Origin of the sequence: Janthinobacterium sp. SUN120 (genome assembly GCF_030397735.1) — a bacterium.
GTDB lineage: Bacteria > Pseudomonadota > Gammaproteobacteria > Burkholderiales > Burkholderiaceae_D > Janthinobacterium > Janthinobacterium kumbetense.
The window spans coordinates 1-57,178 of record NZ_JAPUBW010000005.1; the positions used below are offsets into that span (position 1 = coordinate 1).

The following is a 57,178-nucleotide window of genomic DNA, read 5'->3' on the forward strand; positions in this document are numbered from 1 at the left end:
ATGCCTGATGACCATAGCAAGTTGGTCCCACCCCTTCCCATCCCGAACAGGACCGTGAAACAACTTTGCGCCGATGATAGTGCTGCAACCAGTGTGAAAGTAGGTTATCGTCAGGCTTGTTATGCGAAAAAACCCCTTCCGGTGATCCGGTTGGGGTTTTTTTACGTCCAATGATTTTATGCATGGCATCGATCGCGTGCTAGCTTGAAAGGAATATCTTGTCTGCTGTGCATACACTGGAGCAATTACGCGCTGGCCAACTGGCCGGCCTGCGCCGTCTGACGCTGTCCTGCGGCTTGACGGCATTCCCTCGCGAAATCTTCGACCTCGCCGACAGCCTGGAAATCCTCGACCTGTCCGGCAATGCGCTTGCCACGCTTCCCGACGATTTGCCACGCCTGCACAAGCTGCGCATCATTTTTTGCTCGAACAACCTGTTCACCAGCTTGCCGGCCGTGCTCGGTTCCTGTCCTGCGCTGGAAATGATTGGTTTCAAGGCGAACCGGATACGCCACGTGCCGGCCGCAGCCTTGCCATCCAGGCTGCGCTGGCTGACCCTGACCGACAATGCCATCGAAGCCTTGCCGGAGGAACTGGGCAAGTGCGGACAATTGCAGAAACTCATGTTGGCGGGAAATTGCCTGGACAGCTTGCCCGCTTCCTTGGCGAACTGCCGCCGGCTGGAACTGGTGCGCATCGCCGCCAATCGTTTCACGGCGCTGCCCGACTGTCTGCTGTCCCTGCCACGCCTGAGCTGGCTCGCGTACGCGGGCAATCCCTACACGGAAGCGCGGGAACTGGCGGCCCTGGCCGGTTCAGCCGCAGTGGGCGTGGCGTGGCAGCGCCTGGTATTGGCGCAGCAGCTGGGCGAGGGGGCATCGGGCGTGATTTACCGTGCCCGCCTGGATGGCGCCGATGAGGTCGCCGTCAAAGTGTTCAAGGGGGCCATGACCAGCGATGGCTTGCCGCGCAGTGAAATGGCCGCTTGCGTCGGCGCCGGTGCCCATCCGGGCCTGATTCCCATCCTCGGGACGCTCGATGCACATCCGCAAGGAGCGCTGGGACTTGTCATGCCGCTCGTTGACGCGGCCTTCCGCAACCTGGCCGGACCGCCGAGCCTGGAATCGTGTACGCGCGATGTGTATGCCGATGGCGCGCGCTTTGATATTCCGCAAACGCTGGCCATTGCCCATGGCATCGCCTCGGCCGTGCGCCAGTTGCATGCGCACGGTATCGTGCACGGCGACCTGTATGCCCACAATATCCTGCATGCGGATGCCGGCGCCTGCCTGCTGGGCGACTTTGGCGCGGCGTCCATGTTTGCGCCGGGCTCGTCGCACGGGGACGTGTTGCAGGGCATAGAGGCGCGCGCCTTTGGCGTGCTGCTGGGCGAACTGATCGCGCATTGTGCGACGCCTTTGCCGGCCCTGCACGTCATGATGGAAGATTGCCTGCAGGAAGAAGCATTGCAGCGGCCCAGCTTTGACGTGATCGAACGGGCCTTGCGGGACATGTTCCCCGCATAAAAAAATGGCGCAGCCTTCGCAGGCTGCGCCATTTTTATTTCAGGTTGGCAAGATTCAGCTTGCTACCAGGATTTCTTTTTCCGGCAGGGCGATCTGGTTGTCGACGCTGAACTGGTAATCCTTGAAGACGTGTTCGGCCGTCAGGATCTGGTACTCGCCGTTGTCGAGCTTATGCGTGGTGTCCTTCAGGCGATACGTGTAATGGCCGCAGGTCCAGCAGTTGAAGTTGCGCATGTGCGTGCACAGGCAAGTCTTGTCCATCACGACGACGGTTTTTTGCTCCGGATGGGCCGCGACTTCGCGGTTGTACGAGTTGATGTACGCGCAGTTGCCCGTCGCGTCGAGCAGGTAGCCATACGATTCGCAGCCTGGACGGATGCCGGCGCCGATGGCGGGCGTGTTCTTCAGCATGCGCATCGGGTAACCGGTCGGCGAAACGCCATTGACGATGATGTCTTCTTCCGAGGCCTTGTAGTATTCCTGCTTGACCTTGTTTGGCAAGCCGCATTCCTTGGTGACGGTAAAGCGCGTCGCCACTTGCACGCCAGCCGCGCCCGCTTCCAGGAAGGAAACGGCATCGCTGCCCGTGAAGATGCCGCCAGCGGCGATCAGCGGGATGTCCAGCTGTTCGGCCTTCAGGTAGGCCAGCAGTTCCGCCGTGATCGTGTGCAGGTCGTAATTGGCCCAGTCCATGCCGAAGCCCAGGTGGCCGCCGGCCAATGGTCCCTCGACGATGATGAAGTCGGGCAAACGGTCCAGCTTGGCGTTCTTGCGCAGGAAAATCTGCAAGGCGCGTACGGACGAGACGATGATGCCCAGCTTGGCATCACGGAAACGCGGATGGTCGGCCATCAAGGCGAACGAACCGAAGTGCAAGCCGGCAGACAGGGTGATGCCGTCGATACCCGCGTCCAGCGCCGCATTGAGTCGCACGCGCAAGGTTTCGCGGGGGCCGTTCATCGTCAGCTTTTCCATGCAATTGACGAAGATCAAGCCATCGCCTTTTTTCGCTTCCATGGTGCGGCCGATATGCAGGCGCTGCGCTTCCGCCAGGCGGCCCAGGTCGAACTGCACCACGGCCTTGTCGCTGTTATTGATGTTGAACTTGTACAGTTTCGTCTTGTCTTTGACGAAGGTGGTGTCGAAACGGCGATCCGACACGTCTTCCACCATGGCATCGGAGATATGCCCGATACCGTTCAGCCGGGCCGCTTCCAGGGCCAGCTCCGACGTGGAAATATCCACACCCATTCCGCCTATCATGATGGGCACATATTCTTTTTTGCCAAATCGCAGGCGGAAATCATCAACACGTTTCATTGCTATCCTTAGACTACCGTGGTTATCACTGAGCCAGATGTACGGTCAAGCCCGCTGCCGGTCAGGCGCGCGGGCGCATGTAGCTGTGCGCAGCTTCAATTCTACCCCAAGCGCGCGGGCGCTCCGAGGCAGCTTGCCGCCATGCCGGTGCAAGCGCAGGCCGCAGCGTGCGCATCATCGAAATTAATCGCGGAAATTGTTAAATTCCAGCGGCATGTCGGGTACATCCTTGCGCAGCATGGCCATGGCCGCCTGCAGGTCGTCGCGCTTGGCGCCCGTGACGCGCACGGCTTCGCCCTGGATGCTCGCTTGCACTTTCATCTTGCTGTCCTTGATGACGCGCACGATTTTCTTGGCATCATCCGATTCGATGCCATTCTTGATCTTGATGATCTGCTTGACCTTGTCGCCGCCGATCTTCTTGATGTCGCCTTCGTCGAGGAAGCGCACATCGACCTTGCGTTTGGTCAATTTGTTGGTCAGCACGTCGCGCACCTGGCTGAGCTGGAATTCCGAGTCCGCGAACGCGGTCAACTCGTTTTCCTTGTGTTCGACGCGGGCGTCGCTGCCCTTGAAGTCGAAGCGGGTCGTGATTTCCTTGTTGGATTGCTCGACTGCATTCTTGACTTCGATCATATCGGCTTCGGAGACTACATCAAATGACGGCATGGTCTGTTCCTTTTCTTGTTAAAGCGAGCGCACGCTCGGCGCGCTGGGCCTTGGCGGCTGATTCTGCGCCATGGGACGGCCCTGTTAAAGATGCGACATTTTAACGGACAACGGGCAAGTCGCCCTTGTCCTGAGGTGGTTTTTTGTCGCTTTCGCTCTATAATCGAGCAAAATTTCCCGATCCCATGTCTGCAGAGCTCACCATCGAACACAATTACTCCCTCCAACGCCTGAATACCTTCGGCATCGCGGCCAATGCGGCCGCCTACGTACGCATCACCTCGCAGGCCGAATTGCACGCCGCGCTGCAAGATCCCGCCCTGTCCGCCATGCCGCGCCTGATACTGGGCGGCGGCAGCAACATCGTGCTGACGGGCGACTTTCCCGGCGCCGTGCTGCACATGGCCACGCGCGGCATGCGCCTGGCGCAGGCGGATTTCGAGACGATACTCGTCACTGCCGCAGCCGGCGAAAACTGGCACGATTTCGTGCAGTGGACCCTGGCGCAAGGCGTGGGCGGGCTGGAAAACCTGTCCCTGATTCCCGGCACGGTGGGCGCGGCGCCTATCCAGAATATTGGCGCGTATGGCGTTGAAATCAAGGATTATCTGTACAGCGTGAGCGTCATGCACAGTGGCAGCGGCATCGTCTTCGACATGGACCGCGATGCCTGCCGTTTCGCTTACCGCGACAGTATCTTCAAGCAGGCGGACGGCCGCGAACTGATCGTGCTGGAAGTCACGTTTGCCTTGCCGGCCGAGTGGCAACCGAACTTGCGCTATGCGGAACTGGCGCAGGCCGTGGCCGAGCGCAATATTGCCGAGCCGACCCCCCAACAGGTGGCCGACACGGTGATGGCGATCCGCCGGAGAAAATTGCCGGATCCGGCTGTCATAGGCAATGCGGGCAGCTTCTTCAAGAATCCCGTGGTGTCACGAGAGCAATGTCTTGCCTTGTTGGAACGTTTCCCCACCTTGGTACACCATGCGCAGCCCGATGGCACGGAAAAGCTGGCGGCCGGCTGGCTGATCGATCAGTGCGGCTGGAAGGGGAAAAACCTGGGGCCCGCGGGAGTGTATCCCAAGCAGGCGCTGGTTCTGGTGAATAATGGCGGCGCTCGTGGCGCGGACATTACCCGGCTGGCGGCAGCGATACAGGATGATGTAGAGGCGAAATATGGCGTGCGCCTGTCGCCCGAGCCTGTGTTTGTCTAAATAGTCAATCCGCGCTTGAAAAAATGTTCAGGGCAACGCAGCCATGGACGTTTTTTCTGCGTGGATCAGCCGAAGTGGCAGACGTAATCTACGGTTTCGACAGTTTCAATATCAAAATAACTATTGCCCGGCACCTTGAATTGCGTGCCCGCGCCATAGCTGTTCCACTCCGTCGCATCGGCCAGGCGTACCTTGCACAGGCCGCTGACGATTTCCATGATTTCCGGCGCGCCCGTATTGAAGCGCAACGATGACGCGAAAATCACGCCCACGCTTTTCTTCGTGCCATCGGCCAGGATGACGTTGTGCGAGACGCATTTGCCGTCAAAGTAGATATTCGACTTCTTGACGACGCTGACATTGTCCAGTTGTGTGCTCATGCTTCACTTTCCTTGCTGTTAAAAATCAGTCCTGGACGTCAGCGGCGCTCAGCACGCTGTTGCGTCCGCCGCGCTTGGCCGCGTACAGGGCCTGGTCGGCGCGGTTGATCAATTGCTCGACCGTCGAGTCCGGCGAGGGCACGATGGTGGCCACGCCGATCGAGATGGTGACGATGCCCGTGCTTGCCGCTGGATTTTCGATCTGCAAGCCTTCCAGGTGGCGCCGGCACGCTTCGGCGATCAGCAGGGCCCCTGCAGCCTCCGTTTCCGGCAGGATCAGGGCGAACTCTTCGCCGCCGTAGCGGGCGGCCAGGTCGGCCGGGCGCTTCAAATGTTCCGTCAGCACGGCGGCGACTTTTTTCAGGCACAGGTCGCCCGCCAGGTGGCCGAAGTGGTCGTTATAGCTTTTAAAATGGTCGATATCGCAAAACAGCAAGCTCAACGGCGTCTTGTCGCGCTGGCCACGCTGCCATTCGAATTGCAAGGTTTCATCGAAGCGGCGGCGGTTGGCGATGCCCGTCAAGCCATCGAGGGCGGCGAGTTTCTGTAATTCAATATTCGCGTCGGCCAGGTTCTTTTGACTTTCTCGCAGGAAACGAAAAGCCTGGTCGCGCTGCAGGCGGCTGATGTGCGCGTTGGAATGGTAGCGTATGCGCGCCAGCAGCTCCAGGCGGTCCGGCAATTTCACCACATAATCGTTGGCGCCGACGGCAAAGCTGTGCGCCTTCAGTTTCGGGTCATCCTTGGCCGACATCACGATCACCGGCACATGCGCGAGCGCCTCGTTTTCGCGGTACAGCTGGATCAGGGCGAAGCCGTCGATGCCTGGCATTACCAGGTCTTGCAGGATGACGGTCGGTTGCAAACGCAGCGCCGTGTCCAGCGCCTGCGTGGCGTCGGTCACGTAATGAAATTCGATATCCTGCTGGTCGCTGAGCATGCGCCGTACTGCCTCGGCAATGATCAACTGGTCGTCCACCAGCAGCACGCTGACCTTGAATTCGGTCAATGCGGGCTCATGCTGGCTGAAACTGGAGGAGAATTCTGGCATTGCATTCTTTTCAGATGTTAGGGGAGGGCTCCCACCCATTGTTGAGTTTGGCGCCCAGGCGGCTGCGCAGGCTGGCGCCTATTCTATCCAGGGGCAGGATGTGCTGCGCCGCATCGAGTTCGGCCGCCGCGCGCGGCATGCCGTACACGGCACTGCTGGCCTGGTCTTGCGCGATGGTCGTCTTGCCGGCACGGCGCATGGCCAGCAAGCCATCGCCGCCGTCACGTCCCATGCCTGTGAGCAATACACCGATGGCGTCGCCGCGCCAGTGCTGCGCCACGCAGTTGAAGAAGACATCGACGGACGGGCGGTAAACATACTCGCGTGGTGCTGCATCGTAACCCAAACGATAATTTTGATCTAGCAGCAAGTGATCATTGGTTTTGGCGATCAGTACCGTGCCGGACACCAGTTCATCGCCTTCGACGATCACGCGCGCGGGCATGCTGAGCTGGTCATCGAGCCATTTGGCGAAGTGCGAGGCGAAGGTTTCATCGATATGCTGCACCACCACGATGGCGCAGCCGGGCGGCGCCGTCCAGCCGGACAGCACCTTGGCCACGGCCGAAGGGCCGCCCGTCGAGGCGCCGATGGCCACCAGCGTGGTAACTTGCCCGTCAGCCCGTTCGCCGCCATTGCCGTTCGCCTGGCGCGGCGGCGGCGTTTCGGCGCTGTGGCGTATCAGCTTGCCGATGGTCTTGATCTTGGCCAGCAGTTCGCTGTCGCCGCCCACTTGTCCCTGCAGCACGGGGGTGGCCGTGACGTCGAGCGCGCCAGCGCCCAGCGCGCGGAAGACCTGGTTGACATTGTCTTGCGGGCGTCCCGTGACCACCAGGATGGCGCACGGGCTTTGCTCCATGATCAGGCGCGTCGCCTCAACGCCATCCATCTCCGGCATGTTCAGATCCATCAGGATCAGGTCGGGACGGTTGCCCTCGCACATGCGCACGGCTTCGAGCCCCGTGCGGGCGATCCACAGTACCTGGTGTTCCTGCGTGCTGGCCACCACGCGGCGCAGGGCCTCGGCGGCCATGGCGACATCGTTGGCAATGGCAATTTTCATGAAGTACAACTCATAAGCGGGCATCTCCTATCAGGTCGGCCACCGCGTCGAGCAAGGTCTCGTCGTGGAAGCTGCCTTTGGTCAGGTAATAGTCGGCGCCGGCGGACAGGCCGCGCGCGCGGTCTTCCGGGCGGTCCTTGTACGAGACGATCATCACCGGCAGCTTGTGCAGGTGCAAGTCCTTCTTGATCAGCGAAACCAGCTCGATGCCGTCCATGCGCGGCATGTCGACGTCGGTGATCACCAGGTCGTATTCGCCGCTGCGCACGACGTTCCAGCCGTCGATGCCGTCGATGGCCACGTCGACCTCAAAACCGCGCGCCAGCAGCAGCTTGCGCTCCATCTCGCGCACCGTCAGCGAATCGTCGACGACGAGGATGCGCTTGGCGCGGCGCTGCTGCGCGTGGCCCGCCTGCGCCAGCTGGTGCAGGCCGCCTTCGTGCAGCAGCTTGTCGATCGACAGCAGCAGGTCGGGCACGTCGAGGATCAGCACCGGCTCGCCGTCATCGAGCAGGGCGGCGGCGGAAATGTCGCGCATCTTGCCGAAGATCGGATCGATGGCCTGCACCGCCAGGCTTTGCTCGCCGCGGATGGCGTCGACCACCAGGGCATAGCTTTGCTTGCCGCGCCCGATCACCACCACCGGCAAGTCCTCGGCCTGGTTGGCCGCTTCGCCCAGTTCCAGCACCTGCGCCGCCGAGACCAGGCCCAGATGCTCGCCCTTGAGTTCGAAGAACTGCTTGTTTTCCAGGGTATGGATGGCCGCCTGCGGCACGCGCACCACGCTTTCCACCTTGACGATGGGGATGGCGTAGGCTTCGCCCTGGATATCGATCACCAGCGCGCGCACGATCGATTGCGTCAGCGGCAGGGTGATGAGGGCGCGGAACCCCCGGCCCGGCTCCGATTCCAGGCGCACGGTGCCGTTTTGCTGGCGTATCGTCTCGTGCACGATGTCCAGGCCCACGCCGCGTCCGGACAATTGATTGGCCGTCGCCTTCAGGCTGAAGGCGGGCAGGAACAGGAATTCCAACAGCTCGCCCGGCGACAGCGCGGCGGCCATGGCGGGGCTGGCCATCTTGCGCTCGATGACGGACTGGCGGATCTTTTCCAGGTCGACGCCGCGCCCGTCGTCGCTGATTTCGATGCTCAGCATGCCGGCACGGTGGCGCGCTTCCATGCGTATCGTGCCCAGCGCTTCCTTGCCCGCGTCGATGCGCTCGTACGGGCCTTCCATGCCATGGTCGATGGCATTGCGCAGCATGTGGTTCAGCGGGCTTTCGATCTTCGCCAGGATGTCGCGGTCGACCAGGGTGTCTTCGCCTTCGATCTCCAGCTGCACTTCCTTGCCCAGGCTGCGCGCCAGGTCGCGCACCATGCGCGGGAAGGCGTGGATGCCGTCGCGGAAAGGGCGCATGCGCAGCGCCAGCACTTCGTCGACCATGCCTTGCGAGACGGCCAGCAAGCGCCGCTCATAGGTTTCGATGTCGGCGATGTGCTCGAGCATGAACTGCTTCAGGGGCTGCGTCTTTTGCAGCGCCAGCAGGGATTTTTCCATCAGGCCCGCGTCGCCCGAGCGGGCAATGGCTTCGTGCAAATGCTCGATGGCGGAAAACAGGCTGCTCTGGTTGCGCTTGAAGCGCTGCAAGGCACCGATGAACGGGTGCATCTGGTGCGCATTGATGCGCGATTCGCTGGCCAGCGACAGCAGTTTGTCGAAATTCTGCGCCTGGGCCTTGGCCGGTGCGGCACCTGTACGCGGCGCGGGCGCGGCAGCTTCTGCCGCTTCCGCTTCCGCTTCCGCGTCCTCTCCCGCCACGGGAGCCTGTGGCGCCGCCGCTGCCGGCGCTGGCACGGGCGCCGGGGGCAGGGCAGGCAATTCGGGCAGGTCGGCGATGCCGGCGATGGCGTTCAGGGTCTGGTCGATCTGCGCCGCATTGGCGGCCAGCCACGCTTCGGCGCCTGCGTCGTCCAGGCGCGACAGCTGCACGATCAGGTCGACGCCCGACAGCAGCACGTCGACCCGCTCCGGCGTGAGTTTCAGGCGGCCGTGCTGGGCGGCGACAAAGCTGTCTTCCATGCCGTGCGCCAGCTGCACCACCACTTGCAGGCCGACGATGGCGGCGGCGCCCTTGATCGAGTGCGCCGCGCGCATCATCGCTTCGACGGCGGCCGCATCGCCCGCATGACGCTCCATGGCCAGCAAGCCGTCGGTGAGGATCTGGGTCTGGCTGTCCGCCTCCATGCGGAACAGGTCCAGCATGGAAAAGGCACTCAGGTCGCCGTGCTGGTCCTGGCTCATCGTAATAGTCTCGCAAGTTGAAAGCCGATCAGCGCCGTGTCGAGGCAGCCGATGCGCATGTCGCCCTCGGTGATGACGCCGGACAGATAGCGCGACAGGCCCTTGTTGATGGTGGCCGCCGGCGCTTGCACGGTGCTCGATGCATAGCGCACGATGCCGTGCAGGTCGGCCACGGGCAGCGCGTAAGCCTGTTCTTCCCAGCGCATCAGCAGCAGGCGCGCAAAGGTGTGGCGGCCGCGCGCCGCCGGCGCGCCCTGTTCGTCGATGCCCAGCAAGTGTGCCAGCGACATGCACGGATACAGCTTGCCGCCGATATTGACGATGCCCGCCAGGCCGCGCCCGCCGCGGTGCGGCAGCACATGCGGCTTGGCCTGCGGCGCCACGGAGTCGAACACGCGCGTGGGCAGCGCCAGCCATTCGCGGCCGATGCGAAATACCAGCGCCGAGCTGTCGCGCACTTCGCCGCCCGCATCGATCTGGCGGAAGTGGCTGGCCCAGTCGCGCTGGTAGTGTTCATCCACGGGCCGCTGCAGGTTGCGCTGGGCGGCGCCCGCATACACGTCGCAGTTACGGCAATGCACGTTGGCCGGCAGCCTGGGGCAGCTCTGGTCGCCGACCACGCCGATATGGTTCCAGCAGTCGTCGATGGCGTCGGGGGACTCGGTGGCGATGAGGTTGGTCATGCTTGCCCCTTAGTTGGACGCCTGGCGGCGCTGGTAGATGCGCGCCGCGCGCGCCTTCAGGGTGGCGGCGGCCGTGTGGTTGCCATTGCGTTCGGCCAGCAGCGACAGGTGGCACAGCGCCTCGTAATGGTCGGGTTGCAGGTAGATGCAGCGGCGCCAGTAATCGTCGGCCAGGTCCATCTTGCCGGCCAGTTCATTGATGATGCCCAGCATGAAATACGCTTCCGCCGCCTCGGGCACGCGCGCCAGGTGGGCGTGGCATTTTTCGCCCGCTTCGCGCAACTGGCCACGGTCGGCCAGCAGGCGCGCTTCGGCCAGCAAATCGGCTTGCGCGGCCGGCGCCGGCGCCGGCGATGGCGATGGCGATGGCACGGACACGGGGCGCGTGCGCGGCGCTGTCGCGGCGGCAGGGGCGGCAGCGGCAGCGCGCCTTGGCGCGGGCGGTACGCTGCGCAGGGGGCGCGCTGCCGGCAGCGGCGCCACTTGCAGGGGGCTGGCCGGCGCCGCCGTTTCCTTCTTCAGGGCGAAGGCCTGGCGGAACTGCAGCGGCGCAAAGCCGTTCTGGCAGAACGACGGCACTTCCGCATAGCCGGCCAGCAGCATGCCGTCGTCGGCCAGCAGGGCGGACAGGTTGTGGATGGCCGCGCGCGTCGTCGGCTTGTCGAAGTAAATCAAGAGGTTGCGGCAGAAGATGACGTCGTAATGGCGGCTGTAGGTGGCGGTGTCGAATTGCAGCAGATTGCCCTGCCTGAAGGTGACTTGCTCGCGCAAGGAGTCGATGATGCGGTAGGCGTCGTCGGCCACGTGCGTGAAATAGCGCTCGCGGAAGGCCACGTCCTGCGCGCGGAAGGCGTTGCGGCCATACACGCCGGCTTGCGCCCGCTCGATGCAGCCGGGGCTCAGGTCATACGCGTCGATGCTGAACGCCTGTTTTGGCACGCCGCCGTCGCGCAGCGCCATGGCCATCGAATACGGTTCCTCGCCGCCCGCGCACGGGACCGACAGGATGCGCGTGGCGCGCCCCCGCGCCCAGCGTTCCTGCACCAGTTCGACGGTGGCGTAGAAGGCCTGCGGGTCGCGGAACAGCCACGATTCCGGCACCACCACCAGCTCGATCAATTGCGTCATTTCGGCCGGCGTGAGCGCTTGCAGGTAGGCTTCGCTATCGCTGAAGCCCGTTTGCTCCATGCGCTGGCCGACGGCCCGCTCGGCCACGGCTTTGGAAACGGACAGGCCGGTCGCGCGGCGCAGCAGGGCTTGTGCCGTCATGCCGCGCCCGCGTCTTGAAACAGCAGCGCGCGCACGTCCGGCGGCAGCAGGTGTTCGAGTTCCACCAGCTGCACGATGCCGTCGGCGTCGCTGGCCACCTGGCCCAGGAAGGGCGCCGTGGCCACGCCGCTATCCTCGAGCTGGTCCGCCGCGATGTCGGCGATGCCGCGCACCTGCGTGGTCAGCAAGCCCAGCGCATGCGTGGCGCCGCCAGGCGCGCGGTAGTCGACGATGACGATGCGCGTGTCGAATTGCGCGGCGGCGGCCGGCAGCCCGGCCAGGCGCGACAGGTCGATCACGGGCACGGGCGTGCCGTGCAAGTCCATCAGGCCGGCCACGTAGTCTGGCGTGAGCGGCAACTGTTTGAGCTCCAGCAGCGGCAAGACGCGCACGATGCCGGCCAGGGGCAGGCCATAGCGGTCGCGTCCGATGTGAAAGAGCAGCACTTTCATGGGATCAGATGGTGACGGCGAAGGTCGACACGCTCGACTGCAGGTCGCCCGCCGCATATTGCAACTGGTGCACCGCTTCGCTGGTGGCCTTCAGCGACTCCACCGTCTGTTGCGTGGCGTCGTTGAGCTGCATCATGGTGTCGGAAATTTGCGACGCGCCGATCGCCTGCGACTGCATGCCTTGCAGCACGGCATCGAATTGCGGCGTGAGTTTTTGCACCTGGTCCATCACGGACGACAATTGTTCCGCCACTTGGCGTACCTCGCCCACGCTGCGGCGAATTTCTTCCGAGAATTTATCCATGCCCATCACGCTGGCGGACACGGCCGACTGCATTTCCTTGAGCATTTGCTCGATATCCCAGGTGGAGACGGACGTCTGGTCGGCCAGGCGGCGGATTTCCGTCGCCACGACGGAAAAGCCGCGGCCCGCTTCGCCCGCTTTTTCCGCCTCGATGGCGGCGTTCAGCGACAGGATGTTGGTCTGGTCGGCTACTTTCGTGATGGTGATCAGTACGCTATTGATATTGCTGGCTTTTTCCGACAGGGCCGCCAGCTTGGCGTTGATGGAATCGGTGGCCGAGACCATGTGCTGCATGGTCGAATCCATGCGCTTGAGGTTGTTTTGCGCTTCGGCCGTGGCATTCGTCGTGTAGTCGGCCACGGCGGTGGCGTCTTCCATGGTTTTCAGCAACTGGCTCGTGTTGGCCGAGATTTCCTTGGTGGTGCTGAGAATTTCCACGCTGGTTTGCGCTTGCTCAATACCCGTGGCTTCCTGCTGGCGCGCCGAGGCGGCGATTTCCGTGGCGGAGGTCGTCACCTGGATGCCGGCCTTTTGCACATTGTTGAGCAGGCTGCGCAGGTTTTCAAACATCTTCGCCAGGCCGTTGCCCAGCTGGCCGATGGCGTCGTTGCCCGTGATGCCGACCTTGCCCGTCAGGTCGCCCGAGGCCGCCTTCGACACCACTTCCAGCAGGGAATCGACCTTGGCGCGCAGGCTATTCGTGGCGGCCAGTTCATTGGCCTGGTTGTCCTGGATGGTTTGCGCCATGCGGTTGAACTCTTCCGTCACCTTGCCCAGCTCGTCGCGCGAAATGATGGCGGCGCGTGCGCCTTGCTCGCCGCCGGCGATGCGCCCGACGGCGTCCGTCAGGCTGTTCAGCGGGCCGAGGATGGCCTTGGCCAGGATGAAGGAAATGCCCAGCGCCAGCACCACGCACAGCACGCCGCCCAGCGCCAAGGTCAGCAGCATGGTTTCCTGCAGGCGACTTGACGTGGCCGTGCGCTCGGCCAGCAAGCGGTTTTCTTCGGCGGCGGCTTCGTCGAGCAGTTTGTTGGCTTGCACGATGCCGGGCGAGCCGGCCGGCGGAAGCAGGCGCGCCACCGTTTCCGTGGCGCCCGGCGCATTGCCCAGCGCGCGGCGTTTCTCGATCAGGGGGGTGATCCACTCCTTGACCCAGGTGCTGCTCAGCTGGTCGATCTTGCGGAAGCGTTCCGATTGCACCTTGTTGTCCACCGTCATGCTGATGGCTTTTTGCGTGTGCTGGCTCAGCACCCCTGTTTCATCGGTTTCCGGCGTCAGCGAAGCTTCGTTGCCGGTCAGGATGAAACCGCGCGCTTCCACCTGGATTTGCAGGATGGAATTGTGAATCTTGTCGATCTCGACCAGCACTTCCATCGTGTGCCGGTCCCATGCATTGGCTTCCGACAGCCGCGAAAAGCTGTTGTAGGCCACGCCCAGCAGGATCAGGATGATGGCCACGATGGAGCCGAAGCCCAGGTACAGTTTATTCTTGATACTCAGGTCTTTGAACATGGGAGGGCTCCGGAAGCGGGAAGGTCAGCACAATTGCACTGTAGCATTTTGCCATGAGGACAGCAAAATGGGGGCGATCTGGGTACGCGCGGGGCGGTAAATCGCTGCCGAGTGCGTTTCAAACGTAAAAAAGCCGCCCGGAGGCGGCTTTTGGCGGGCGCGGGAGGTAGTGCCTCCCAGTAACTAATTACTTCTGGCCGCGCTTTTCGCGGGCGATGGCGGCGATGCGCATGCGCAAGGCGTTCAGCTTGATGAAGCCGCCGGCGTCGGCCTGGTTGTAGGCGCCGCCGTCTTCGTCGAAGGTGGCGATGTTCATGTCGAACAGCGAATCCGTTTTCGAATCGCGCGACACGACGATGACATTGCCCTTGTACAGCTTGATGCGTACCCAGCCGTTCACGGTTTCCTGCGTGTGGTCGATCAGGGTTTGCAGGGCAACGCGCTCGGGCGCCCACCAGTAGCCGTTGTAGATCATCGACGCGTAGCGCGGCATCAGGTCATCTTTCAGATGGGCAACTTCGCGGTCCAGGGTGATCGATTCGATGGCGCGGTGGGCTTTCAGCATGATAGTGCCGCCCGGGGTTTCATAGCAGCCGCGCGACTTCATGCCGACGTAGCGGTTTTCCACCAGGTCCAGGCGTCCCACGCCATGCTTGCCGCCAACTTTGTTCAGTTCGGCCAGCACGGTGGCAGGCGACATGCGCACGCCGTTGATGGCGACGATATCGCCTTTTTCGTATTCGATGTCCAGGTATTCCGCTTCGTCCGGCGCCTTTTCAGGGCTGACGGTCCAGCGCCACATGGTTTCTTCCGCTTCGGCGCTCGGGTTTTCCAGGTGGCGGCCTTCAAAGCTGATGTGCAGCAAGTTGGCATCCATCGAGTACGGCGCGCCGCCGTTCTTGTGCTTCATGTCGATTTCGATGCCGGCGTCTTCCGCGTACTTCAGCAGTTTTTCGCGCGACAGCAGATCCCATTCGCGCCATGGGGCGATGATTTTCACGCCTGGCTTCAGCGCGTAGGCGCCCAGCTCGAAACGCACCTGGTCGTTGCCCTTGCCGGTCGCGCCGTGCGAGATGGCGTCGGCGCCGGTGGCGTTGGCGATTTCGATCAGGCGCTTGGCGATCAGCGGACGGGCGATCGAGGTGCCCAGCAGGTATTCGCCTTCATACACGGTGTTGGCGCGGAACATCGGGAAGACGAAATCGCGCACGAATTCTTCGCGGACATCTTCGATATGGATGTTTTCCGGCTTGATGCCGAACTTGATGGCCTTGGCACGCGCCGGTTCCAGTTCTTCGCCCTGGCCCAGGTCGGCCGTGAAAGTGACGATTTCGCACTGGTAGTTATCTTGCAGCCATTTCAGGATGACGGAGGTGTCGAGTCCGCCGGAATAGGCCAGGACTACTTTTTTAATGTCGCTCATATTGCTTCCAGTTGTCGTTGTCGATGTATGTATTGCGATGCTGCCAGGAGCTATGCAGTGCCTGGCGAATTAGTTGATTTTACCGAGTAACAGGTATTCGATCAGCGCTTTTTGCACGTGCAAGCGGTTTTCCGCCTCGTCCCACACCACCGATTGCGGGCCGTCGATCACTTCGGCGGCCACTTCCTCGCCGCGGTGGGCGGGCAGGCAGTGCATGAACAGGGCGTCGGGCGCGGCGCGGGCCATCTTCGCGCCATCGACGATCCAGCCGTCGAAGGCGGCGATGCGGGCCGCGTTTTCCGCTTCGTAACCCATGCTGGTCCACACGTCCGTGTTGACCAGGTGCGCGCCTTCGCAGGCGTCCGATGGATTGGCGAAGAAGGTGTAGCGCTCCGTCTTGACTTGCGCCAGGTCAATGTCGTAACCCTTCGGCGTCGACACGTTCACATGGAAGCCGAACACTTCGGCCGCTTGCAGCCACGAGTACAGCATGTTGTTGGCGTCGCCGATCCAGGCGACCACCTTGCCGGCGATCGAGCCGCGGTGTTCGATGTAGGTGAAGATGTCGGCAAAGACCTGGCACGGGTGGTGTTCATTGGTCAGGCCGTTGATCACCGGCACGCGCGAATTGGCGGCGAAGCGCTCGATGATTTCCTGGCCGAACGTGCGCACCATGATGATGTCGCACATGCGCGACATGACCTGGCCTGCGTCTTCCACCGGCTCGCCGCGGCCCAGCTGGGAATCGCGCGTGTTCAGGTAGATGGCGGCGCCGCCCAGCTGGTGCATGCCCGCTTCGAACGACAGGCGCGTGCGGGTCGAGTTCTTTTCAAAGACCATCACCAGGGTGCGGTCGATCAGTGGATGGTAGATTTCGTAGTTCTTGAACTTGCGCTTGATCAGATGGGCGCGTTCGATCACATATTCGTACTCTTCCAACGTGAAATCGGAGAACTGGAGGTAGTGCTTGATCGGTTTTTTTGTCGACATAATGACCACTTGAAGATGCGCAGGCCGCCGGCGGCGTGCCTTTCCCGCCGGGTTGCATCAGCGTACAACATCTCGTCTGATGACTGCCTCGCCCGGCGCGCTGCTGTGTTGATCGGTGCCAGCGCGACGCCTGTCGCGCGGTACGATGCGGTTTGCCAAGTTGAAAATAATGCAATGGCAAGTACTTCAGCCGTTCAATTATAAGGGTTTTGCTTTTAGATTGGAAAGACTGCCCGGGCGCGTACTTGTATAGGCAAGCCTGCGCCCGGGCAACGGGGTGGTGGATTAATAGATGCTGGCGGGCGCGGCGCCGTCCAGCTGGGGCGCCACCAGCGGCAAGTCCAGCGTGAAGCGCGTGCCGGCGGGGCTGCTGGCCACCTGGATGGTGCCGCCCAGCAGGGCCGTGACGATGTTGTAGCTGATCGACAAACCCAGGCCGCTGCCCCCCTGGCCCAGCTTGGTAGTAAAGAAGGGGTCGAAGATGCGCGACAAATGCTGCTCCGCGATGCCGCCGCCATTGTCTTCGAAGACGATCCGCACGCGCGCCGCGTCCGCCGTGGCGGACAGGCGCATGCAGCCCGTGCCGACGCCGCCATCGTTGGGTGCGGGGGCGAAGGCGTGCAGCAGGGCATTGTTGATCAGATTGGTGATCACCTGGCCGAACGGGCCGGGATAGCTGTCCATGGCGATGCCGAAGGCTATCTCCATTTCGATGCGGTGGCCCGAACTGCGGATGCGGTTCATGACGGTGGCGATGATTTCATTGCTTACTTGTTGCAAGTCAAAGCGGCGCCGCTGCTCGGTGGTGCGGTCGACGGCCACCTGCTTGAAGCTGTTGACCAGGTCGGCCGCGCTGCGCAGGCCGCGCATCACCAGCGCCGACGCCTTGCCCGCATCGTCGATGAAGGCGGCCAGGTCAGAGCGGCGCAGGCCGGGACCGTTCATCAGGCGTTCCACGTCTTCCGTCTTTTGCTGCATGGTGCTGGCGATCAACAGACTGTTGCCGATCGGGGTATTCAGTTCATGCGCCACGCCGGCCATCAGCGAACCGAGGGCGGCCAGTTTTTCCTGCGATACCAGTTGCGCCTGGGCATCTTGCAATTGCCGGTAGGCGCTGGCGTTGTCGAGCGCGATGGCGCCATACGCGCACAGGGTGCGGAAGATCAGCCGCTCGCGTTCGCCATATGCGTTGGCGTGGCAGGCCTGCACCGTCATCACGCCGAGCACGCGCTCGCCCACCATCAGCGGCACGTACAGCACGCTCTGGTTATGCAGGGTGCCGGGTACGGTGTAGGCGTGGCGGCGCGGCGGTACCTGGTCGATATACACTTCGCGCCGGCCCAGCAGACAGCGCACGGAGTAGGCGCGGGGATTGCTCAGTGGAATGGCGTTGTCGGACAGGGGCCGGCCCGCCTCCATGCCATGTGCGCGGCGCAGCGCCGTGCCTGCGGCGTCGAGCATGTAGACGGCAAAGGTGTTGACTGGCAGCAAGGCATGCACGTGGCGGTCGAGCACCTGGAACACGGCGCTGGCGTCGAGGTGGGTGGTGATTTCCTGGCCGATGGCCGACAGCCGTTCCAGGGTGTCGCTGGTCTGTTGCAGCACTTCGGCGCGGCGCGCTTCGGAGGCGGCCAGTTCGCGGTGGTGATAGCCTTCCGAGCGCGCATGTTCCGTCTGGTGGTAGACCTGCATGGCGGTGGCGCGGTTGCTCGCTTGCTGGGTGTGGCTTTTTTCGCGCGCCATGCCCGCATCGAGGGCGATATCGTAGGCGCGCGCATAATCGCCCGCATGCGCGTATTCGCGCGCCAGTGCATCGAGCAGTTCGCCGGGCGGCGAATAGCCGTCGATGGAAGCTGCCACCTGCAGCGCCTGGTGCAGGAAATGCAGGGCGGGATTGCGTTCCAGCATGTCCGCGGGCGGCGGCAACTCATGGCGCGCATGCAACATCGACAAGACGCGCAGCGCCGCCACCTGGTGCATGGCGTCGCCCTGCGCGGTGGCCAGCTGGCAAGCCCGCTCGGCCGCCTGCAGCGCCTCGTCCGGGCGGTCCAGGTAGGACAGCGCGTGGGCGCTGCCGCGCTGCGCCATGCTACGGAAATCGGCCTGGCCCAGCGCTTCGGCGCGTTGCGCCAGCCGGCTGAAGGCGTCGAGCGCCGTGTCGTAGTCGCCCTTGTCCAGGCTCAGTTCGCCCAGGTGGAACAGGGCGTTGGCATAGGTGCGTGCGCCAGCCACGGGCGCCAGGATGAGCAGCGCCTGGCGCAGCAAGTCTTCGGCCGCGGCCAGGCGGCCCAGCTTGCGCATGGTTTCGGCCGTATGCGTCTGGCAGGCGCCGATGCTGCGCGGCCAGCCGGTGGGGCGCGCCAGGTCCAGCGCGCACTGCATCCACTCCAGGGCCGATTCGTTGTCGTTGAGGCTGGCGAAACAGTCGCCGATATTGATGGCGGCCGTGATGGCGCCGCGCAGCTGGCCGCTTTCCAGCGCCGCCTCGTAGCTTTGCATATAGTGGCCGGCGGCCGCGCCCAGGTCGCGCGAGGTGTGCGCCAACAAGCCACGGAAGTCATGCACCCAGGCGGCCAGCGGCGCGGGCAGCTTGCCGCTGGCGCTGTCGGCCTGGAAGCGGTTGCCCCAGCGCGCCTGTGCGGCTGGCGCATCGCGCAGCACGGCCCAGCGCGCCGTGGCCGCGTCGGCCAGGCTGGCGCGCATCGCATCGCCGGCGCCGCGCGCTTGTTCGGCCGCGGCCAGCAGTTCCGCATCGCAGCGGGCATGGTCGCCCCGGTCGACGGCAATCGAGGACAACAGCCAGTGGGCATCGGCGCAGGCGGCGCCGTCGCCATGCGCGCACAGGATAGCGTGCGCGGCCATGGCCAGGCTTTCCGCCGTATCGAGCGCACCTTGCAGCCATGCAACCTCTGCCTGCACCAGTTGCAGACGCGCCTGCGCCTGTTCCAGTGCGGCCGGTTCCAGGCCCGCCAGCGGCAGCAGCAGATAAGCTTCCTCGCTCAGCTGAGTTGCTCGAAGGCAATCGCGCTGGCGCAAATGCCAGGACAGCAACAACAGCAGCGGTACGCGCCCGGCGCCGCGCAACGGCAGCAATGCGTTTTCCCACTGCGCTACGTCATGTTCGAGCGCGAACATTTCCATTCAAGCATTCTCCCCGCAAACAGTGGCGCCAACCTGCGACCGCACAGGCCATCTTGATGGCATTGTAAGCTGCATTGCGGGGAATTGTTCAGTGCGCCAGTCAGAATTATTCATCGTGCATGGCGGCACAGGCGGGGGCGATTTGCCCTCGGCGTTCGATGGGGGGCAGGCGCCTAGCGCGACACCACGCGGATGCCGCCGTTGCTGGCGCTGCGCATGTCGGCGCTCACATGCAAGCCGGGCAGGAGCTGGGCGTCATCGATCGTCACATGCTCGCGCTCGCCATCGTTGCTGAAGACGAAGGTCGCGCCCTTTTTGCTGACAAACTGGCCGGGACCGGTGGGATAGATTTGCACGCTGGCCTTTTTCTGCCATTCGCGGTCATCGATCAGGCGGCCAAAGAAATGGTTTTCCTGCTGGTGGATTTCCAGGCGTTGCCCGTTTGACAGGCGGTATTGCTGTTCGATGGCAAAGGCTTCCTGGGCCGTGACGTGATAGGCGGCGCCGGAGGTGACACGCACGCTGTCGGTGCTTTGCGGGGCAATGGCCGTCTGGGCCTGGGCGGTGCCGCCGGCCAGGGCGAAGAGGGCGGCGAGAAGGGGGAGGACGCGTTTGGTATGCATGACATTCACCTTCGATCAGGATGGCTGGTTTGATTGGAGTTAGATCGTGTGGTCGCTGGCAGGTTTCCGGCAGGGACTGGTGTCAAGTTAACAAACGCGGCCTTGCATCGCCAGCGGCAAGCGATGGAAGGCCGCTTTTACGCGCTGAAATGCATAAAACGGCGGATGAACAGTTTTGGGATTAAACGTGGAAAGCGAACTCGGCGGCAAAATTAAATTTTGCCAGCCCAGGTTTTCTGTCGCTATTTTTGCGTTGCGGCGGGCGTTTAATACAGCGTTTGCGCCGATTCGTGCAGCAGCTGGCCGTACAGGGTATGGCGCATCTTGGCGATCTTGCCTTCAGACAAGGCTTGCAGGATGGCGCATTGCGGTTCGATCAGGTGGCGGCAGTTATAGAACTTGCAACCGCCCAGGTAGGGCTGGAATTCGCGGAAGGCCCGCTCCAGCATGCCCTCGGACAAGTGGTACAGGCCGAATTCCTGGAAGCCGGGCGAATCGATGATGGAGCTGTTTGCGCCCAGCTCGTCGAGCTTGTACAGGCGCGTAAAGGTCGTCGTGTGCTTGCCCGTGTCGAGCGCGGCCGAGATTTCGCGCACGGCGATGTCGGCGTCCGGCACCAGCAGGTTGATCAATGACGACTTGCCCATGCCCGACTGGCCGATGAGGATCGACGACTGCCCCGCCAGCAGGGGCGCCAGGGTGGCCACCGCGTGCTCCGGTTCGGCGCGCGCCGACACTTCATCGACGGGATAGCCCATCGAGGAATACGGCAGCAGGCGTTCGCGGGCGCGCTCCAGCGAAGCCGTCACGTCCGTCTTGTTGAGGATGATGCGCGCCTCGATGCCGGCCGCGTCGGCCGCCACCAGCGAGCGCGAGATCAGGTCGTCGGCAAAGCCCGGTTCCGTCGCCACGACGATGAACAGCTGCGTCAGGTTGGCGGCCAGCAACTTCGATTTGTACTGGTCCGAGCGGTACAGCAGGGTCTTGCGTTCCTCGATGCGGTCGATGACGGCCTGGTCGTTGGATGTGCGCGTCAGGTGCACGATGTCGCCCACGGCCACATTGGTTTTCTTGCCGCGCGTTACGCATTGCAGCTTGGCGCCGTCCACGTCGGCCAGGTAGTGGCGGCCGTGGGCGGCGATGATGATGCCCGTCAACTTGCTTTCGCTCATGGGGCCACCTGGCTGCTCTGGTAGATGAGGTCGGCCTTGGCGGCGCAGATGAAGTCGTTTTCGGACAGGCCGCCGGCGCCCTGGTTGACCGAGTGCGTGTCGTAGCGCACGGCGCAGGTTTTGTAAGTAATGATGAGCTCCGGATGGTGGTCTTGCGTATGGGTCATATAGGCCAGGGCGTTCACGAACGCCAGGGTCTGGTAGTAATTCTTGAAGCCGAAGTCGCGGCACAGCTTGCCATTTTGCAAGCTCCATTGCGGCAGCAGGGCGTGCAGGGTGGCAATGTCCGTGTCGCCCAGCGCCTGCTGGCGCGGCGTGCAGGACAGTTGGGCCAGGTCTTGCGAAGTCGATGGCGTATTCATGTCGTAGCCCCTTTCAGGTGGCGGATGCGCACGCTGGCCGGCGGGTGGCTATCGTAGAAGGCCGAGTGCAGCGGGTCGGGCGTCAGGGTTGACGCATTGTCTTCATACATTTTGACGAGCGCCGAGACCAGGTCGTCCGCCTGCGTGTGCGTGGCGGCAAAGGCGTCGGCTTCGAATTCATGCTTGCGCGAGCTGAGCGAGGTCAAGGGTCCTAGCAGGAAAGTGAAGACGGGCAAGGCCAGCATGAACAGCAGCAGCGCCAGCGCATCCGTCGGCTGGCCCGTCAGGGCCAGGGCGACGGGGTCGACGCCCAGGCCCGCGTAAAACCATGGTTGCGTCTTCAGGAAGCCCAGCAGCGCCAAAAAGCCCAGCGAAATGACGAACATCATGGCGATGCGCTTGACGATGTGCTTGAGCTTGAAGTGGCCCAGTTCATGCGCCAGCACGGCTTCGATTTCCTGCGGCGCCAGGCGCGACAGCAAGGTGTCGAAGAAAACGATGCGCTTGTTGGCGCCAAAGCCCGAGAAATACGCATTGCCATGGGCGCTGCGCTTCGAGCCATCCATGACGAACAAGCCTTTCGAGGCGAAACCCACGCGCTGCATCAAGCCTTCGATGCGGCTTTTCAGCGCTTCGTCGGCCAGCGGCGTGAATTTATTGAACAGGGGGGCGATGACGGTGGGAAACAGCACCATCATCAGCAACTGGAAGCCGCTCCAGACGAACCACGCGTACAGCCACCACAGGCCGCCCGACTTGGCCATCAGGGTCAGCACGACCCAGATCAGCGGCAGCCCGATGACGGCGCCCAGGCCCACGCCCTTGAGCATGTCCGTGAAGAACAGCTTGCGCGCCATGGTGTTGAAGCCGAAACGTTGTTCCAGCACAAACTGGCGGTAATAATCGAAGGGCAGGTCGATCAGGCCGGAAATGGCGGCAAAGGCGGCGATCAGGCCGATCTGGTACAGCATGGGCGAGCCAGAGCCCATCCATTCATTCAGGTGCAGCGCCAGCCATTGCAGGCCGCCCAGCAAGGTAAAACCGATCAGCACGGCATAGTTGACCAGCAGGGTCAGCAAGCCGAACTTGGTCTTCGCCACCGTGTAGTCGGCCGCCTTCTGGTGCGCGGCCAGCGGAATCTTTTCCGCAAATTCGGCGGGCACGGCGGCGCGGTGGGCCAGCACGTGGCGAATCTGCCGCGAAGCGAGCCAGAAGCGCACGGCCAGGGTCAAAACGAGGACGGATACAAACAAAATCGAAAACGCGAGTGAATACATTCTGTGCCTGTGAGAAAATGGCTGATTATTTATTTAGTTTGATTAGGCCAAGAGAGAATTATGTCACAAGCGACCGACTTAACTGCATCCACCCCCGCACCCGCCGTGCCGGCACGTCCCAATGAGATGAATCTGGTCTGGGTTGACATGGAAATGACGGGCCTGGAGCCCGATACCGACCGCATCATCGAGGTGGCGGTGGTGGTGACGGACATGCACTTGAACCTGCTGGCCGAAGGCCCCGTGTTTGTGATTCATCAATCGGATGAAACCCTGAACAAGATGGATGCATGGAACAAGGGCACGCACGGCCGCTCGGGCCTGATCGACAAGGTCAAGGCGTCGACCGTGACGGAAGCGCAGGCGGAAGCGGAATTGATCGCGTTCCTGAAGAAATACGTGCCAGCTGGCAAGTCGCCCATGTGCGGCAACACCATCGGCCAGGACCGCCGCTTCATGGTGCGCGGCATGCCGAAGCTGGAAGCGTTCTTCCACTATCGTAATGTTGACGTATCAACATTGAAAGAGCTGTGCAAGCGCTGGAAGCCGGAAATCGCCACCGGTTTCAAGAAGCACCAGAAGCACACGGCGCTGGCCGATATCCTCGAGTCGATCGAAGAGCTGAAGTACTACCGCGAACACTTCATCAAGCTGTAATGTGATGACGCCTCGCAAAACCTACTGCGCGTCGGTATAGGCGGCCTGCGATGCTCACCGTACTTGAGTACGGTTACGCTTCTCAGCCACCTCTCCCTTCCGCTCGCTACGGTTTTGCGAGGCGTCGCGAAGGATCTGTTACATCGTATCCAAGTCAAAGGTAGACCAAGCGCCATCCTCGCCTTGCCACTGCAGCGCAAACGGTCCCGTTTGCCGCAATCCCGTGATCCACACTGTCTCGCCAGGTTCGCGGAAATATGCCGCGCACTGGCCGAACGGCTGCTCCAGCCGGCACAGCACCAATCCTTCGCCCGCCACGGCGCACCATTGCTCATTGATATCGATCAAGGCCACGGCCGGGTCGCCATAGAACTCGCCCAGGCTGGCTTGCCGGCCATCGGCCGCCGTCACCTTGGCGTGTTCATATTCATGCTGGAGAATAAATCGGGCGCTGCGCGCCAGTTCCGTGCTCGTCATGCTGTCTCCACGGTGGGCCAGACGGTTTCCTGGTCGGCGCGCGCCTCGGCGATCAGCCATTCGCAGAAGGCGTGCACGAGGGGCCGCGTTTCCGCCTGGGGCGAGCGCAGCAAGTAATAGCAGTGGGGGCCGCGCACGGCGTGCTCGAACACGCGCACCAGGCGGCCCGAGCGCAAATCGTCGCCGATCAGGGGGCTGGCGGCGATGGCCACGCCCTGGCCGCTGGCGGCCGCGTCCAGGCATAGATACGTGTGCGAAAAGCGCGCGCCGCTGTTACCGCTATTGCCGCTGTAATGCACGCCGCAGCTGTGCAGCCAGCGCGTCCAGTCGATTTCGCCGGGCAGGTGCACTTCCGGTTCGTCGTGCAGCAGCGGGTAGCGCAGCAGGTCGGCGGGCTGGCGCAGGCTGGCCGCGTTGGCGCGGAAATCGGGGCTGCAGACGGCGGAAAACCATTCTTCCATCAATAAATCGACTTTCAAGCCAGGATAGCGGCCCGGACCCAGGCGGATGGCCACGTCCACGCCATCGCGCGCCAGGTCGACCGGGTGCATCGAGGCCAGCACGCGCAGTTCGATCTGCGGATAGCGGTCGCGCAGGCGGCCCAGGCGCGGCATCAGCCAGCGCGAGACGAGCGAACTGGTGGCCGTCACCGTCACCACCTTGTCGTCGCCCTGGCGCCGCGCCTGCTCGGAGACGTCGGCCAGCTGGTTAAGGATCGGCCCCAGCGAGGCCGCATAGCGCTGCCCGGCGCTGGTGAGCACCACGCCGCGCGGCATGCGCTGGAACAGCACGATGCCCAGCCACGCTTCCAGCTGTTTTACGTGGTGGCCGATGGCGCCGGCCGAGACGTGCAATTCTTCGCCCGCGCGCTGGAAGCCTTCATGGCGGGCAGCCGCCTCGAAGGCGTGCAGGGCGGCGAGCGGGGGCAAGGGACGTGACATGGCACTCTTCAAGTGAATTGAGCCTCAGTAATATTCGGCCTATCCGTGAAGAATATTGGTTTGTTTCATTTTGCGCAAGCGAATATGATGCCGTCTATGCGTGAAGTGACCCGCAATAGGATTCACGCATGTATTTCACGCACGCATCACCTTCCAGCCTTGCTTGGCATTAATATTTACAACGCCTGGGAAAACCGTCGCGAGCGGCAGTGATTTGTGGCTGAGAAGCGCAACCGTACTTCAGTACGGTGAGCATCGCAGGCCGCAAAGCGCGACGCGCAGCAGGTTTGCCCTGGCGTACTCAAAGAGGTTTAGTCATGTCTGATCGCCGCGCTGTTGCGCTGGTGTTGCTGTCGGCCGCCGGTTTCGGCAGTTCCGCAGTGTTTGCCAAGGCGGCGTATGCGTCCGGGGTCAACCCGTCGACCATGCTGGCCTTGCGTTTCGTTATCGCCGCCATGCTGTTGCTGCCGCTCGTGTGGCTGGGCGGCTGGCGCTTGCCGCGCGGCCGCCTGCTGGCCGGCTACATGCTGATGGGCTTGATGTACACGGCACAGTCGCAAGGCTATTTCAATGCCCTCATGTATGCCAGCAGCGGCCTGTGCGGCATGTTGCTGTATGTGTATCCTGTGCTGGTGACGATCCTGGCGCTGGCGCTGGGCTGGGAAAAGCTGGACCGCCGCATGCTGGTGCTGATGGCGCTGGCGATTTCCGGCATGGCCATCACCCTGGGCGGCAAGCTGCAGGGCCAGCCCATCGGCATCGCCCTGGCCTTGATGGCCGCCGGCGTGTACGCCGTGTACATTCTGTTTGGCAACAGCTTGTCGAAAAGCCGCGAGAATATTCACCCATTGGCCGCTTGCGTGGTGATCCTGGGAACGGCGGGCCTGTCGAACAGCGCGATTGCCTTGTGGCAAGGCGTGTCCTTGCCGGGCACGGCGACGGGCTGGCTGGCCGTCAGCGCCATCGCCCTGTTTTCGACGGCCATCGCGATTGCCGCCTTCTTTGCCGGCGTGGCGCAAATCGGCGCGGCCAAGGCATCCATCATTTCCACGTTCGAACCCGTCATCACGATGGCGTTCGGCGTGACCCTGCTGAAGGAATCCGTCAGCGGCACGCAATTGCTGGGCGGCGCCATGGTCCTGGCCGCCGTGGTATTGCTGGCGCAGCGCCCGGCGGCGAAACCGGCATCCATGCCGGCGGTACAGGCCAGCGCCTGAGTTCAACGCTGACATTTTCTCAACACTGATCAGTCGTATCGATCGGTCTCCTTTGCGCTGCGACGGGTTTCCTGTCGCGGCGCTTTTTTTTGCGCGTATTTTTTTTCACATAAATAAGCCTTGATTGCGAATGATTCTCATTTATAATTAACTTCAAGATTCCCCCACCACCAGCCAGCCTATGCCAGCCAGTGTTCGCCTTGAAAGGAGACACCGTGACGAGCATGCCCCCTATTTGCAACACCGAGCTGGTCGCCAGCGAATTTGCCCGCCTGCGCCGCGAGAAAAAAGCCCGCCACCGCGACATCGCCGAGGAACTGGCCATTTCCGAAGGCGAGCTGATCGCCGCGCATGCCGGCTTGTCGCCGGCCGATGGCGCCTTGCTGGGCGCCGAGCGCCTGCAGGCCGACTGGCCCGCCATCATCGCCGCGCTGGAACCGCTGGGCGAAGTCATGGCGCTGACGCGCAACGCTTCGTGCGTGCATGAAAAGACGGGTGTCTATCGAAAAGCCAGTCACAACAACCACGTGGGCCTGGTGCTCGGTGGCGACATCGACTTGCGCGTGTTTTACCGCCAGTGGGCGCATGGCTTTGCCGTGCGCGAGGTGAGCGAAAAAGGGGGCGGGAAGGAAGTGCAGCGCAGCCTGCAATTTTTCGATGCTGCCGGCCATGCCGTGCACAAGATTTTCATGAAGCCGCAAAGCGACCTGGCCGCCTATGACGCGCTGGTCGCGCATTTTGCCGACGCGGACCAGGCGGCAGGCATCGCCGTGACGGCGCCGGCTGCGCCGCCGGCCGAACTGCCCGACGCGCAGATCGACGTGGCCGGCTTTCGCGCCGCCTGGGCCGATTTGCGCGACACGCATGAATTTTTCACCTTGCTGAAAAAATATTCGGTCTCGCGCCTGCAGGGCCTGCGCCTGGCCGAGGCGCGCTTCGTGCAGCAGCTCGACAAATCCTGCGTGCTCGACCTGCTCAACAGCGCCGCCCTCGAAAAAGTCGCCATCATGGCCTTCGTCGGCAATGCGGGCATGATCCAGATCCATTCGGGGCCCGTGCACAAGATCGCCGTGATGGGGCCGTGGATCAATGTCCTCGATACGCGCTTCAACCTGCATTTGCGCGAAGACCATATCGCCAGCGCCTGGGTGGTCAAAAAGCCCACGGTCGACGGGCTGGTAACGTCGGTGGAACTGTTCGACGCCAAGGGCGACACCATCGTCATGTTCTTCGGCGAACGCAAGCCGGGCGTGCATGAACTGTGCGAATGGCGCAACGTCGTCGAGCGCGTGCTGCAGGAGGGTGAACTATGCGCCGCATGATCGCCGCCAGCGTGGCGCGCCGCATCGCGCTGAAAAAAATGGGGGCGGGAGCCCTGGCTCTGGCCGCGCCGATGCAGGTGCTGGCGGCCGTCAGCGACGCCGGCAAGCCGCTTGTCAAGGCGCGGCGCATCGTCAGCGTGGGCGGCGCCCTGACGGAAATCGTCTACGCGCTCGAGGCGCAGGGCGAACTGGTGGGCGTCGATACCACTTCGCTGTATCCGGCCGTGGCGCAGCAGCTGCCGCAGGTCGGTTATGCGCGCACCTTGTCGGCCGAGGGCGTGCTGTCGCTGGCGCCCACGCAGCTGATCGCCACCGAGGAGGCGGGGCCGCAAACGGTGCTGCGGCAGGTGCGCGACGCGGGCGTGCCGGTGGCGGTACTGAATGCGAATAACAGATTCGAAGGCTTGCTCGAACGGGTAAAACAGGTGGGCCAGATCACGGGACGCGCCGACCCCGCCGCGCGCCTGGCGCAAGCCTTGCAACAGCAGTGGGACGGCGTCCTGGGCAAGGTGCGCCAGCGCAGTCATGCCCCGGTGCGCGTGCTGTTCATCCTCGCCCATGCGCCGAACCAGGTGATGGTGGGCGGGCGCGAGACGGGCGCCGACGCCATGCTGGCGTATGCGGGCGCCGTCAACGTGATGGGCGGGCTGGGCGGATTTGCCGGCTACAAGCCGCTCACGCCGGAAGCCGTGATCGCCGCGCGGCCCGACCTGGTGCTCGTCACGGACCAGGGCTTGAAGGCCTCGGGTGGCGTGGACGGCATCTTGAAACTGCCAGGGCTGGCGCAGACGCCGGCCGGGCGCAAGCACCGCATCGTCTCGCTGGAAGCCATGCTGCTGCTGGGCTTTGGCCCGCGCATGCCGCAGGCGCTGGCCGAACTCGATGCAGCGTTTGCCAAAGCCATGGCCGCATGAACGTGGCCTCCCTGGCGTCCGTCGCTCCCTGGCGCTGGCCGCGCTGGGGCGCTGGCGGGCTGCTGGCCGCCGCCCTGGCGTGCGGCTTGCTCATCGCCGTGCAGGCGGGCGCCGTGCCGGTGGCGCTGGCCGACTGGCTCGCGCCCTTGCAGGCTGGCGACGAGGCGCTGTCCGGCGGCGCGTATGTGCTGTGGCATATCCGCCTGCCGCGCGCCCTGTTTGCCATCCTGATCGGCGCCGCGCTGGCGCTGGCTGGCGGCTTGACGCAAGGTCTGTTCCGTAATCCGCTGGCCGATCCGGGCCTGCTGGGCGTGAGCAGCGGCGCCGCCTGCGCGGGCGCTGCCACCATCGTCTTTGCCGCCAGCCTGCACGTGGCGCCCGAGCTGCGCGTGTGGCTGCTGCCGGCCGCCGCGTTCGCAGGCGCCATGCTCATTTGCGTGCTGCTCGACCGGGTCGCCCGCTGGGCCACGCCCGGCTCCATCGTCGGCCTGCTGCTGACGGGCGTGGCGCTGAACGCCATCACGGTGGCCGTCATGGGCCTGTGCATCTACCTGGCCAGCGACGACCAGTTGCGCACCCTGATTTTCTGGACATTGGGATCGCTGTCGGCCGGCAGCTGGCGCCAGGTGGCGGCCTTGCTGGTGGTGCTGGCCGGCGCGCTGTGGGCCACGCGCTTCCTGATGCGCTCATTGAATGCGCTGGCGCTGGGCGAGGCGCAGGCGCTGCACGTGGGCATCGACGTGGGCCGGCTGCGCACGCAGGTGATCGTGCTGGTGGCCGTGCTGACGGGTTTTGCCGTCGCCTGGTGCGGCGGCATCGGCTTCATCGGCCTGATCGCGCCGCATCTGGTGCGCACCTGGCTGGGCGCCGACCAGCGCAAGGTATTGCCGCTGGCGATGCTGATGGGAGGCTTGCTGCTGCTGTTGGCCGACACCCTGGCGCGCACGGTGGCCATTCCGGCGGAAGTCCCCGTCGGCATTTTCACGGCCTTGCTGGGCGGGCCATTTTTCCTGATGCTGTTGCGGCGCTTCCGCCACGGCACCGCCTGAAAGGATGCCCATGACGCCCCTGCTGGAACTCTCCTTCGCCACCACGCAACTGGGCCAGCAATATTTCGGCCCCTTCCATGTGCGGGTAGCGCCGGGCGAGCGCATCGCCATCCTCGGTCCCAGCGGCGCGGGCAAGTCGACCCTGCTCAAATTGATGGCGCGCGAACTGCCTCCGCAGGCGGGCCAGGTGGCGTTCGCGGGCCGGCCGCTGGCGCAGTGGCCGCTGGCCGAACTGGCCCGGCGCCGCGCCGTCCTGCCGCAAGGCTCGAACGTGGCCTTCGGACTGCAGTGCGAGCTGGTGATCGGCCTGGGGCGGGTGGCGCGCCTGGTCGACCCGCAATTGGAACAGATTGTGCAGGACGCGGCCGCACTGGCGCACGCCGCGCATTTGCTGGGGCGTCGCCTGGACACCCTGTCCGGCGGCGAGCAGGCGCGGGTGCAGCTGGCGCGCATCTTTGCGCAGATGTGGGATGTACACGATGGCTTGATACTCGTCGACGAACCGCTGGCGGCGCTCGATCCCGGCCTGCAGTTCGATTTGCTCGACAGCCTGCAGCAGTTTTGCGCCGCGCGCGGCCACGCCGTCGTCGCCATCCTGCACGATATCAACCACGCCTTGCTGGGCTTCGAGCGCCTGCTGCTGGTGCGTTCGGGCCAGCTGGTCGCCGACCTCGCCAGCGATGCCGGCGCCGTGCCCGCCCTGGCCGCGCTGTACGGCATTGCCCTGACGACGGCCACCAGCAGCGATGGCGACGTGTGCGTCATCCCTGCCAGAAGCGCCGTGCGCAGGGCCGCCTGAGCGACTTACTCACTTACTCACTCACCACACATCCGCCGTGCGCGGCCGCGCCATCTGGCCGCTGCCCAGCAGCCACACCATCAGCGCATCGGCCTGTTCGCGCGTGGCCGCCACCTCCTGCAGGATGCCGAACGCCTTCATGGCGCCGGCCGCCATCGCCTGCAGGCGCGCGCGCTGTTTCGCGTCCGCCTCGACCGACACCAGGCCCCGGCACAGGGCGGCCAGCTCTGCCTTGTTGTGCTTGAGCCACAGGCCGCGCCGCTTGCGGTCGATGTGCGCTTCATCGCCGCGTTCCTCTTCGAACAGCATGACGAACGGTACGCCATGGCGCAGCAGGGCGTCCATGTCGTTTTCCCACAGCGGGGCATAGCCGGTGACGGCCGTTTCAGGGCGAAAGCGCACGACGGGAAAGTCGCTGACGTCGTGGATGGAAAAATGTGCGGGATTCGGTTTCATGGCGTGCTTCCTTGCGAGGTGGTTGAAAATGCCTGCCAGCCGCCGCCCAGCGCCTTGTAGACCTGGACCAGCGACAGCGAAGCGGTGGCGCGGCTGTCGACCAGCGCCGCTTCGTTGTTCAACAGCGTGTTTTGCACATGCAGCACGTTGATCAGGTCCGTGCCGCCCTGGCGGTACTGCAGTTCCGCGCTGCCCAGCGCCCGGCGTCCCTGTTTGACGGCTTCATCGAGGCTGGCCTGGCGGCGGGCGTTGGCCTGGTAGCCAGAGAGCGCGTCTTCCACCTCGTGCCAGGCGGCCAGCACTGTCTGGCGGTAGGCGATGGCCGCTTCCTGCTGCTGCGCTTCGCGCAATTGCAGGTTGCCGCGCAGGCGGCCGCCATCGAACAGGGGCACGCTGAAACCGGGGCCGAAGGCGAAGCGCTTGGCGTCCCAGCCGATGTCGGACAGCTGCATCGCCTGCAGGCCGATGCTGCCCGACAAGGTGATGCGCGGATAAAAGTCGCCTTGCGCCACGCCGATGGCGGCCGTGGCCGCGTGCAGCTGCGCCTCGGCGCGGCGAATGTCGGGACGCCGCTCGGCCAGGCTGCTCGGCACGCCCAGCTGCACCTGCAGGGCCACGGCCGGAATGTCCTTGCCCGCCGCCAGTTCCGCCTGCAAGGCTTGCGGCGGCAGCGCCAGCAAGAGGGCGAGGGCATTGCCCAGGCGCGCTTCGCGCTGCTGCAGCGGCGGCAGGCGCGCTTCGATGGTGGCCACGTGGGCTGCCGCCTCGGCCTCGTCGAGTTGCGTCGCCGCGCCTTCGCGCAGGCGGATACGCGTCAGGTCCAGGGTATGGCGGGCGATATCGAGCAGTTGCTGCGTGATGGCCAAGGTCTGCTGCGCGCCGCGCAACTCGATGTAGTCGCGCGCCGTCTCGGCCAGCACGGCCAGCAGCACGCCGCGCTGCGTTTCCATGGCCACGTCGATCCTGGCGTCGGCCGCTTCCACTTCGCGCCGCACGCGGCCCCACAAGTCCAGTTCCCAGGCCGCATCGAGATTGCCTTGCCACAGGTTGTAGGCGGACTGGCCGTTGTGGCGCGACGGGTCGCTCAAGCCTTGTTCGCTGTTGCGCGCGCGGCCATAGCTGCCATTCGCGCCCAGGGACGGGCCTTGCGCGGCGCCGGCCATGCCGCGCGCGGCGCGGCTCTGTTCCAGGCGGCTGCCTGCCGCCAGCACGTCGAGGTTGGCGCCGGCGGCGCGCTGCAGCAGGGAAGACAGGGTGGCGTCGCCAAAGCTGTCCCACCAGCGCTGTTCGATGGCGCCATCCAGGCTGGCGGCGAAACGGGCATCTTCCGCCTGGTGCCATTGCTGTCCCAGATCATGGGGCGGGCGCTGGAAGTCGCTGCCGACGCTGCCGCAGCCGGCCAGGCCCAGGGCCGTGAAGAGTATCAGTGCTTTCATCGCGCGCTCACCTGTTGCAGCTGTTGACGGCGCATGGCCGTATCGATGCGCACTTCGGCCGACATGCCCACGCGCAGGCGGGCGTCGGCATCCTGGCCGGGATCGAGCGCGATCCTGACGGGAATGCGCTGTACCACCTTGGTGAAGTTGCCGGTGGCGTTTTCCGGCGCGATGGCGGCGAACGTGACGCCCGTGGCGGGCGCGATGCTGTGCACCGTGCCGCGCAGGAGCATGCCCGGATAGGCATCGACGGCGATGCTGGCTCGCTGGCCCTGGCGCACGTGGGTCAGCTGGGTTTCCTGCAGGTTGGCGACGACGAAGCTGCGGTTCAATGGCACCACGGCCATCAGGCTGGCGCTAGGAGCCACCAGGGCGCCGACGCGCACGGCGCGGCGTCCGACGATGCCGTCGATGGGGGCGCGCAGCTGCGTATGCGACAGATCAAGTTCGGCCCGTTGCAGGCTGGCGCGGGCGCGCAGCAGGGCCGCTTCGGCCGCGCCTTGCTGCGCCTGCAGAATGTCCGTCTGCTTGCGGGTGGAGACGAGGGCGGCGCGGTTTTGCGCCAGGCGCGCGCGGCTCACGTCGAAGCGCGATTGCGCCTGTTGCGCATTCTGCACGCTGCCCGCGCCCTGGCCGGCCAGGTGCTGCGAGCGGGCCAGCTCCTGCTGCGCCAGTTTGTCTTCCGCCTGGTTGGCGTCGACCAAGGTCGTGGCTTGCTCGATCACCGATTGCTGGCGTTGCAGGGTGGCGCGGGCATAGTCCAGCTGCGCCTCGGCGCCGGCTACTTCGGCGCGGGCCGAGGCGGCGGCGGCCTGGTAATCGCGGTCGTCGATGCGCGCCAGCAGCTGACCCGCCTTGACAGTCTGGTTGTCTTCCACCAGCACTTCCCGCACGATGCCGCCCACCTTGGGGGAAAGCACGGTGTAGTCGGCGCTGACGAAGGCGTCGTCGGTGGCTTGTTCGTCGCCACGGGCGAACAGCAGGTGCCAGGCGCAAAAGGCGAGGGCGCAGGCCAGCAAGGCCAGGCCGAGAAGAAATGCGCGTGAGCGCAGTATGGGTGTTTGCATGGTGAAGCTCTTTCGTAACAATGGAAATCAGGCTGCGCGCGGCGGATAGACGCGCGTCGGCAGGATGGGAATGATCAGGATCATGGCCAGCGCGATGGCGGCGACAATGAGGTACAGGTCGGACGAGGTCAGGGTGACGACTTGCGCATGCATGCGCGCACCCAGGCCCGCCACGTCCACGCCGGTCGGCAGGTTGCCCAGGCGTTCGCTGAGCACCGTCGAATGAAAGTGGTTGCGGCGCGTGATCAGCGCATCGAGCACGCCGGTGGCGACGACGGCCGACATGCCCTTGATGGTGTTGAACCAGGCGGAGGCGAAAGGACCATCCTGCGGCGCCAGGCCCGTCGTGGCCAGCAGCAGCAAGGGAATCACGGCCATCGGTTGCGCAAAGATCTGCACCGCTTGCAGCAGGTAGAAATGCGTGCGGATCCAGTCCGGTGACATGCGCGCGCCGAGCACGCAGGACAGGGCCAGCAGGGCCAGGCCGATGGCCAGCACCCAGCGGCAGTCGACGGCGCGGATATTGCACAGGGCAGCCACGAGCGGCAGGGCGATCAATTGCGGCAGCGCCACCATCAGCATCACGGGCGCCGTTTGCAGCGGACGGTAGGCGTGCACCTGCGCCAGGTAGGACGAGGGAATCAGGATCACGGCCAGCAGCACGAACAGCACGCCGCCCAGGGTCAGCAGGGCGTGGCTGAGGTTGCGCCGTGACAGCAGCTGCAGCTTGAAAAACGGCAGCGGATGCGACCATTCGTTGATGAAGAACAAGACGAGCAGCAGCAGGCCGCCGCCCAGCAGCACGCAGATCAGCGGCGAGGCGAACCACGCGAGGCGCTCGCCCTGCAGCAATCCCACCACCAGCATGCTGATGGCGGGCAAGCCCAGCAGCAGGCCGCGCCAGTCGAACTGGCGCAAGCGCTCCAGGCGCAGCGGGTCTTGCGGCAAGCCCCAGGACACCATCAGCAGGGCGACGATGCTGCCCGGGACGATTTGCCAGAACGCCCATTGCCAGCCCAGGTATTCCGTCCAGAAGGCGGCCAGCGGCGTGCCCAGGCTGGGACCGAAGGTGGCGCTCAGCGCATAGCCGCCCAGTCCATACAGCTTGATGTTCGGCGGCAGGAAGCGCAGCGCCACTGTCATCAGCATGGGCGGCAGGGCGCCGCCGGCCGCGCCCTGCACCACGCGCAGGAACATCAATACGGACAGGTTCGGCGCGAACGGACAGAGCACGCCGGCGGCCATGCAGACGAGGATGGCGGCGGCCGTCAGGCGCCGCAGCGAGAAGGTGACGGAGCACCACGGCGCGAACGCCATGGCCGATACCGAGGCGGCCGCATACAGGGCGACGAGCCAACTGGCGTCGTCGCGCGCGATGCCCATGGCGCCGCGGATGTCGGCCAGCGCGACCTTGGTGATGTTTTCATTCAGGCCGGACACCAGTACGGCCAGCAGCACGCCGGCCAGGCCCGTGGCCAGGCGCAGGCCAAAAACGGGGGGCGCGGGCGGTGAAGGGGGAGGCGGCGGCGTCGGGACGGCGCCGGGTAGCAGTACAGCGGACACAGGGAACTCCGTGGATGAGAATCAGTCCACGCAGTATAGGTAGCCGTTAATCTTGTGAAAATTGATAATTAATGAAGTCTGAATTGCGTCTGACGCAATGATTCAGGTGCCCGGCGGCGCGCTGCCGCACAGCTGCTTGATCATGCGGCGCAGCCAGCGGTGCGCATGGTCGTGGTCGAGGCGCGGGTGCCAGGCCTGGAAGACTTCCACGCTGTCGACGGGGATGGGCAGCTGGAAGGTGCGCAGCCTCAAGCCCAGGCGCTCGACGATGGCCAGCAGGGGCGTGGGCATCAGCGGCAGCAGCAGGCGCGAATCGGCCACGGCGAAGATGGCGGACTGGAAGTTGGGGCTGATCAGCGAAACCCGGCGCGTGTAGCCCCGCTCCGCCAGGGCCGTGTCGAAGGGGCCGCGCGCCAGGCCGCGCCGCGAGACGCTGATATGTTCGTATTCGGTAAAGCTGTCCAGGTTGACGGGGCCGTCGAAGATCGGGTGGTCGCTGCGGGCGATGCCGACAAAGCCGGTGGTAAACAGCTGCTGCAGCTTGATGTCGGGTGCAAAGGCGCGCCGCGCGCTGATGTACAGGTCGACGCGGCCCGCGTGCAAGGCGTCGTTTTCCGTGGCGCCATCGCCTTCGGGCACGAAGCGCAGCACCGTGTGCGGCGCATGGCTGGCCAGCAGGTCGCGCAGCTTGCCGCCGTAGGCGCCGACAAACACGTCGTTGGCGCACAGGCTGAAGGTGCGTTCCAGGGTGCGCAAGTCCACTTCGCGGCCGGACGTGAAGATGGCGTGCGCCTGCTCCACCACGCCGCGCACCTGTTCGCGCAATTCCAGCGCGCGCGGGGTGGGCGCCAGGCCGCGCCCGGAGCGCACGAAGACGGGGTCGCCGATGGCGTCGCGGATGCGCGCCAGGGTGCGGCTCATGGCCGGCGCGCTCAAATTCATGCGCCGCGCGGCAGCCACGGCGCTGCCTTCTTCGAGCAGGATATCGAGGGCGATGAGCAGGTTCAGGTCGGGGAGTTTCATGCGGCGATTATAGCCCGGGGGCCAATGCCAGCGCTGCGCCGGCAGGACGCCGGCGCATCAGGGGATGCTGTTGCGGATTACTCGGCTGCCGGCTCGGCGCCGCAGCATTTCTTGAACTTCTTGCCGCTGCCGCAAGGGCAGTCGTCGTTGCGGCCCACTTTCGGCTCTTCGCGCTTCATGGTTTGCACCGGTGCCTTGCGGCGCGGCACCCAGAAACGGTGGATGGCCGGCAGGTTCGCTTCCAGTTCCTGCGCCAGCTTGTGCGCCTTGACCGGGTCTTCCACCAGTTTCAGCTCTTCTTCCTTGATTTCGTCGGCGCCCAGCAGGTAGATAGGCTGCATCAGTTCGGCCACTTCGGAGTCCCAGATCTCGTTCCACGAGCCAGGACGCAGTTCCATGCCGTCCCAGAAGCCCCAGCACCAGGCTTCGGCGTCGATCAGGGTCTGGCCTTCGTAGTCGTGTTCGACGAACAGGGCTTCGAACTCCTTCGGCGCCACTTCAAACGTCACCAGCACTTCGTTCATGAAGCGCATGATCAGGTTGACGATGCGCTCTTCTTCCTTGCTGTTCTTGAATTTCGGCGCATCTTCGGCATCTTCGCCCCACACGCGCGGCAACCATTCGGCCGGCATGATCGGTTCCGGGCCGATGGCGACGGCCGTCAGATAGCCGTGCAGCATATCCATGGTCATCGCGTCTTCGGAGCAGCGCTCCGACAACAGGAATTGGTCTAATTCGTCGAATTCTTTTTCTGATAATGGCTGTTCGAGTTGCATGGCTTGCTCTTTGTATTGAATGTAAGCCGCCAGTATACGCCTTGCGGCGCTTCATCACCGAAGTGTTTGCACCGGCGGCCCGCGCGCGCCTTACAATGTCGCTTATGCACAATGAAAACCAGCCGCACGAGGACGACCGGCCCGTCCATCCTTTTTCCGCCCTGAGCCCCGATTGCGTGCTCGACGCCCTCGACAGCGTGGGCTTGCGCGGCGATGGCCGCCTGCTGGCCCTGAACAGCTATGAAAACCGCGTCTACCAGGTCGGCATCGAAGACAGCGCGCCCCTGGTGGCCAAGTTTTACCGCCCCGCGCGCTGGAGCGATACGGCCATCCTGGAAGAACACGCGTTCGTGTCCGAACTGGTCGAGCGCGAAATCCAGGTGGTGCCGGCGCTGGAAATCAACGGCAGCACCCTGCACCAGTATCAGGGTTTCCGCTTTGCCGTCTTCCCCCGCCACGGCGGCCGCGCGCCCGAGCTGGGCGACCCGGCGACCCTGGAATGGATAGGGCGCTTCATCGGCCGCATCCACGCCGTCGGCGCGCTGTCCACCTACAAGGAGCGGCCGGCGCTCGACCACCAGACGTTCGGCGTCGAGCCGCGCGAATTCTTGCTGGAAGGTAATTTCTTGCCGCCCGAATTACTGGCCGCGTATTCCAGCGTGGCGCAGCAGGCGCTCGACGGCGTCAAGCGCTGCTATGACCGCGCGGGCGACGTGGCCGTGCTGCGCACGCATGGCGATTGCCATGGCGGCAACGTGCTGTGGACGGATGCGGGCCCCCATTTCGTCGATTTCGACGACAGCCGCATGGGCCCGGCCATCCAGGACCTGTGGATGATGCTGTCGGGCGAGCGGGGCGACATGGTGCGCCAGATGAGCGACATCCTGGCCGGTTACGAGGATTTTTGCGATTTCGACCCGCGCCAGCTGTACCTGGTCGAAGCGCTGCGCACCCTGCGCCTGATCCATTATTCGGCCTGGCTGGCGCGCCGCTGGGACGATCCCGCCTTCCCCGTCGCCTTCCCGTGGTTTAACACGCAGCGCTACTGGCAGGACCGCATCCTCGAGTTGCGCGAACAGGTGGCCTTGATGGATGAGGCGCCATTGTGGCCTGTTTAAGCGCGCGATAAAACGCCCATGGCGGCGTTGCATTGCCTGGGCGTACTATTCGTACTGCCTTCGGCAATGCGCCTTGCCCTGAGCATTTTCTCGGACGCTTAAATCCCTGGCAACTCCTGAAAAGAGCGGTAAAACAGGCTCTTCTTGCCGCGCTGATTTGTGCATGCCTGTTCGATAATGGTGGTAATAAATTCCCATAAGCAACGGAATTCACCCGAATAAGCGAGAAATCATGCAAGCACAGCAAAATCGGCGCCAGGCCGCCTCCCTCACCGTCGCGTATTCCGCCGACGACGAGTTCGACCAGGACAGCATGGTCTCGCTGCATGATTTTAAGGACCTGGAGCGCAAGACCGAGGCGCCCGTGCCTGCTGCTCCAGTCGCCGCTGAGCTCCCTGCGCCCCAGCCGCCAGCCGAACCGGCAGCGGAAACCGACGCCAAGGCGCCTGCCGCCGAACGCCAGAAAATGGAATTGAAAGCCATCCACGAGGCGATTGCCCGCGTGGAAGCGGAAGCGAAGGCCACCTGCGCCGCCGAAAGCCGCGCGCTGGCCGAGGCGCGCGTGCGCTCGCTGGCCGAGGACCGCGCCGCCATCGACGCCGCCGCCGCTGCCGCCGCGCAGCAAAATGCGCAGGCCGCCGAAGAGGCGATTGCCGCCAACCGCGAACGTCTCGATACCATGCGCGCCGCCGCGCAAGCCAGCGTGGCCCGCCTGGAAGCCGTCAAGCAGGAAACGGCGGAACTGCGCGCCCGCGTGGAATCGGACAATGAAATCCGCCTGGCCGCCGAACAGCGTGCGCGCGCCGAACAGGAAAGCCGCTTGCGCGCCAGCGAGCAAGTGGCCGTGCAGTCGGAACTGGCTGAACAGGCCGCCCGCGCCGCTGAAGAATTGCAAGTACAGACGGAGCAGGCGCGCCTGCAGGCCGTCGAGCGCGTCGCCGCCGTGCAGGCGGCCAAGGAAGAAATGGTGGGCATCGCCTCGGCCGACGCCAGAGTCGCCGTGCTGGCCCGTGAACGCGAGCGCCATGCGCACGGCGCGCGCCAGACGGCGCAGATGCTGGCCGAAGCGGAAAGCGAAGCGCTGGACTTGACGGTGCAGCGCGAGCGCGCCGACCAGATCGCGCTGGAATCGGCCTTCAACCGCGCCGCCGCCGAAGTGCGTGCCCTGGAAGAAGCGCGCGCGCTGGCGCACCTGGAGCAGGAACGCGAAGCCATCGCGCTGGCGCAGGCGGAATCGGAACGCCATGCGGCGCAATCCCTGCGTTTGCGCCTGCAGACGGAAAAGGAATTGCGCGACGCGGCCATCCACCGCGAGCGCCTGGAGATGGTCGCCGTGGCCAGCGCGCAGGCGCGCCGTGATGCCGACGTGCGCATCCTGGCCGCCACCGAGGCGCGCATCGAGGTGGACCGCCAGCTGCGCGCCGTGGCGCTGGCCCGCGTGACCGCCGAACAGGATGCGGAAATCGCCGGCCACGCCAAGCTGGAGGCGGAAACGGCCGCACTGGAACAGACCAAGGCACGCGAAGCGGCCGAGCAGGCAGCCGCCGTGGCGGCTGCCCGCGAACTGGAAGAGCAGCAGCGCGCCGCCAGCCTGGCGCACGAACGGGCCGAACTGGCGCGCCAGGCGGCGGAACTGGCCGCCAGCCAGAACGACGCCGAGCAGGCCGAGGTCGATGCCGGAAAAGCAACTTTAGCCGCGCAGGAACAGGCAGCGCAACTGGCGCAGGAAAAAGCCTTGCAGGCCGAGCAGCTGCTGCAGGCCGAGCAGGAACGCCTGGCCGCCGAACAAGCCGCCATCGCCGCCTTGAAAGAGAAACTGGAAGCGGAAGCGCTGGCGTGCAACGCGGCGCAGGAACGCATCGCCGCCGAAGGCGCGCAGGCGGAACTGCTGCGCGGCCAGCATGCGGCCGAACAGGCCTTGCGGGAAGCGGCGCAGAAGGAAGCCGACGCGATCCGCATCCTGATGGACCAGGCGCTGGTCGAAGGCGAGCAGAAAGCCGCCGCCGCGCAAGCCGTGCAGGCGCAGGCGCGCCTGGCCGTGGAACTGGGGCAGGTGCACAGCGAGCGCGCCCGCGTGGAAGAAGAGAAGGCGCAAGCCGCCGAAGCGCTGCTGGCGTCCGAGCGCGATTTCGTCGCGGCCGAACGCGAGTCGCTGGCGCTGATTGCGCAAAAACTGGTGCAGCAGCGCCAGACCAGCGGCGCCGAAGAGCGCGCCTCGCAAGCCATCGCGGGCCGCCTGGAAGCGGAAAAGCAGGCGACGGCGGCAGCCGACGCGCGCGCCGTGCTGGAACAGCAGGCGCTGGACGCCATGCGCCAGCGCGAGCAGCTGGAACTGGCCGCACAGCAGGCTGCCAGCGAGAAGCTTGCCGCGCAGCAAGCCTTGCTGGCCAGTGCCCAGGCCCACGCCGCCCTGCAGCGCAAGGCAGCCGAGACGACGCGCGCGATGGCCGAGGCCAAGCAGCAATTGCTGGAGATGGAAACGGCGCGCGCGCAGCAGCAGGAGCGCGAACTGGCCGCCCTGCGCGCCAGCCTGGAGCAGCCGCAAAGCGCGTTTTCCAGCTCCTTGAGCGCCGCCCGCGCGAAAGCCGAACAAGTCAGCTCGGCCAGCTTGACGCGCGAAGTGATCGAGCGCCTGACGCAGCCGAATGACGCGGGAGCCGTCTGGCGCTCGCGCTAGGCAGGATACCGAAGCAAACCTACTGCGCGGCGCGCTTTGCGGCTGGCGATGCTCTCCATACTGGAACTACGGTTGCGCTTCTCAGCCACAAATCAATGCCGCTCGCTACGGTTTTGTTCGATATCGTTACTTTAGTGGAAGAGAAGATTTTTTACGTTTTTCCATCAGAATTTTCTCCCCACCCCCACCAGTAGCACATCCGCATCGCGGTGGTAATCCGTCACCACCCGGTTCCACGCCACTTGCGCCACCCAGCGGCGGTCGACGTGGTAGCGGGCCGCGGCCGACAGCAAGCCTGTCAGGCGCGTGCCGTGGCCCTGGGTGTCGCGCCCGTCCCACGCCACGTAGGGGCCGCCGCCCATGCCGAATTCCACCTTTTCATTGAGCGAGCGGATCAGCCACAGCTGGGCGGCCACGCCGCGCCGGTGCGCCAGGTCGGTGTTGCCTTCATCGAGGGCGGTGACGGTCCAGTCCACGTATTTTCCCGCCGCGCGCCGGTATTCCAGCGTGAAGGGGCGCGAGGACTCGGAGCGCAGGCTGTTGACGATGGTGTGGCCCGTCGCCAAGGTCAAGGTGTCGTCGTACGCCCAGTTCTGCAAGTGCAGCTTGGCGCCCGGCACGCCGTCATAGCGGTAGCCGGCGCCGATCAGCAGGTGCGTGGTGTTGTCCTTGCCGTCCGGCTTGATGCGGTTGAGCTGCGCTTGCGCATACCAGCGGTTGTCGAATTGCCAGCGCGCCTGCAGGCTGACGATGGAGCCCCAGCCGTGGTCATTGTCGAAGTTATGCAGGCCGTCGTCGGTCCTGGCCGTGTCGAAGAAGAAGTAGCGGCCCACGCCGGCGCCCAGCATCAGGCCTTGCTCCACTTTTTTCGTGCGCAGCCAGGCCTGGCCCGCCATGCCGTCGCGGTGATGGTCTTGCGGATGGCCCTCGTTGATGTAGGACAGGCTGACGGCATTGTAGTTGCCCACGGGCTGTGTGTAGCTGACGGCGGCCACAAAGGTGCGCTCACTGGTCGAGCTGACTTTCAGGGCGCCGGCCATGCCGGACAAGTCCTGTGCCCGGACGGACAGGGGGGGCGAGGCGGCCAGCAGCGCCAGGGCGATGAATGGTATGCGCATGACGTTTCCAGTGACGGGTGAATACACGCTAACGATCGGCTGGCGGAGCGACATGCGATGGCACAAGAATCTTGCACATTGACTACATTTGTAAACTGTTCAGCCAGAAATTGTCACAAGTGTACAAGAAAGTGGAATGTGTGAGGCGCCGGCCTGGAAAGGCTGGCCGGCGCGGGACTGCTGGACTTGCGGTCGTATTGCTGTCTTATTACTGGCTCAATACGACTTTATCGGCAAAATATTCCGTCTCGCCGAAGCATTGCGTGGGCACGCCCTTGTGCTGGCTGTAGGTGACGAGGATGCGCTTGCCGGCCGCGGCCGTCAATTGCTTCGCCACTTCTTCATCGCGCACGCTGAACTGGAATTTTTCCGGGATGGTGCCCGGCAGCGCCGTCAGCAGCAATTCACCTTCCCATGTCTTGCAGATCCAGCCCCGCTTGGAGAACTTTTGCAGGTAGCCCGCCCGTTCGCCTTCCGAGTACGAGAAGCTGAGGGCCATCCACGTGTAGGCTGCCAGCAGCAGGAAGCCGGCCACGAGGAAGATGGCGAAGGCGAAGGTGACTTTTTTGGTCGTTGGGGTCATGTTGGGAGGTGAATTGTTTAATTGGAGAAAGAATTAATCTTTCCGTCCGGCTTTCCAGTTGAGACCAAAGTTGTAGCGCTCGTCCATCGCCTGGTGCGCCGTGATTTTACCTTGGCCGCCGAAGTATTCCACCAATTTTGTCACCTGCAGGTTGCCGCCGTGGTTTTCCAGCATGGCGATGGCGCACATGGCGTGCTGGCTGTCGCTGTCGAGGCGCACTTCCACGGTCGGCTGGCCGGGAATTTCGATCGTCACGACGCCATCCGTGGCGGCCCAGTTCGGCACACCTTCGTAGATGAAGGCGTAGACCAGCACGCGCTTGATCTGGTCGAAATGGGTGCCGTTGATGAAGATGTTTTCGCCGCTGCTGACGCTGCCCGTGCGGTCGTCGCCTTCCAGGTGGATGTACGGCGGACGGTCATATGCGCCCCAGCTGTTGCCCAGCGCCTGCACGGCGCTCTTGGCGCCGCCGCTCATTTCGAACAGGCAGCCAATGTCGAGGTCGATGCCGCCCGCACGGCCAGCCGGCTTGTTGAACAGCTTGCCGAGGAAGCCCGTGTCCAGTTTCGAGGCGGGCGCCTGGCCTTGCGACGCGTTTTGGTTCCAGTTCAGGTTGACGCGGATGCGGCCATAGCCGCCGCTGTCGCGCTTGTCGAGCGAAATCTTGTCGCCGCGCTTTTCCAGGCGGATCTTCGACAGCGAGATTTTATTCGCCGCCGGCGGGGCTGCCGGCGTGGGCACGGGAACGGGAGCCGGTGCCGGGGACGATTGCGCCGCCTCGCTGCCGCCGAAGTGCTTCAGCAGCGCCGCCAGGCCGCCCGCGAAACCCTGGCCCACGGCGCCGAAGCGCCAGCTGCCGTCGCGGCGATACAGTTCGCCGATGATGACGGCTTTTTCGTCCTGGAAGTCATTGCCCGTGAAGGCAAACGTGGCCGCCTGGCCCAGCGCCATGCTGGAATTGCCCAGCGCGCGCATGCTGCCCTGTTCCGTCGCCGCCGTGAAGACCAGCTTGTCGATCGAGGCAGGCAGGCGGGAAAGGTCCACCTGGAAGGTGGAGCGGGGGCCGTTCAAGTCCACCGTGATGGCGTTGTCCGGCGCGCTTTTCTGGTTGAAGAACACCATGTAGCGGTCGTCCGACAGCTTGCCGGCCGCATCGACGCCGAAGCAGCTGACGTCCACTTCCATCGAACCCGATACGATATCGAGCGTGACGGCAAACGGGCCATTCAAGCCCAGGTCAGCCAGTTTGCCTTTTTGTCCGCGTGTGAAATTGGTCATGGTCGTGCAATCCCTTCGTCGCTTGAGAGTTGAGTCAATGAGGTAGTCGGTGCGTGCGCCGGCGCCGTGTCGGCCGCGTGGCGGATGCCGAACAGGCGCGCCTGCTCGATGATGCGCTGCGCCCAGCTGCTGTGCGTGGCCACTTCGCACATCGATTCCTGCATGCGGAACACGGCCGGGCTGTCCGGATCGATGATGCGCAGCGCCAGTTCGATGTCCGACTGCGCCACCTGGTAGTGGCGTTCGATCTGCGGCACCTGGTCCGGATGGATGGCCGTCTTGGCGATCATGCCGTGCGCCATGTCCTGCGCCACTTCGGCGTCCAGCCAGCTGCCTTGCGACAGGTGCTCGAAGACGGGCGCCGTCAGCTGGAAGCCGTGCGGCTTGAAGATGGTCACCAGGCGGCCGATGACCTGTCCCAGCGGGGTTGAATAGATGGTGCCGCTGGTAGGGCGGCGCAAGCCCAGCAGGGCCAGCAGATCGTTGCCGCCGATGCGCAAGGCCAGGATGCGGCGGCGCACTTCCGGCGCGGACAGGAGGAGGCGGAACTGCTTCATTTCCTCGTCGTCGAACACTTCAGCCGTTTCCAGCGTCGGCATCAGCAAATGGTGCGTGTGGCGCACCAGCTCGAAATACGCGGCGAAGTTGTGGCGTGTGGACTTGGGCAGCACGAAGCCGCTCAATTTGTCGGCGCCGGGCATGGACAGCACGCGCGCCAGCACTTCGAGATTACGCACGCGCACGAAGCGCAAGGTGTCCGATTCGGCGCCCATGTTTTGCAGCGCCAGCGACAAATTGAACAGCGCGTAACTGAGGTCGCGTTCGGCGATGGCGTCTTCGGTGCAAAGTATGACCGAACGCAAATGGCTGAATTTGTCGCCATTGGCGATCGCCAGCAAATCCTTGTGCGTGGTCGGCACATACATGGAGGCGCCCAGCGCCGCCTTATGCTCGCTTTGCGGGTGTAGGGAGTTGTTATCCATCGACTGCGCTCCTGATAAGGGCGACCGCCTGGTAAGGCAGCGCCGGTTCTACTGTGACGGGTATGGCTTTTTCCTGCGCCAGAAGCAGCAAATGTGCCACGTCCGGCGCATTCGTGTCGCGCACGATCAGGCGCTCGGGCACGCGGCGCAGCAGCACGCGGGTCGCTTCGCCGATGCCTGGCTTGATCAGGTTGATGTCGCTGATGCCGTATTCCTGCTGCGCCGCGGCCATGTAGGCTTGCGAGCGGGCCGCCATGGCTGGCGCATCGCTCGCTTCGGCCAGCGGGATGCCGCTGCTGGCGGCAATCGCCATGGCGTCGGCCACGAGGCCATCGGCGAAAGCGCGCGACTGGTCGTGCTGTTCGAACTGCGCGTAATACACGCAGCCGTGGAAGTCGTCCGGGCCGATGGCTTCATTCAACACGGAGCGGCTGACCAGGCCCGAGACGGTGGCATTCAAAATGCTTGACGGGATCAGGTAGTCGCTGGCCGAGGCGGCGCAGGCGGCCGTGCCGGCCAGGTCAGACAGCACGAACAGGCCGCCGTCGATCGCCGTGCCATTGGCGGCGTTGAAGTCGTTGACGGTCTGGCGCAGTTCGCGCGAAATCACGCCCTTGCCCGTCCAGCCATCGACGAAGACGAGGGAGGCGTCACCATGGCCCTGCGCCAGGATGTGCTGCAAGGCTTTCGCATCGATGCCGCGGTCGCGGATGATGGAGACGGAATAATGCTGGCACTCGCGCTGGAAGACCTGGCGCAGCAAATGGCCCAGGATGACGCCCACGGGCGTGCCGGCGCGCGCCAGCGACACCAGCGTGACGGGCCCCGCGCGGCGCGCCGCGATCAGGGCCGCCAGGCGCAGGCAGTCGCGCGCCATCTGCAGGCGGTTGGCCGCGAACGCGCTCTGGAACAGGGCCAGGTAGGCGGGCGAGGGCAGGGATTCCGGCGACAGCATTTCGCTGTAGTGGCGCTGGCCCGACTGGATCAGACGCTCTTTTTCGGCCAGGTCGAGGATGGGTTCGAGCGCCATCGGCGTGAGCAGGAACTCCACGTCTTCCTGGCGGTAGCTGCCGCTGAAATGCTGCTTGTTCATAGCGCCGCCACCGTGAGTGCCGCCAGCTGGGTGCCGTTGGGGATGATGGCGTAGTCGCAGGCGGCCATGAAGCGGGCGTCCGAACGGCTGTCGCCCATGCCGAAGCTGACGATGGGGCCGTGTTCGGCTTCCAGTTCCGCGCGCAGGTAGGCCACGGCGCGCGCCTTGTTCAGGGTCTTCGGCAGCACGGCCAGGTTGTTGCCGTTGCGGTGGATGAAGTAGTCGCTGCCTTCCGTGGCGATCCACTGCTGCAGCACCTGCTCTTCGATGTCGGCCAGGCGCTCGCCGCGCGCTTCATGGTCCTTGACGACGATGTAGAACGGCGTGTTGTAGTCCTCGATCAGGCGCGCGCGCGAGGGCATGCCCGTTTTGGCCTGGAAATCGTCGATGATGCGCATGGCGTCCCGCAGGCCGGGCAAGGCCGTCTGCATGTCGTCCTGCATCAGGGACAGCCAGCCCGCATCGAGTGCGCCGCCCGGCTGCAGCACGATGCCGCCGTAATCGAGTACGCTGTAGCTGGTAAACGGCAGGTCGACCCGGCGGAAGGCGTCGCCATTTCTCGCCGTGGCGGGAATCAGGGTCATGCCGCTTTGCGCAAAGTCAAAGAAGGCGCGCTGGCGCGCCGTCGTAAACGAGCAGGCGTCGCCATTTTTCAGGTAGGCGGCTGGCTGCAGATCGGTCTCGCCGACGCATTTTTTCGGGGTCTGGAACAGTGTGTCGTCCAGATCAACAAACAGGAATTTCTTCAATTTTGGTCTCTGACTGAAAGTGGAACAGGCGGCCATTGAGCTGGCCGGCGAGTTGCATGAGGGCCGGGCTGGCCGGGGTTTCATGGCAGATGAAAACGTGCTGGTACTGGCCAGGCGCCACGTTGTACAGGTAATTGGCGATGCCTTCGCCGTAATTGTCGTCGCAGCGGACGATGTGGCCGACGGAACCCCACGACAGGATGGGCGAGCGCGTGGTCGATTGCACCACCACGTTCTTGCCCAGGCTTTCCAATTCGCGCGCCAGCAGGAACGATGGATGCATGAATTCGCCCGTGCCCAGCACCAGCACGGAGTCGCCGGCGCCGATTTCCTGCGCCAGCTGCACCGCCAGGCCTTGCGGCGGATTCAAGGCGCGTCCCACGCCGATGCGCCCGAAGGCGGGGCTGGCGCCCCGTTCCGCATTCGCCTCGAAGCGCTGCGCGCTGGCCGCCACGGGTGCCGGCGCATCGCCGGCCTGGAAGGCGTACTGGCCGGACAAGGCTGCGCCGATGCTGGTGGGCAGGCCGAAACGCTCACTCAAGCCCGCGTTGGCTGCCTGGCCCATGAAATTGGTGATCACGCCCAGGTGCAGCTTTTCCAGCTGCGGATAGCGCGCGCGGCACACTTGCACCAGGTTGGCGAAGGTGTTGCCGGTCGACGCTTCATCGTCGATCAGCACCAGGCTGCGAGCGGTGGAAAACAGGGCGCTGGCCGCGTCCGACAAATGCAGGAACTGGCGCGGCGCGTGGCTGTGCGATTCCTCGAATTCGAAGAAGGGCACGCTGCCCACGCGGTAGCGCGAGCTGTGCAAGAACAGGGCCTTGCCATTCGGGTTCGCGCGCAGCCACGCCTCGAATACGCCCTGGCCCAGGCCGACGGCCGTTTCCGCCATGGCGATGAAGACCACGGGACCGGGCAGGCTGGGGGGAATCTGCGCGGCCAGGTCGTCGTGGATGGTTTGCATGGCGCGCGGCGTGACGGGCCAGTGCTTGCCCAGCACCTTGGACAGGAACAAAAAGCCACGCTTGGCGTTGGCGCGCGCGGCAAAGCCGATCAGCCAATCCAGCGGAAAGCGCGCCTCGTCCACTTTCAAGGTCAGTTCGCCCGTGGGCATCTGCTGCTTGACGAGGTTCATGGCAGCTCCACGGCGTAGGCGGCTTCGCCCACGCGCATGCCTTCCTGGATGGCGGGCACGGTGAGCTTGTCGAAACCCTGGTCGAAACCGGCCAGCGCCAGGTAGGGCAGGTTGGGACCGGCCGCGCACGCCATGCCGATACCGCCCGACATGCGCGGATTGATCTCCAACAAGGCCAGGCCATTCGCGCCTTCGCGGAACTGGATGTTGAAGACGCCATTCAGGCGGTAGTCGCGCGCCAGTTTGTCGCAGGCCGCCAGCAAGTCGGCGCGCAGCTCGATCAGCTGGCCGCTGCCGCCCCCGTGCAGCTTCTTGCGCGGCACGGCGCAAATGAGCTTGCCCTGGTCGGCGACGCAGTCGGCGCTGTATTCGTGGCCATCGAGGTATTCCATCAGCAGCAGGGTCTTGAACGTTTCCATCTGCGCCAGGCCGTTGCGCAGCTCTTGCGCATTGATCTGGTAGGCGGCGCCGGCCAGCAACAGCTGGGCGCCGGTGCGCTCTTCATCAAGGATGGCAAAGCCCAGGGCATACACGGATTCGGACGGCTTGATGCACAGCTTGCGATGCAGCGGGCGCAGTTCGGCGCAGGCGGCGTCGTATTCGGCGATGTTTGTGACGGCGCGGTAGTCGGCAGGGCGCGCCATGGGCAGATCGAGGCCGTCGCAGAAGCGCGCCTTGTCATGCATCAGGGTCAAGGTCTCTTCGCTGGCCACGCTGAGCACGCGCGTGCCGATGGCGGCGAAGCGCGCGCTGGCGCTGCCGATCAGGCCTGCTTCCTTGCCGGGCCAGAAAATCGTGATGCCCCGGTCGCGGCAAAATTCCAGGCACCACTCGACATAATCGAGACCCGTGAGGCCGGACGGTTCGACCGCGTATTCGTGGGCCGCCAGGAAGGCGGCCGCGTGCGCGTTCGTATTGCTGCATACGAGGTGATAGCGGGGCGCACCGTTTGTCGCGGCCATATCGGCCTCGCGGATCAGGCGCATGGCCGTGCCGACGGAGGAAAATGTTTTGTTGAACCAGACTCTTTGCATGTACGGGGACCGGGTGGAAATAGGGGGAAGCCGCGCGCAGGTGCGCGCGCGGGGATTCTAAGCGGCCAGACTTAACCTGGCCTTAGAGAGGAGGGGGAATCAGCCGGCCTTGCCGGATGCTGTCCATTTGAGGAATGCATCGCGATTGCGCGAGCAGATGAACACCTTGCCCGAGCCGGAAAAGCGCAGCACGATGCCTTCGCCGCTGGTCACGCTGTTGACGATATTGCCGAGGAAGCCGCCGATGCCGCCGCCGCTCGAACCGCCGCCCGTGGTCACGGAAATCTCGTATTTCAGGCTATTGTCCCAGCACACGACGTGGGAATTGTCGATCACGACATCCTTGCCTGGCTCGACGTCGAGCTGGAACATGGAGCCGAAGCCCGACACCACCACTTGCCCCGTGCCGGCCGTCTCCATGACGAAGAAGCCGCCCGACTGGGCGAACAATGCGTTGCCGATGCTTTGCGTGCGCACCTTCATTTCCGTGCCCGAGGTGGCGGCGACAAAGGCGCCGTCGTTGAGCAGGTACTGGCGCGCGCCCACGTCGACCACTTCGATGGCGCCCGGCAGGGTGGGCGAGAGCAGGCAATCGCCGCTGCCGCGCACCGCTTCGATGTGCTGCTGGAAGAACGATTCGCCATTCGCGAAGCGGCGCATGATGGCGCTGCCCAGGCCGCCCGTCATCTTGCCTTTCAAGTCCAGCGCCGTTTCCATCATCACCATCGCATCGGATTCGCAATAGATGGTTTCGCCCTGTTTCATGCTGACGTGGAGGAAAGGATCGACGTCGCCCGTGACACTAAATACTGGCATGATAAATCTCCAAAAAAAAGCCGCCTGAACTGTGCAGGCGGCAGTAATGATATGACATTAAGATAATTCACCTCGGAAAACCGTAGCGAGCAAGCTCGATTTCGGGTTAAGTCGCGCAGCTGTACGCAGGTACAGCGAGCAACGCAGGCCCGAAAGTGAGCGGCGCAGTAGGTTTAACGAGTGTGAATTAGGCGTTGACGCCGAAAGAGCGGGCCAGTGGGCCCAGGCCGCCGTTGAAGCCCTGGCCGATGGCCTTGAACTTCCATTCGCCGTTGTAGCGGTAGATTTCGCCAAAGATCATCGCCGTTTCCGTCGAGCTGTCTTCGGACAGGTCGTAGCGGGCGATTTCCTTTTCGCCTTCCGCGTTCAGGCAGCGGATGAAGGCTTTCGAGACCATGCCGAAGTTCTGGCGGCGCGCGTCGGCGTCGTGAATGGTGACGGTGATGCTGATGCGGTCGATGTCGTTTGGTACGCGGGTCAGGTCGATTTCGATGCGCTCATCGTCGCCTTCGCCTTCGCCCGTCTGGTTGTCGCCCGTGTGGACGACGGAACCGTCGGTCGACTTCAGGTTGTTGTAGAAAATGAAGTCAGAGTCGCCACGGACTTTGCCGTCGCTTTTCAGGAGGAAAGCGCTACCGTCAAGGTCGAAGGTGGCGCCGTCCGTCGAACGAGGATCCCAGCCGAGGCCGACGATGATCTTCTTCAGGTTCGGTGCTTCCTTGCTCAGGTTGACGTTGCCGCCTTTTTGCAAACTGATTGCCATGTGGTGCTCCTTTTCAGTAATTAACTCAAAACGCCAATCAAAACCTACTGCGCGTCGTAATTTGCGGCCTGCGATGCTCACTGTACCTTCGTACAGTTGCGCTTCTCTGCCACAACTTCCTTCCGCTCGCTACGGTTTTGTCAGGCGTTGTTAGACATGCCTTCATGGGATGAGCGCAAGGCGCTCGTGCCATTACTCTCTCAATTGGGGGTGGAACCCCCGATTTCAAGCTTGTGCCGCGTGCCGTTTGCGATAACGCAAGGATGACCACAGCGAGACCAGGATGAAGGCCACGCCCGACAGGCCCGTGAACCACTCCGGAATATGGTACTTGACGGACGCCAGCATGATCAAGGCGAGGATGCCGATCGCATAGTGGGCGCCGTGCTCGAGGTAGACGAATTCGTCCAGCGTGCCCTTGTGCACCAGGTATACCGTCATCGAGCGCACGAACATGGCGCCGATGGCCAGGCCCAGCATGATGATGACGACGTCGTTGGTGATGGCGAACGCGCCGATCACGCCGTCAAAGCTGAACGAGGCGTCCAGCACTTCCAGGTACAGGAAGCCGCCGATGCTGCCGCGCGCCACGGTTTTTACCAGGTCGCCATTGCCGTTCCTGGCCGGCGCGGCGCTTTCTTCTGCGTCATCCTGCAAGTCCGGTTCGCCTTCTTCCAGCAAGCCGCTGATCCAGTTCACGCCGATGTAGACGGCGATGCCGACGATGCCCGACGCGAGCACGCTGTATTTTTGTTCCACGGGGCCCATCGCCACGCAGGCAGCCACGGCGCCCATGGTGATCAGCACGGCCAGGCTTTCGGTGCCCAGGGCGTTGACTTTTTCCTCGGCCCAGCCCAGCCAGTGCAATTCCTTCTCGTCGTCGAACAGGAAGTTCAGGAACACCAGCAGCAGGAAGGCGCCGCCGAAGGCCGCCACTTGCGCATGGTTGTCCGTCAGGTGCTTGGCGTACACATCGGGCGTCGTGGTGGCCATGGTCCATACGTCGACGAGGCCCAGGCCCGTGGCGACGGAAACGATGACCAATGGAAACAGCAGCCGCATGCCGAAGACGGCCACGAGGATACCTACCGTCAAGAACAGTTTTTGCCAGAATTCATTCCAGTGACGCAAGACCGAGGCATTCACCACCGCATTGTCGAACGACAGCGACACTTCCATGATGCCCAGCACGCCCGTGATCCACAGCGCCTGGATCAGGCCCGGCATGCCACTATGGCTGTAACCCCACCAGCCTGATACTGCCATCAGGATAAAAGTGACTAAAAAGGAAATTCTGAAATGCCGCATGAGTACCCCGTTGCAAATATGAAGACGTTTGATTATCCGCGCCGCTGTACGCGCCGCACTCGGTGTTGATATACGTCAATTGTTGTATATGCCATGATTTTATATTAGTTGCCGCCGGGGGCGGCGTTTTATAGGCCGACGGAAGACAGTTCTGCTGGCGCGGATGTTCTGCGATAATTGCGGCGCGCCTGTCTCCCCTGACGCACCCTATACATATATAAGAAGGAATACCCCGTGGATATCGCTTACCTCGTCACGCCCCTGATCACCTGGATCCTGGTCGGACCGATCAAATTCCTGATCAACAGTGTCCGCACGCGGCAATGGGCGTTCGGCCTGGTCGGCAATGGCGGCTTTCCCAGCAACCATAGCGCCGTCGTGTCCAGCATGGCGACCCTGATCGCCTTGCGCGAAGGCATCGGCCATCCCGCCTTCGGCGTGGCAGTGACCTTGGCTTTCATCGTCATCATCGACGCCAACAGCCTGCGCCAGCACGTGGGCAAGCAGGCGGCCGCCATCAACCGCCTGGCCAAGGAAGCGGCCAGCCCCGCGCATACCTGGTTGCGCGAGCGCATGGGCCATACCCTGGTGGAAATCGCCGGCGGCCTGTGCACGGGCGTGGCCATCGGTTTCCTGATTAACACCATTTTCGGCCGCTAAGTTCGCTTCCCCTGAAACGCAAAACCCCGCTTCAAGGCGGGGTTTTGCGTTTCAGCGCGTAAAAACTACGTTTCATCCATTGATTAAAGCATTACAGGAAACCGCCGATTGACATGCCCGGACGCGCTCATGGATACTTTGGCGCTTGTGGTTTTAATAAAAATATTATGCTTGCTATCGCTCGCAGCCCTATCCGGGCCGCGGGAACGGTAGTGGTGCTATCTATCCGGAGAATTACCCATGTTGCGCAAAACCCTGTTTGTTCTGGCAATCGCTTCTGCCCTGGCCGCCTGCGGCAAAGAGTCCAAAGATCCCGGCAAGGGCGGCAAGAATGCCAAGGAACAGGCGGGCGCTGCCGCCAATTTGCTCGTGTCCCCGGAAGACTTGCTGACCATCCAGAGCAATGCGCTGGCGTCGGGGCCGGTCATCACCGGTTCCGTGCAGCCCGAGCGCAACGCGGACTTGCGCGCCGAAGTGTCGGCCGTGGTGATCCAGGTCATGAAGGAAAATGGTGAAATCGTCAAGCGGGGCGACGTGCTGGTGCGCCTGGACGAAACGTCCATCCGCGACGGCCTCAATTCGGCCGAGGAAGCCAGCCGCGCCGCCGGCCAGGTGCTGGAGCAGTCCGAACGCATGTTCCAGCGCATGAAAACCCTGCGCGCTTCGGGCATGACGTCGACGCAAGCGCTGGAAGACGCGGAAATCCGCCGCAACAATGCGCAAAGCGATCTGTCCGCCGCGAAAAGCCGCGCCGTGCAAGCGCGCCAGCAGTTGCAGCGCACCCTCGTGCGTGCGCCGTTCGACGGCATCGTGAGCGAGCGCAAGGTATCGAATGGCGATACGGCGCAAATCGGCAAGGAATTGATCAAGGTCATCGATCCAACCAGCATGCGCCTGGAAGGCCTGGTGTCGGCCGACAAGATCGGCGTCGTCAAGGTGGGCCAGCCCGTATTGTTCCGCATCAATGGTTATCCAGGCCAGGATTTCGCGGGCAAGGTGCGACGCGTCGATCCGGCCGCCAACGCCGTCACGCGCCAGGTGGCCGTGCTGGTCGATTTCAATGACAAGGAACAACCGCGCGTGGCCGGCCTGTATGCGGAAGGCCGTATCGAGACGGAGACCGTCAGCGCGCTGATGATCCCCGACTCGGCCCTGGTGAAGGCGGGCGACGTCACGTACACGTGGAAAGTCAAGGACAAGGCTTTGCATAAAGTTAACTTGCGTATAGGCGCGCGCGACGTGCGCACGGGCCAGTGGGAAGTGCAAAGCGGCCTGGCCAGCGGCGACACCGTGCTGCGCACGCCGGGCTCGACCTTCAAAGATGGGCAGAAAGTGGAATTGACGGCCGCCAAGGCCGTGCCAGCCGCCGCCGTGGCCAGCAGCAGCACCGCCGTTGCCGGTAAAGGAAACTAAGCCATGTTCCTTTCTGATTTCAGTATCAAGCGGCCCACCGCCACCATCGTCCTGATCCTGGCCATGATGTGCGTCGGCTTGCTGGCGCTCAAGAAATTGCGCGTCAACCAGAATCCGGACGTCGAAGTGCCGTTCATCGTCGTCAGCATTCCTTATCCTGGCGCGTCGCCCGACACGGTCGAGCGGGAAGTGGTGAACCGCCTGGAAAAGTCCTTGCAAAGCATTTCCGGCGTGACCGAAGTCAACAGCGATTCGAATGAAGGTTCGGCCAGCATCTTCCTGAAGTTTTCCTTCAATACCAATTTGATCGAAGCGTCCGACAATATCCGCAATGCGATTGCCGCCGTGCGCTACAAGTTGCCGACGGAAATGCGCGAACCTATCCTGCAGCGCATCGATCCGGCTGCAGAGCCCATCATGCAGCTGGCCCTGTCGTCGAATACGCAAAGCCATGCGGAAATTTCGCGCCTGGCCGAGGACGTGCTGTCGGACCGCTTCCGCACCGTCGATGGCGTGGCGCTGGTCAACGTGGGCGGTTCGCTCAAGCGCGAACTGTCCGTGCTGCTGCGGGCGGAAAAGTTGCGTGAATACAATGTTTCCGTCAGCGACGTCGTCACCGCCTTGCGCAACCAGAACACGAATGCGCCCGTGGGCAAGGTGCGCGGCATCCTGGACGAGAAAAGCATTCGCCTCGTGGGCCGCATCGAGTCGCCAAGCGACTTCGAGAAAGTGGTGATCAAGCGCCGCGGCGAGGAAATCGTGCGTCTGGCGCAAGTGGCCACCATCGAAGATGGCTTTGCCGAAGTCAACAGCCTGAGCATGCGCAGCGGCAAGCCCAACGTGGGCATTTCGATCACCCGCGTGCGCGACGCTTCCACCGTCAGCGTGGCCAACAAGATCCGCGACATGGTGGCGGAAATCAACAAGACCTTGCCGAAAGGCACGATCCTGCAAGTGACGCGCGACGGCGGCGAAAACGCCCAGCATAGCTTGAACAACGTGATCGAATCGCTGGTACTGGGCGCCGTGCTGACGATTTTCGTCGTCTACGCCTTCCTGAACTCGTGGCGTTCGACCCTGATCACGGCGTTGAGCCTGCCTACGTCCGTGATTGCCGCCTTCATTGCCGTGTGGCTGTGCGGCTTTACCCTGAACTTCATGACCTTGCTGGGCTTGTCGCTGGCCATTGGCGTGCTGATCGATGATGCCATCGTGGTGCGTGAAAACATCGTGCGTCACATGCAGATGGGCAAGGACCGCCGCACGGCCGCGCTGGAAGGCACGGCCGAGATCGGCATGGCCGTGGCCGCCACGACCTTCTCCATCATCGCCGTCTTCATTCCCGTCGCGTTCATGCCCGGCATTTCCGGCGAATGGTTCCGTCCGTTTGCATTGACGGTGACGTGCTCGGTGCTCGTCAGCCTGGGCATCTCGTTTACGCTCGACCCGATGTTGTCTGCCTACTGGGGCGACCCGGTCGAGGAACACTCGGCGCCGAAAAAAGGCATCGGCCGCGTACTGGAAAAATTCAACCACTGGTTCGACCACCAGGCCGACCGCTACGGCCGCGTGATCGCCTGGGCACTGCATCACCGCCGCTGGATGGCCGTGATCGCCTTCGGCAGCCTGGTGGGCGCCATCGCCCTGCACGCTACCCATGGCGGCACGAGTTTCCTGCCAGCATCCGATTCGGGCAACTTGATGATCAATGTGCGCACGCCATCGTCGAGCAGCATCGAGTATTCGCGTTTGAAACTGGAAGCGGCGGCCGTGCTGGCGCGTACCTTGCCTGAAACCAAGGATACCAACAGTTCCATCAATGCGGGCGGCGGACGAGTGTATGTCGACATTGGCAAGCGCAATACCCGCAAGCGTTCGGCCAAGGAAATCGCCGTCGAGCTGCGCGAAAAGATGTCGCGCCTGGTGGGGGCCGAATACGTGGTGCAGGATGACTTGAGCAACGGTTCGCAAAAGCCGATCCAGGTGGAATTCACGGGCCCGGATTCGCGTAAATTGATGGAAATCACGAATGCCTATATGGACAAGCTGCGCACGATTCCCGGCGCCGTCGACGTGGGCCTGTCCGAGCAAGACCCGAAGAACGAGCTGCAGATCGAGCTCAACCGTGGCTTGGCCAACTCGATGGGCATTTCCGTCAATGATGCAGCGCAATCGTTGCGCGTGGCCTTTGCCGGCGTGGAAGTGGGCGACTGGGTCGATCCGACGGGCGAAACGCGCGACGTGGCCGTGCGCCTGCATCCCGATGACCGCGTGGCGTCGGAAAACATCGAGCGCCTGCCGATCAGCGTGACGGGTACCTCGCAAATGGTCCCGCTCGACCAGATCGCCACCATCACCATGGGCAAAGGTCCGTCCGGCATCGAGCACAAGAATGGCAAGCGCACGATTACCGTGTCGGCCAATGCGCAAGGCCGCTCGAACGGCGAAGTGACGAGCGACGCCATGAAGCTGGCCAATTCCATCGACTTCCCGCCCGGCTACGGCCTGGCGCTCGGTGGCGCCGGCCAGGACCAGCAAGAGCTGTTCACGGAAATGCTGATCGCGCTGGTGATGGGTATCGGCCTGATGTATTTGATCCTGGTCATGCAGTTTGGTTCATTTACCGCGCCGGTGGCCGTGATGATGTCCTTGCCGCTCAGTTTGATCGGCGTGGTGGTGGCGCTGGTGATCACCAATAACACCCTCAACCTGATGAGCTTTATCGGCATCATCATGCTGATGGGGCTGGTCGCCAAGAACGCCATCCTGTTGCTGGACGCGGCGCGCAAGCGCGAGGAAGAGGGCCATGGCCGCGAGGACGCGCTGATGTATGCGGGCCGCATGCGTCTGCGCCCCATCCTGATGACGACGTTCGCGCTGATTGCCGGCATGTTCCCCGTGGCGCTGGGCCTGGGCGAGGGCGGCGAGTTCTACCGTCCATTGGCGATCGCCATCATCGGCGGCACCATCACCTCGACGATTCTGACCCTGCTGGTCGTGCCGACCTTCTACGACAGCATCGAAATCGCCCGCGATGGCGCCGTGGCCAAGTTCCACCGCCGCGCCGCGCGCATGCCCGTGGCCGTAGCCATGATCTTGACCTTGATCGAGTGCGTGCTGACCCTGCTGCTGGTGCGCTTCGCTTACCGCATGCTGAAAAAGGCCGTGCTGTTCCTGATGGGACGCCGCACGCCGAAGGCGACGTCGGTCAGCCTGCAAAAGTAAAACCGGGCCAAGGCCAGCTTGCGCTGCGCCGTGGTATTTCAAGAGCCTTCCGCGGAAGGCTCTTTTTTTTGCCTGCCCGGTTGGCCAGGACGCGGCGCGCTAGCTGTTGCGCGGTGGCGGCGTGGTCCCTGTGCCTGTGCCGTTGCCAGGCGGCGTGGTGGAGGGCGGGGTGGTCGTGCCATCGGGGTTGGTGGTGGTGCCCGGTGCCATCCCTGGCGTGGCCGGCGTGGTGGCGTCCGGATTGGTCGTGCCCGTGGTACCGGACGTGCCGCTGGTGGCGGGCGGCGTTGCCGGCGCGGTGGCGGCGGGCGTGGCGGTGGTGCTGGTATCGTTGCGTTTGTTGCAACCGCCCAGCAGCGCACAGACGATGGCGCTGCCGAGGACGAGCTTGCTGGTGGTCAGGAGTGGAGCCGTCATGATTGTTCCTTTTCAGTGTAAGACTGTCGTGGAAACGCATGCCTCGCCAGATTGCGCATCTGGAACAAGGCTGGCATCGCTTGCAAGGTTTAGAGTAGGCGGGCCGGTACAGGTTCACCGGACTTGCACAGGCGCGATGCTGGCGGAGACGGGGAGCGCGCTGCGTTTGACGCAGCGCAAATCCGCAAGGGATATGGGGTGGACCAGGACAGGACGTCCTGGCCGCGCAAGACGATTTATTTGGCGGCAGGGGCCTTGCTCACTTCCACTTCCCAATCCACGCCCGACTCGACGTGGTGCTTGGCTGCAAAGTCGCCCTGGCTGATGGCGACGGCCACGTCGAGCAGGCTGTTCAGGTAGACGAGGGGCTTGCCCTTG

At 63.9% G+C, this 57,178-nt stretch carries 51 protein-coding genes and 1 rRNA gene (1 of these 52 cut by a window edge); 14 read left to right on the forward strand and 38 right to left on the reverse strand.

The genetic code is table 11. The annotated features are described in order from the left end of the window. The first annotated feature begins 3 nt into the window (after positions 1-3). Both rrf and O0879_RS22575 read left to right on the forward strand, forming a co-directional pair. Positions 4-116, forward strand: a 5S ribosomal RNA gene (gene rrf, locus O0879_RS22570). 111 nt (positions 117-227) lie between these two features. Beyond that, a complete protein-coding gene (locus O0879_RS22575) occupies positions 228-1,526 on the forward strand; it encodes a leucine-rich repeat-containing protein kinase family protein (protein WP_289919211.1) in 1,299 nt (432 codons plus the stop codon). 54 nt (positions 1,527-1,580) lie between these two features. Here the strand turns inward: O0879_RS22575 and O0879_RS22580 are convergent, their stop codons facing one another. Both O0879_RS22580 and O0879_RS22585 read right to left on the reverse strand, forming a co-directional pair. Beyond that, positions 1,581-2,846 carry a nitronate monooxygenase gene (locus O0879_RS22580; RefSeq protein ID WP_070277935.1) on the reverse strand — a complete coding sequence of 422 codons (1,266 nt, stop codon included), beginning with the start codon at positions 2,844-2,846 and terminating at the stop codon, positions 1,581-1,583. A gap of 183 nt (positions 2,847-3,029) precedes the next feature. Next, complete coding sequence (locus O0879_RS22585; protein ID WP_034759416.1) at positions 3,030-3,515, reverse strand: YajQ family cyclic di-GMP-binding protein; 486 nt, start codon at positions 3,513-3,515, stop codon at positions 3,030-3,032. A 185-nt stretch (positions 3,516-3,700) separates the two neighbouring features. Here O0879_RS22585 and murB point away from each other — a divergent pair, with 185 nt between their 5' ends. After that, on the forward strand, positions 3,701-4,729 hold the full coding sequence (murB, locus tag O0879_RS22590) for a UDP-N-acetylmuramate dehydrogenase (RefSeq protein WP_289918867.1): 1,029 nt from the start codon (positions 3,701-3,703) through the stop codon (positions 4,727-4,729). A 65-nt stretch (positions 4,730-4,794) separates the two neighbouring features. On the opposite strand, the gene O0879_RS22595 is transcribed toward murB, so the two are convergent. From O0879_RS22595 to O0879_RS22665, 15 genes are all read right to left on the reverse strand, one after another. After that, positions 4,795-5,109, reverse strand: a complete 315-nt coding sequence (locus tag O0879_RS22595; protein WP_251350949.1) for a pyrimidine/purine nucleoside phosphorylase — start codon at positions 5,107-5,109, stop codon at positions 4,795-4,797. 25 nt (positions 5,110-5,134) lie between these two features. Beyond that, positions 5,135-6,160 carry a diguanylate cyclase gene (locus O0879_RS22600; protein WP_289918868.1) on the reverse strand — a complete coding sequence of 342 codons (1,026 nt, stop codon included), beginning with the start codon at positions 6,158-6,160 and terminating at the stop codon, positions 5,135-5,137. A gap of 10 nt (positions 6,161-6,170) precedes the next feature. Then, positions 6,171-7,223, reverse strand: coding sequence for a chemotaxis-specific protein-glutamate methyltransferase CheB (gene cheB / locus O0879_RS22605; protein ID WP_099668186.1), 1,053 nt, complete (start codon positions 7,221-7,223; stop codon positions 6,171-6,173). Between the two features lie 10 nt (positions 7,224-7,233). Continuing rightward, a complete protein-coding gene (locus tag O0879_RS22610) occupies positions 7,234-9,525 on the reverse strand; it encodes a hybrid sensor histidine kinase/response regulator (protein ID WP_289918869.1) in 2,292 nt (763 codons plus the stop codon). Beyond that, on the reverse strand, positions 9,522-10,208 hold the full coding sequence (locus O0879_RS22615) for a chemotaxis protein CheW (protein ID WP_099665022.1): 687 nt from the start codon (positions 10,206-10,208) through the stop codon (positions 9,522-9,524). The genes O0879_RS22610 and O0879_RS22615 overlap by 4 nt, the downstream gene beginning before the upstream one ends. A gap of 9 nt (positions 10,209-10,217) precedes the next feature. Further along, positions 10,218-11,477 (reverse strand): protein-glutamate O-methyltransferase CheR, encoded by a 1,260-nt coding sequence (locus tag O0879_RS22620; protein ID WP_289918870.1) that lies wholly within the window; start codon positions 11,475-11,477, stop codon positions 10,218-10,220. Continuing rightward, entirely contained in the window at positions 11,474-11,929 is a 456-nt protein-coding gene (locus tag O0879_RS22625; protein ID WP_289918871.1) for a chemotaxis protein CheW, read from the reverse strand. The genes O0879_RS22620 and O0879_RS22625 overlap by 4 nt, the downstream gene beginning before the upstream one ends. 4 nt (positions 11,930-11,933) lie before the next feature. Continuing rightward, positions 11,934-13,745 (reverse strand): methyl-accepting chemotaxis protein, encoded by a 1,812-nt coding sequence (locus O0879_RS22630; protein WP_289912213.1) that lies wholly within the window; start codon positions 13,743-13,745, stop codon positions 11,934-11,936. A 187-nt stretch (positions 13,746-13,932) separates the two neighbouring features. After that, the gene (locus O0879_RS22635) at positions 13,933-15,168 is read right to left on the reverse strand and encodes an argininosuccinate synthase (protein ID WP_034759383.1); all 1,236 of its coding nucleotides are present in this window, start codon (positions 15,166-15,168) and stop codon (positions 13,933-13,935) included. 69 nt (positions 15,169-15,237) lie between these two features. Then, positions 15,238-16,158 (reverse strand): ornithine carbamoyltransferase, encoded by a 921-nt coding sequence (gene argF, locus O0879_RS22640; protein WP_077401165.1) that lies wholly within the window; start codon positions 16,156-16,158, stop codon positions 15,238-15,240. A 285-nt stretch (positions 16,159-16,443) separates the two neighbouring features. Next, a complete protein-coding gene (locus tag O0879_RS22645) occupies positions 16,444-19,293 on the reverse strand; it encodes an ATP-binding protein (RefSeq protein ID WP_289918872.1) in 2,850 nt (949 codons plus the stop codon). Positions 19,294-19,472: 179 nt separating this feature from the next. After that, the gene (locus O0879_RS22650; RefSeq protein ID WP_289918873.1) at positions 19,473-19,922 is read right to left on the reverse strand and encodes a hypothetical protein; all 450 of its coding nucleotides are present in this window, start codon (positions 19,920-19,922) and stop codon (positions 19,473-19,475) included. 266 nt (positions 19,923-20,188) lie between these two features. Then, on the reverse strand, positions 20,189-21,094 hold the full coding sequence (gene rsgA / locus O0879_RS22655) for a ribosome small subunit-dependent GTPase A (RefSeq protein ID WP_289899344.1): 906 nt from the start codon (positions 21,092-21,094) through the stop codon (positions 20,189-20,191). Next, positions 21,091-21,456, reverse strand: a complete 366-nt coding sequence (locus O0879_RS22660; RefSeq protein WP_289912210.1) for a 4a-hydroxytetrahydrobiopterin dehydratase — start codon at positions 21,454-21,456, stop codon at positions 21,091-21,093. Before O0879_RS22660 ends, rsgA begins: the two co-directional genes overlap by 4 nt. Beyond that, a complete protein-coding gene (locus O0879_RS22665) occupies positions 21,453-22,733 on the reverse strand; it encodes a M48 family metallopeptidase (RefSeq protein WP_289918874.1) in 1,281 nt (426 codons plus the stop codon). Before O0879_RS22665 ends, O0879_RS22660 begins: the two co-directional genes overlap by 4 nt. A 60-nt stretch (positions 22,734-22,793) precedes the next feature. On the opposite strand from O0879_RS22665, the gene orn reads away from it, so the two are divergent. Further along, positions 22,794-23,390, forward strand: a complete 597-nt coding sequence (gene orn, locus O0879_RS22670) for an oligoribonuclease (RefSeq protein WP_170846480.1) — start codon at positions 22,794-22,796, stop codon at positions 23,388-23,390. Positions 23,391-23,528: 138 nt separating this feature from the next. Here orn and O0879_RS22675 read toward each other — a convergent pair whose 3' ends face one another. Next, entirely contained in the window at positions 23,529-23,867 is a 339-nt protein-coding gene (locus O0879_RS22675) for a hypothetical protein (RefSeq protein WP_289918875.1), read from the reverse strand. Then, positions 23,864-24,808: a transcriptional regulator GcvA gene (gcvA, locus tag O0879_RS22680; RefSeq protein ID WP_099665012.1), complete on the reverse strand. Its 945-nt coding sequence runs from the start codon at positions 24,806-24,808 to the stop codon at positions 23,864-23,866. The genes O0879_RS22675 and gcvA overlap by 4 nt, the downstream gene beginning before the upstream one ends. 317 nt (positions 24,809-25,125) lie before the next feature. Between gcvA and O0879_RS22685 the strand changes: the two genes are divergently transcribed. From O0879_RS22685 to O0879_RS22705, 5 genes are all read left to right on the forward strand, one after another. Next, positions 25,126-26,025, forward strand: a complete 900-nt coding sequence (locus O0879_RS22685; RefSeq protein WP_289918876.1) for a DMT family transporter — start codon at positions 25,126-25,128, stop codon at positions 26,023-26,025. 224 nt (positions 26,026-26,249) lie between these two features. Then, positions 26,250-27,347: a ChuX/HutX family heme-like substrate-binding protein gene (locus O0879_RS22690; protein ID WP_289919212.1), complete on the forward strand. Its 1,098-nt coding sequence runs from the start codon at positions 26,250-26,252 to the stop codon at positions 27,345-27,347. Then, positions 27,335-28,261, forward strand: coding sequence for an ABC transporter substrate-binding protein (locus O0879_RS22695; protein WP_289918877.1), 927 nt, complete (start codon positions 27,335-27,337; stop codon positions 28,259-28,261). The genes O0879_RS22690 and O0879_RS22695 overlap by 13 nt, the downstream gene beginning before the upstream one ends. Continuing rightward, positions 28,258-29,310 carry an iron ABC transporter permease gene (locus tag O0879_RS22700; protein ID WP_289918878.1) on the forward strand — a complete coding sequence of 351 codons (1,053 nt, stop codon included), beginning with the start codon at positions 28,258-28,260 and terminating at the stop codon, positions 29,308-29,310. The genes O0879_RS22695 and O0879_RS22700 overlap by 4 nt, the downstream gene beginning before the upstream one ends. Positions 29,311-29,320: 10 nt before the next feature. Continuing rightward, the gene (locus O0879_RS22705) at positions 29,321-30,109 is read left to right on the forward strand and encodes an ATP-binding cassette domain-containing protein (RefSeq protein ID WP_289918879.1); all 789 of its coding nucleotides are present in this window, start codon (positions 29,321-29,323) and stop codon (positions 30,107-30,109) included. Positions 30,110-30,130: 21 nt separating this feature from the next. Here O0879_RS22705 and O0879_RS22710 read toward each other — a convergent pair whose 3' ends face one another. From O0879_RS22710 to O0879_RS22735, 6 genes are all read right to left on the reverse strand, one after another. Beyond that, positions 30,131-30,565, reverse strand: coding sequence for a hypothetical protein (locus O0879_RS22710; RefSeq protein WP_289918880.1), 435 nt, complete (start codon positions 30,563-30,565; stop codon positions 30,131-30,133). Further along, positions 30,562-32,001, reverse strand: a complete 1,440-nt coding sequence (locus O0879_RS22715) for an efflux transporter outer membrane subunit (protein WP_289918881.1) — start codon at positions 31,999-32,001, stop codon at positions 30,562-30,564. The genes O0879_RS22710 and O0879_RS22715 overlap by 4 nt, the downstream gene beginning before the upstream one ends. After that, complete coding sequence (locus tag O0879_RS22720) at positions 31,998-33,068, reverse strand: HlyD family secretion protein (RefSeq protein ID WP_289918882.1); 1,071 nt, start codon at positions 33,066-33,068, stop codon at positions 31,998-32,000. The genes O0879_RS22715 and O0879_RS22720 overlap by 4 nt, the downstream gene beginning before the upstream one ends. Positions 33,069-33,095: 27 nt before the next feature. Then, positions 33,096-34,631, reverse strand: a complete 1,536-nt coding sequence (locus O0879_RS22725; RefSeq protein WP_289918885.1) for an MFS transporter — start codon at positions 34,629-34,631, stop codon at positions 33,096-33,098. Positions 34,632-34,733: 102 nt separating this feature from the next. Beyond that, positions 34,734-35,654, reverse strand: a complete 921-nt coding sequence (locus O0879_RS22730) for a LysR family transcriptional regulator (protein ID WP_289918887.1) — start codon at positions 35,652-35,654, stop codon at positions 34,734-34,736. 77 nt (positions 35,655-35,731) lie between these two features. Further along, a complete protein-coding gene (locus O0879_RS22735) occupies positions 35,732-36,430 on the reverse strand; it encodes a UPF0149 family protein (protein ID WP_034785080.1) in 699 nt (232 codons plus the stop codon). Positions 36,431-36,534: 104 nt separating this feature from the next. Here O0879_RS22735 and O0879_RS22740 point away from each other — a divergent pair, with 104 nt between their 5' ends. Together O0879_RS22740 and O0879_RS22745 are read left to right on the forward strand one after the other, a co-directional pair. After that, positions 36,535-37,548, forward strand: coding sequence for a serine/threonine protein kinase (locus tag O0879_RS22740; RefSeq protein ID WP_289907409.1), 1,014 nt, complete (start codon positions 36,535-36,537; stop codon positions 37,546-37,548). Positions 37,549-37,780: 232 nt separating this feature from the next. Beyond that, entirely contained in the window at positions 37,781-40,225 is a 2,445-nt protein-coding gene (locus tag O0879_RS22745) for a hypothetical protein (RefSeq protein ID WP_289918889.1), read from the forward strand. 164 nt (positions 40,226-40,389) lie between these two features. Here the strand turns inward: O0879_RS22745 and O0879_RS22750 are convergent, their stop codons facing one another. From O0879_RS22750 to O0879_RS22800, 11 genes are all read right to left on the reverse strand, one after another. Beyond that, a complete protein-coding gene (locus O0879_RS22750) occupies positions 40,390-41,343 on the reverse strand; it encodes a hypothetical protein (protein ID WP_289918890.1) in 954 nt (317 codons plus the stop codon). Between the two features lie 208 nt (positions 41,344-41,551). Beyond that, positions 41,552-41,926, reverse strand: a complete 375-nt coding sequence (locus O0879_RS22755; protein WP_046682297.1) for a hypothetical protein — start codon at positions 41,924-41,926, stop codon at positions 41,552-41,554. Between the two features lie 33 nt (positions 41,927-41,959). Further along, positions 41,960-43,204, reverse strand: coding sequence for a TerD family protein (locus O0879_RS22760; RefSeq protein WP_289918892.1), 1,245 nt, complete (start codon positions 43,202-43,204; stop codon positions 41,960-41,962). Continuing rightward, on the reverse strand, positions 43,201-44,187 hold the full coding sequence (locus O0879_RS22765; protein WP_289899329.1) for an HpcH/HpaI aldolase/citrate lyase family protein: 987 nt from the start codon (positions 44,185-44,187) through the stop codon (positions 43,201-43,203). Before O0879_RS22765 ends, O0879_RS22760 begins: the two co-directional genes overlap by 4 nt. Next, positions 44,180-45,280: a cysteine protease StiP family protein gene (locus O0879_RS22770; protein ID WP_289918894.1), complete on the reverse strand. Its 1,101-nt coding sequence runs from the start codon at positions 45,278-45,280 to the stop codon at positions 44,180-44,182. The genes O0879_RS22765 and O0879_RS22770 overlap by 8 nt, the downstream gene beginning before the upstream one ends. After that, positions 45,277-46,029: an HAD family hydrolase gene (locus O0879_RS22775; protein ID WP_289918897.1), complete on the reverse strand. Its 753-nt coding sequence runs from the start codon at positions 46,027-46,029 to the stop codon at positions 45,277-45,279. The genes O0879_RS22770 and O0879_RS22775 overlap by 4 nt, the downstream gene beginning before the upstream one ends. Then, complete coding sequence (locus O0879_RS22780; protein ID WP_289912193.1) at positions 46,007-47,164, reverse strand: phosphoribosyltransferase domain-containing protein; 1,158 nt, start codon at positions 47,162-47,164, stop codon at positions 46,007-46,009. The genes O0879_RS22775 and O0879_RS22780 overlap by 23 nt, the downstream gene beginning before the upstream one ends. After that, the gene (locus tag O0879_RS22785; protein ID WP_289918898.1) at positions 47,161-48,198 is read right to left on the reverse strand and encodes an ATP-grasp domain-containing protein; all 1,038 of its coding nucleotides are present in this window, start codon (positions 48,196-48,198) and stop codon (positions 47,161-47,163) included. Before O0879_RS22785 ends, O0879_RS22780 begins: the two co-directional genes overlap by 4 nt. A gap of 99 nt (positions 48,199-48,297) precedes the next feature. Beyond that, positions 48,298-49,014 (reverse strand): TIGR00266 family protein, encoded by a 717-nt coding sequence (locus tag O0879_RS22790; RefSeq protein ID WP_289918900.1) that lies wholly within the window; start codon positions 49,012-49,014, stop codon positions 48,298-48,300. Between the two features lie 187 nt (positions 49,015-49,201). Beyond that, positions 49,202-49,777 carry a TerD family protein gene (locus O0879_RS22795; protein WP_099664994.1) on the reverse strand — a complete coding sequence of 192 codons (576 nt, stop codon included), beginning with the start codon at positions 49,775-49,777 and terminating at the stop codon, positions 49,202-49,204. Positions 49,778-50,002: 225 nt separating this feature from the next. After that, positions 50,003-51,085, reverse strand: a complete 1,083-nt coding sequence (locus O0879_RS22800) for a DUF475 domain-containing protein (RefSeq protein ID WP_289912190.1) — start codon at positions 51,083-51,085, stop codon at positions 50,003-50,005. Positions 51,086-51,319: 234 nt separating this feature from the next. Between O0879_RS22800 and O0879_RS22805 the strand changes: the two genes are divergently transcribed. The 3 genes from O0879_RS22805 (at position 51,320) to O0879_RS22815 (ending at position 56,383) form a co-directional block, all read left to right on the forward strand. Beyond that, the gene (locus O0879_RS22805; RefSeq protein WP_289918902.1) at positions 51,320-51,745 is read left to right on the forward strand and encodes a divergent PAP2 family protein; all 426 of its coding nucleotides are present in this window, start codon (positions 51,320-51,322) and stop codon (positions 51,743-51,745) included. A gap of 240 nt (positions 51,746-51,985) precedes the next feature. Next, positions 51,986-53,158 carry an efflux RND transporter periplasmic adaptor subunit gene (locus tag O0879_RS22810; protein WP_077401247.1) on the forward strand — a complete coding sequence of 391 codons (1,173 nt, stop codon included), beginning with the start codon at positions 51,986-51,988 and terminating at the stop codon, positions 53,156-53,158. Positions 53,159-53,161: 3 nt separating this feature from the next. Further along, entirely contained in the window at positions 53,162-56,383 is a 3,222-nt protein-coding gene (locus tag O0879_RS22815) for an efflux RND transporter permease subunit (RefSeq protein WP_289918903.1), read from the forward strand. 99 nt (positions 56,384-56,482) lie between these two features. Here O0879_RS22815 and O0879_RS22820 read toward each other — a convergent pair whose 3' ends face one another. Beyond that, positions 56,483-56,800 carry a hypothetical protein gene (locus tag O0879_RS22820; protein WP_289918904.1) on the reverse strand — a complete coding sequence of 106 codons (318 nt, stop codon included), beginning with the start codon at positions 56,798-56,800 and terminating at the stop codon, positions 56,483-56,485. Positions 56,801-57,036: 236 nt separating this feature from the next. Then, positions 57,037-57,178 carry the 3' end of an S-adenosyl-l-methionine hydroxide adenosyltransferase family protein gene (locus tag O0879_RS22825; RefSeq protein WP_289912182.1) on the reverse strand. 782 nt of this gene lie beyond the right edge of the window, so 142 of the gene's 924 nt are visible here — the last part of the coding sequence; the start codon falls outside the window, past its right edge; the stop codon is at positions 57,037-57,039.

Coding starts and splice junctions, on each gene's coding strand:
- O0879_RS22580 (WP_070277935.1), bottom strand. CDS start 2,846: ATGAAACGTGTTGATGATTTCCGCCTGCGATTTGGCAAAAAAGAATAT.
- O0879_RS22585 (WP_034759416.1), bottom strand. CDS start 3,515: ATGCCGTCATTTGATGTAGTCTCCGAAGCCGATATGATCGAAGTCAAG.
- murB (WP_289918867.1), top strand. CDS start 3,701: ATGTCTGCAGAGCTCACCATCGAACACAATTACTCCCTCCAACGCCTG.
- O0879_RS22595 (WP_251350949.1), bottom strand. CDS start 5,109: ATGAGCACACAACTGGACAATGTCAGCGTCGTCAAGAAGTCGAATATC.
- O0879_RS22600 (WP_289918868.1), bottom strand. CDS start 6,160: ATGCCAGAATTCTCCTCCAGTTTCAGCCAGCATGAGCCCGCATTGACC.
- cheB (WP_099668186.1), bottom strand. CDS start 7,223: ATGAAAATTGCCATTGCCAACGATGTCGCCATGGCCGCCGAGGCCCTG.
- O0879_RS22610 (WP_289918869.1), bottom strand. CDS start 9,525: ATGAGCCAGGACCAGCACGGCGACCTGAGTGCCTTTTCCATGCTGGAC.
- O0879_RS22615 (WP_099665022.1), bottom strand. CDS start 10,208: ATGACCAACCTCATCGCCACCGAGTCCCCCGACGCCATCGACGACTGC.
- O0879_RS22620 (WP_289918870.1), bottom strand. CDS start 11,477: ATGACGGCACAAGCCCTGCTGCGCCGCGCGACCGGCCTGTCCGTTTCC.
- O0879_RS22625 (WP_289918871.1), bottom strand. CDS start 11,929: ATGAAAGTGCTGCTCTTTCACATCGGACGCGACCGCTATGGCCTGCCC.
- O0879_RS22630 (WP_289912213.1), bottom strand. CDS start 13,745: ATGTTCAAAGACCTGAGTATCAAGAATAAACTGTACCTGGGCTTCGGC.
- O0879_RS22635 (WP_034759383.1), bottom strand. CDS start 15,168: ATGAGCGACATTAAAAAAGTAGTCCTGGCCTATTCCGGCGGACTCGAC.
- argF (WP_077401165.1), bottom strand. CDS start 16,158: ATGTCGACAAAAAAACCGATCAAGCACTACCTCCAGTTCTCCGATTTC.
- O0879_RS22645 (WP_289918872.1), bottom strand. CDS start 19,293: ATGTTCGCGCTCGAACATGACGTAGCGCAGTGGGAAAACGCATTGCTG.
- O0879_RS22650 (WP_289918873.1), bottom strand. CDS start 19,922: ATGCATACCAAACGCGTCCTCCCCCTTCTCGCCGCCCTCTTCGCCCTG.
- rsgA (WP_289899344.1), bottom strand. CDS start 21,094: ATGAGCGAAAGCAAGTTGACGGGCATCATCATCGCCGCCCACGGCCGC.
- O0879_RS22660 (WP_289912210.1), bottom strand. CDS start 21,456: ATGAATACGCCATCGACTTCGCAAGACCTGGCCCAACTGTCCTGCACG.
- O0879_RS22665 (WP_289918874.1), bottom strand. CDS start 22,733: ATGTATTCACTCGCGTTTTCGATTTTGTTTGTATCCGTCCTCGTTTTG.
- orn (WP_170846480.1), top strand. CDS start 22,794: ATGTCACAAGCGACCGACTTAACTGCATCCACCCCCGCACCCGCCGTG.
- O0879_RS22675 (WP_289918875.1), bottom strand. CDS start 23,867: ATGACGAGCACGGAACTGGCGCGCAGCGCCCGATTTATTCTCCAGCAT.
- gcvA (WP_099665012.1), bottom strand. CDS start 24,808: ATGTCACGTCCCTTGCCCCCGCTCGCCGCCCTGCACGCCTTCGAGGCG.
- O0879_RS22685 (WP_289918876.1), top strand. CDS start 25,126: ATGTCTGATCGCCGCGCTGTTGCGCTGGTGTTGCTGTCGGCCGCCGGT.
- O0879_RS22690 (WP_289919212.1), top strand. CDS start 26,250: ATGCCCCCTATTTGCAACACCGAGCTGGTCGCCAGCGAATTTGCCCGC.
- O0879_RS22695 (WP_289918877.1), top strand. CDS start 27,335: ATGCGCCGCATGATCGCCGCCAGCGTGGCGCGCCGCATCGCGCTGAAA.
- O0879_RS22700 (WP_289918878.1), top strand. CDS start 28,258: ATGAACGTGGCCTCCCTGGCGTCCGTCGCTCCCTGGCGCTGGCCGCGC.
- O0879_RS22705 (WP_289918879.1), top strand. CDS start 29,321: ATGACGCCCCTGCTGGAACTCTCCTTCGCCACCACGCAACTGGGCCAG.
- O0879_RS22710 (WP_289918880.1), bottom strand. CDS start 30,565: ATGAAACCGAATCCCGCACATTTTTCCATCCACGACGTCAGCGACTTT.
- O0879_RS22715 (WP_289918881.1), bottom strand. CDS start 32,001: ATGAAAGCACTGATACTCTTCACGGCCCTGGGCCTGGCCGGCTGCGGC.
- O0879_RS22720 (WP_289918882.1), bottom strand. CDS start 33,068: ATGCAAACACCCATACTGCGCTCACGCGCATTTCTTCTCGGCCTGGCC.
- O0879_RS22730 (WP_289918887.1), bottom strand. CDS start 35,654: ATGAAACTCCCCGACCTGAACCTGCTCATCGCCCTCGATATCCTGCTC.
- O0879_RS22735 (WP_034785080.1), bottom strand. CDS start 36,430: ATGCAACTCGAACAGCCATTATCAGAAAAAGAATTCGACGAATTAGAC.
- O0879_RS22740 (WP_289907409.1), top strand. CDS start 36,535: ATGCACAATGAAAACCAGCCGCACGAGGACGACCGGCCCGTCCATCCT.
- O0879_RS22745 (WP_289918889.1), top strand. CDS start 37,781: ATGCAAGCACAGCAAAATCGGCGCCAGGCCGCCTCCCTCACCGTCGCG.
- O0879_RS22750 (WP_289918890.1), bottom strand. CDS start 41,343: ATGCGCATACCATTCATCGCCCTGGCGCTGCTGGCCGCCTCGCCCCCC.
- O0879_RS22755 (WP_046682297.1), bottom strand. CDS start 41,926: ATGACCCCAACGACCAAAAAAGTCACCTTCGCCTTCGCCATCTTCCTC.
- O0879_RS22760 (WP_289918892.1), bottom strand. CDS start 43,204: ATGACCAATTTCACACGCGGACAAAAAGGCAAACTGGCTGACCTGGGC.
- O0879_RS22765 (WP_289899329.1), bottom strand. CDS start 44,187: ATGGATAACAACTCCCTACACCCGCAAAGCGAGCATAAGGCGGCGCTG.
- O0879_RS22770 (WP_289918894.1), bottom strand. CDS start 45,280: ATGAACAAGCAGCATTTCAGCGGCAGCTACCGCCAGGAAGACGTGGAG.
- O0879_RS22780 (WP_289912193.1), bottom strand. CDS start 47,164: ATGAACCTCGTCAAGCAGCAGATGCCCACGGGCGAACTGACCTTGAAA.
- O0879_RS22785 (WP_289918898.1), bottom strand. CDS start 48,198: ATGCAAAGAGTCTGGTTCAACAAAACATTTTCCTCCGTCGGCACGGCC.
- O0879_RS22790 (WP_289918900.1), bottom strand. CDS start 49,014: ATGCCAGTATTTAGTGTCACGGGCGACGTCGATCCTTTCCTCCACGTC.
- O0879_RS22795 (WP_099664994.1), bottom strand. CDS start 49,777: ATGGCAATCAGTTTGCAAAAAGGCGGCAACGTCAACCTGAGCAAGGAA.
- O0879_RS22800 (WP_289912190.1), bottom strand. CDS start 51,085: ATGCGGCATTTCAGAATTTCCTTTTTAGTCACTTTTATCCTGATGGCA.
- O0879_RS22810 (WP_077401247.1), top strand. CDS start 51,986: ATGTTGCGCAAAACCCTGTTTGTTCTGGCAATCGCTTCTGCCCTGGCC.
- O0879_RS22815 (WP_289918903.1), top strand. CDS start 53,162: ATGTTCCTTTCTGATTTCAGTATCAAGCGGCCCACCGCCACCATCGTC.
- O0879_RS22820 (WP_289918904.1), bottom strand. CDS start 56,800: ATGACGGCTCCACTCCTGACCACCAGCAAGCTCGTCCTCGGCAGCGCC.